Genomic DNA, 50,861 nt, shown 5'->3' with positions numbered 1-50,861 from the left:
TCGGGCGCAGCTTTGCTGCGCCCGACTCTTTATTTAAATGGATTTCGGCGATGCTTCGCATCGCCGAAATCTTATTTTTTTTAAATTTTATTGCTCATCAATTTCCTCGTCCTCATCTTCATATTGTTCAAGAAAATAAGTGAAAGTGAAATCTTCAACTTCATCTTCTGTATCTTCCAAAGTGATCAAAAGGTCTTCAAACAGTTCAAGTTGGTCAACGCTCAAATTAACAAATTCTAAGTGAAGCGGCATTTCCAATTCACCAGAAATTACATCTGAAAGCGCATCCAGATTATCTCCGAAATGTTCAGGAAGTTTTATCTTTTCTTTAAGCTGAGTATAAAAATCTTCGTAATCTCCGATTTCTGTAAAGTCGATGTATATTGTGCTCATAGTTTATTCAAATTTTACTTTGCAAAGGTATGGGTTTTCTGTGATTACAATGACGAATTATTTCTTCTCAAAACTTTTATAATGATCTTTAGTTAAATAAACTTCACCGTTTTCAGTAAAAATAATTCGCTGACTGTTTCTGTTTCCACAGATGTAATTTACATCGGCTTCAAAATATTTTTCACCTTTCGGAAGTTTACCTTCACGGTTTCCAAAGTAATCTCCGCCAATGGCTTTTCCTGATAAAACTTCACAAAGATTTGCGTGTGACGGATTCCAGCCCAGTTTTTTGGCTTCACTTTTTGTGATGTAATACTTGGGAAGTTTATGATTTCTTTTTACATAATCAATAATTGATTTTGATTCGGTAAGTAGGGTGATTTCACTTGCATTTTGTAAGTTTTCAAGATTTTCAGTACCACTGAATGTTTTTGAAATATTCTCAGGAGATTTTTTTTTCTCAGCAATAAAATTATTATAAACAAACATCACAGACATTCCAAAAAGAAGTCCGAGACAGGCAAAGAAAAGCGAACGGATTTTAGGATTCATATCATTCAATTTACCAGTTTATCAGTGTATCAATGTAACAATTAATTGGTAAACTGTTACATTGATAGATTGTTACATTAATTAGCTTCTCCATTCCTCATTAATATCACAAACAGGAATTGGGTTGATTTTATGTTGAGCAGCTTTATTCATTCTGCTGAAAATTTTAAAAACTTCTAAATCTCTTCCCCTGTAATCGGCTTCGGTTTTCGTTCCCCATTCTTTCTGAATTTTTTCAAGCTCAGGATAGGTTGCTCCAATTTGCATTTCGTCGGTTCTTTCCGCATCCCAAAGTCCGTCTGTAGGGATTGCTTCCTGAATATTTTTTACAAGATCTAAAGCTTTTGCCAATTCATAAACTTCGGTTTTATAAAGATCTGCAATAGGAGAGACATCAACGCCTCCGTCACCATACTTGGTGTAAAAACCAATTCCAAAATCTTCTACTTTATTTCCTGTTCCACAAACTAAAAGACCATTGATTTGTCCATAATAATAAAGAGTAAGCATTCTCAAACGTGATCTTGTGTTTGCAAAAGCCAGTTTTTCGTTCGGAAACTCATCATCATGTACATCAAAAGTTTTGTACAATTCCTCAAAAGCCGGAGTAAGATTCACTGACATTGCTTCAACATTCTGGAATTTAGATTTAAGATCATTCATGTGTTCCCAAGCGCGGTTTACCTGATCTTCTTTTTGACGGATCGGCATTTCTATCAACAAAGTTTTCAAACCTGTCATTGCTGCTAAAGTAGAAACAACTCCAGAATCTACGCCGCCCGAAACTCCGATTACATAACCTTTAACTCCTGATTTTTCGGCATAATCTTTCAGCCATTGTACGATATGATTGATTACTTTTTGTGTCTGCATTGTATATTTTTATTGTTTAAAATTTTCTTTTTTAAGTTCGTACCAAAAACAAATTCCGTCCGGTTCGGTAAATTCATCGGTTTTTTCAAACCCGAGTTTTGTTAAAATGTGATTGGAAGCCAGATTTTCACAATGAGCGTATGCATAAATGATTTCAGCTTTTAAATCATTAAAACCATACTCCAAAGATGCTTTTCCAGATTCTGTAGCATACCCTTTTCCCCATATTTCAGGTAAAAAACGGTAACCGAGCTCATAGAAATTTTTATGTCCGTTTACTTCGGAAGTGTTTAGTTTTAGTCCGCTCCAGCCGATAAGAAGTTCGCTTTCCTTTTCGATTACGGCAAGTCTTCCCACGCCATTATCTTCATATTGCTGCATGATCATTTTCACCACTTCTTTCGATTCTTCTACTTTAGAAAGAGTAGGCATTCCAATATATTTCATGACTTCCGCATTAGAATCGAGGAGAAACAGACGTTCATAATCTGCTTCTTCCAATTTTCTTAAAATCAGTCTTTTGGTTTCTAGTTGCATGTTTTAATTTTTTTCAAATCCGAAAATTGTTACATTTTTTGTGCTTTTTTTGATGTCTGTTTCTTTCAGAGGATTTCCTATAACATTCAAAGTTTGTAAGGTCAGATTTTTAGAGATATCAAGATGCTGAATTTGGTTATGTTCAATATTTAATTTCCTTAAATTTTTAAGACCACTTACATCAATAGCCTTTAATTTATTTAAAGATATAGTTAATTGGTCAATTCTTGATGTAGATTTCAGCGAAATATTGGTAATTTGATTATTGTCAAGATAAAGAGAGGTTAAAGCATCAAGATTTTCTGCTGTAAAGGTCGATATTTTACAGTGTGTACAAGAAAAAAGACCAAGCTGATTTAAGTTTTTAAGAGAAATATGTGAAATCAAATTATCATCAAGCACAATCATTTTTATATTTTTAAAATATGCCAAATCATCTGTCATTGTAACGCCTTTTCCCGCTACGAAAAGATTTTCTACTTTTTCTGCTTCCAATTTATTAATGAAACCATCTTTATTTAAATCAAAACTTTCTACAACTACTTTTTCTAAATTCTTATCCTTAAAAACAAGATTTTGAGAACTAAAAAAAGGAATTGCTGCAATCATAAAAAGGAAAGTAATTATTTTGCATTTCATCATTAAATTGTGTTTAATTCATTATTTTTGTAAACTTAAATTTCATGTAAAAATAATGAAGATTTTTAGAATTGCAGCACTTTCATGCCTTTTAGTTTTAAGTTTAAACTCTTGTAAAAAAGAGCAGGAAACTGATTGGAAAGTAGAAATAAAAAATCCTGCCGAAAAGGTAGAGGTTACTGATATTTCAAAAGAATTTTACGATGTAAACATTCCTTTGGATCAGTTTAAAGCTAAATTTCCTTGGTTTCAGGGAACGGTTTCTGATGCAGATTTTGCTAAAAACAGAGTGAATCCTGATGAAGTGAAAATTTATAAGGAAGCAATTTCAAAAATTGATCAGGCAAAGCTTCAGAAAGATCTTCAGGATTTGTTTTCACACATCAAATATTATTTTCCAGAGTTTAAAACACCGAAAGTTTATCTGTTTTCATCAACATTACAGATGATTCAGGATCCTATATTTTTTGATGATAAAACCAATTTTCTGTTTATTGATGTAAGCGGTTTTATGGGAAATAATAATCCTAACTATAAAGGATTGGAAGGTTATTTTCAAAAATCAATGAATCCGAATAACATTGTTCCTAAAGTTTCAAGAATATTTGCAGAACAGGTTGTTCCTTTTTCACCTGATCATCAAAAATTTATTGACCTTTTGGTCTATAACGGAAAAATAATGTTGCTTCAGGATGCTTTTTTACCCGAAACTCCGGATTATCTAAAAATGGATTACGATAAAAAACAATACGATTGGTCTGTAGCCAATGAAGCGAATATCTATAATTATTTTGTTGAAAATAATTTGATCTTTGGAGACGATCACCGTTTGGTAGACCGTTTTATCAATCCGGGACCGTTTTCAAAATTTTATACTGAAATTGACAATGAATCTTCGCCAATGGTTGGAGTCTACATCGGATGGCAGATTTGTAAAGAATATTTAAAGAAAAACCCTGAAACAAAACTGGTTGATTTCCTTAAAATGGATGCCACGGAAGTTTTTAATAAGGCAGGATATAAACCAAAATTAGAAGAGTAGATATAGTTATTGGTTATTAGTTGTTAGTTTTATTACAAAATTTCATTTTCATCAACTAACAACTAATTACCAATAACTAACAACTAATTAAAACATATTAGAAAAATAGAAAAAATGAGAAAGACCCAAATAACGATAGATGTAGAGTTGGATGAAAACCACATTCCGGAAAAAATGACTTGGAATGCTCAGGATGGAGGCGTAGAAAAAGAAGAAACAAAAGCCGTAATGATCTCCGTTTGGGACGAAAAAGCATCAGAAGCTTTAAGGATAGATCTTTGGACCAAAGAAATGCCGGTTGACCAAATGAAAATGTTTATGCACCAGATTTTTGTTTCTATGGGAAATACCTATCAGAGAGCAACTGGCGAAGATGATGTTGCAGAATGGATTGAGCAGATTGCAGAAGAATTTGCAATAAAATCGGCAATAAAAATGTAAATATTGACATTTAGTTCTAATAAGCCATAATTGCTAAAAAGGATAATTGTTTGGTTATCAATATTTTTTTATTAATTTTAAGTCTAACTTAAATTTTTAAAAAATGAAAAAACTTTACTTTTTAACAATTATGGCTTTTTTGTGCTCAGGATTCATGAAGGCTCAATTTGGAAGCTGTGCAAATGCTCGTCCTATCACAAATGGATTTACTGAAGCTAACATTACAACAGCCGGAACCGGTACAGCTCCGGAATCTTGGGTAACCAGCTTTAGCAGCCAATGTCTTACAACAAGTGGAGGACAATATTATGGAAGTGTATTTACTTCTACTGGCGGAGATTATCTCTTTTCTTACACATCGGGAAGTGTTGCTGGTGAATCAATTTCTATTACAATTCAAACTCATACTCCATATCAAGGAGTTGCAATGTTTACAAGTTGCAACGGAACTTCTATTGACGGTTGTGTCGCATGGAAATATAATGCACAAGCAGGTACAGCGACTTTAACGACAAGTAATTTAGGAGCCAATCAAACTGTCTATATTGCAGTAGGAATTTGGGCATCGCCTAATAATTTAAATTTTTCAGTAACCAATTTTACCGTAACACCTTCTTCTCTATCTGTAGATGAAAATGAGCTTAAAACCTCTTCGAATGTTTATCCGAACCCTGTTAAAGATGTTCTTAACATTTCTAATTTGAAAGAGAAAACAAATGTAGCCATAATTGATATGAATGGTAAAGTTGTAATAAGAGAAACCGTATCTGGAGAAGGAAAAATTAATGTTTCCCATTTAATTCCTGGTGTTTATATAGTGAATGTCGGAACAAAAGAAGAAGGGAATTCTTATAAGATTATTAAAAAATAACAATTTTTAGAATAATTTAAAGCGGAAAGGCAATTGCCTTTCCGCTTTATCTTTGCCTTGGTAAGGTATATTTACTAACTTTGAAGTTTCTTTCAAAAAATACTTAGAAATGAATTTCAATACAAAAGTTATACACGGCGGACAACACCACGAATCTGCAACTGGTTCTGTAAATGTTCCGGTTTTTTTAACATCTACTTTCGCACAAAAATCACCGGGAGTACATTCAGGATACGAATATTCAAGAGCAGCAAACCCTACAAGACAGGCTTTAGAAGACTCTTTGGCAAGCATAGAAAACGGAGCGAGAGGTTTGGCTTTCGGTTCTGGTTTGGCGGCAATCGACTGTGTCTTAAAATTATTAAATCCCGGTGATGAGGTTGTTGCTGTAGACGATTTATACGGTGGAACTTACAGAATGTTCACCAGACTTTTCGAAAAATATCAGTTGAAATTTACCTTCGTGAATTTTGATGATGCTTCAAAAATTGCTGATGTCATCACAGATAAAACTAAGTTGATTTGGGTGGAAACACCAACCAATCCATTGATGAAATTAGTGGATATCAAAGCGGTTGTAGAAATTGCAAAAGGAAAAGACATTTTGGTTGCAGTTGATAATACATTTGCAACACCATATTTACAAAGACCAATCGATTTGGGAGCTGATATTGTGATGCACTCTGCGACGAAATATTTAGGAGGTCACTCTGATGTTATTGCGGGAGCTTTAATTGCTAAAGATGCTGAATTAGGAGAGAAACTTCATTTCATCCAGTTTGCAAGTGGCGGAATTTTAGGGCCTCACGATTCTTATTTAGTGTTAAGAGGAATTAAAACCTTAGCTTTAAGAGTTCAAAGGCATTCTGAAAACGGAATGGCAATTGCAAAATATCTTGAATCTCATCCTGCTGTTGCCGAAGTAATTTATCCTGGATTAGAATCTCATCCACAATATGAATTGGCAAAAGCTCAGATGAAAGATTTCGGAGGAATGGTTTCTTTCACTTTCAAATCAGGGAAAAAAGAAGATGCGATTAAATTTTTAGAGAAAGTGAAAGTTTTCACTTTGGCAGAATCTTTGGGTGGAGTAGAGTCTTTGGCAAATCACCCTGCTTTGATGACTCACGCTTCCATTCCTGCAGAAAAGCGTGCTGAATTAGGAATTACTGATGATTTAGTTCGTTTAAGCGTTGGAATTGAAGATGAAGAAGATCTTATCGCAGATTTAGAAAAAGCGTTTTCTTAATCTAAAATAAATACGATTCACTTTGTCAAAGTTTAAAATCTTTGACAAAGTTTTTAATATCAAGAAGTATGACCAGAAAAGCTACCATTCAGGATTTAGAACAATTATCAAAACTATTCGATCAGTATAGAATTTTTTATCACAAAGATTCTGATATTCCTGCAGCAAAACAGTTTCTGAAAGAAAGAATAGAAAATAAAGATTCTGAAATATTTGTTGCTGAAAATGAAGGGAAATTGACAGGTTTCGTTCAGTTGTATCCACTATTTTCATCCACAAGAATGAGGCGTTATTGGTTGTTGAATGACCTTTTTGTGAATGAAAATTACAGAGGAAAAGGCTTTTCTAAAAAATTAATTGAAGACGCTAAACAATTAGCAATATCTACCGACGCTTCCGGAATTTTACTTGAAACCGGAAAATCAAACGACGTCGGAAATCAATTGTACCCAAGTTGCGGATTTGAAATTTACGATGAAGTAAATTTCTATGAATGGACAAATAAAGATTTATAAATGATTATTGATAAATCATAAATGATATTTGTAAAATCAAAATTATCATTAATCATTTAACATTTATCACTTATATTATTACTCATTACCAATTACTTATTACTCATATTAAAATGACTGATTTTCAAAAATATATTCAACGATATTTAGATTTAATTCCATCTGAAAACTGGTTGGAGGAACTGAAATCTGTGGGTGAGAAAACCGTTTCTTTGTTTTCGTATTTAACTGAAGAACAATCAAAGTTTGCTTATGCAGAAGGAAAATGGACACTGAAAGAAGTACTTCTTCATTTATCAGATACGGAAAGAGTTTTTCAATACAGAACTCTGGCTATTGCAAGAGGTGAAGAAAAGAATTTACCCGGATTCGATGAAGAATTATATGCCCAAAACTCTTTTGCGAATGAAAGAAGCTTAGATTCTTTGTTAGAGGAGTATCAGTTGGTGAGACAATCTTCTCAGATTTTATTGGAAACAATGAATTCTTTAGCCTTAAATAATATAGGAACTGCCAATGGTAATCAAATCTCTGCAGAAACTATTGGGAAATTGATTATCGGACATAATATTCATCATTTGAATGTAATCGAGGAAAGATATTTGCCGAAATTGTAAAAATTTTTAATTTTATTGTCATTGCGAGGCGCGAAGCGACAAAGCAATCTCATAATTTAAAAACTAAACAGATGAAAGCCGGATTTATTTACATTATGACCAATGAAAACAATACAGTTCTTTATATTGGTGTGACATCTAATCTTCCAAAAAGAATTCAGCAACATAAAGAAAAGTTGTTTGAATTAAGCTTTACATCAAAATATAATGTATGTAAACTTGTCTATTGGGAATCTTTTCAAGAAATCGGCGACGCGATTTTTAGAGAAAAACAAATTAAGGCAGGCTCAAGACAGAAAAAAATAGATTTAATAAACTCAATTAATCCCAAATGGAGAGATTTGACCGAAGACATTAAGGATATTATGAATCCTTTTTGAGATTGCTTCGTTGCTTCGCTCCTCGCAATGACAAATACAATGGAAAACATCATACAAATTTTAAAATCCGGCGGAACAATTTTATACCCAACAGACACCATCTGGGGAATTGGCTGTGACGCAACAAATATAGACGCCATCAACAAAATTTTCGATATTAAAAAGCGCGAAAAAAACAAATCCATGATTATTTTGGTGGAATCTGAAAAAAGATTGCAGGATTTGGTCGACGTACCAGAAATGGCGTGGGAAATTATCGATTTGAGTGAAAAACCTGTAACTATCGTTTACGAAAACCCAAGAGGCTTACCAAAAGAACTTCTTGCAGAAGACGGAAGCGTAGGAATTCGTCTGGTAAAAAATGATTTTTGTAAAAAACTCATTACGAAATTAAATAAACCATTAGTTTCAACTTCGGCTAACTTTAGTGGAGATAAAAGTCCGTTGAAATTCTCTGATATTTCTCCCGAAATTATCGATTTAGTAGATTTTGCAGTGGAAGAAAACAGAGACGTGGTTTCAAAATATTCAGGTTCTTCTGTGATAAAAATCTGGAGTGACAGCAGAATAAAAGTTCTTCGCGAATAAAAGAAAAGATTTTAATTATCTTTGCAAAATCATTTAACCATTAAGAAGTCGGGAAATTATTAGCTTAAAATCTGATCTCTTAGTGGTTTTACATTAGATAAAGATTAACAATTTTAAAATAATTGTAAGTCTAATATCTGACATCTAAAATCTAACATCTTAAAAAAAATGTTTATCAACCTCAATCAAAATCAAAATTTAAAACTTTTCAAAATTATTTCTGAAGTGGCAGCAGCAAACAATCAGTCGGTTTATATTGTTGGCGGTTATGTTCGGGATTTGCTGATGAAAAGAAAAGCATCAACGGATATTGATTTTGTGACCGAACAAAGCGGAATTGAGCTTGCCCAAAATGTAGGGAAAGAAATTGATCCTAAAATGAAGGTCTCTGTTTTTAAAACTTACGGAACAGCGATGATTAGATACAAAGATCTTGAATTGGAATTTGTAGGCGCAAGAAAAGAAAGCTACACCGAAAATAGCCGCAAACCTGAAGTAGAAGGTGGAACGATTGAAGATGACCAGAAAAGAAGAGATTTTACCATCAATGCAATGGCGATTTCTTTGAATAAAGATAATTTTGGAGAGTTAATCGATCCTTTTGATGGAATTGGTGATCTTGAAAAGGGAATTCTGAGAACTCCTTTAGAGCCTGCTCAAACGTATTCTGATGATCCTTTGCGAATGATGAGAGCAGTTCGATTTGCATCAACTTTAAGTTTTACGATTGAAGAAAATTCTTTAAACGCCATTAAGCAAGAAGCAGAAAGAATCAAGATTGTTTCTATGGAAAGAATCATGGTGGAGTTCAACAAAATCATGCTTTCACAGAAACCTTCTGTTGGTTTAAAATTAATGGAAGAAACAGGTTTAATGAAATTAATTATCCCTGAGTTGATTGATTTGAAAGGCGTAGAAGAAGTAGAAGGACAAACTCACAAAGATAATTTTTACCATACTTTGGAAGTGGTTGATAATATTTCTGAAAACACCGATAATCTGTGGCTTCGTTGGGCTGCTTTGCTTCATGACATTGGGAAAGCACCGACAAAAAAATTCGTTGAAGGAACAGGCTGGACTTTTCATGGGCATGAATTTTTAGGTTCAAAAATGGTGAAAACATTATTTCAAAAACTGAAATTACCGTTGAATGCTGATATGAAATACGTTCAGAAGATGGTAAAACTTTCATCAAGACCGATTGCATTAATTACCGATGATGCTTCAGATTCTGCATTGAGAAGACTTTTGTTTGATGCACGAGAAGATATGGAAGATTTATTCACGCTTTGTAAAGCAGATATCACGACCAAGAATTCTAAAAAACAGGAAAAGTTTAAAAAGAATTTTCAATATGTTGCTGTCAAAATAAAAGAAGTTGAGGAAAAAGATCAGGTGAGAAATTTTCAACCGCCTATTTCTGGGGAAGAAATTATGGAGATGTTTAATCTAAAGCCCGGCCGTGAAATAGGAATTTTAAAGGAAAAAGTAAAAGAAGCAATTTTGGAAGGTGAAATTGGAAACGATCATGAAGAAGCGAAAAGTTTTGTCATTGCTGAAGCTGAAAAACTGGGATTAACACTGGCTTAAATGTTTTTTGGAACATTTGATTACACCATTCTAGCAATTATTTTCATCTTCAATTTTGGAGTTTGGAAATATAATATAATTAAAAAGCGCAATAGAATTTTATTTCTGATGGCGCTTTTATTTTTTGGATTTATAATTCCGTTTTTTTCAATGGATTTTGAAATTCAAAATATGATTAAAGATCAGCCTTTTATCGATAATTTTACACTTCTTTATACTTATCTTAGGTTTCCTGTTTGGTGGTTTATTGGAGTTATCGAAATTTTAATTTTACGAAAAATCATCAAAAACTAAACTTTGTTTATTTGTTAATGAAATCTTAAAATTTGAACGATTTTTGTTATTACATTTGTGTAATGTTCCTACTTAAAACTGTTTAATATTTAAAATTTTATTGGTGAAAAAAATCTTCTTATTTCTGCCCCTTCTTTTTCTTATTTTTTCCTGCAATAATAAAAAAGTAGAAAAAGTAGAAAACGCTTTCTATTATTGGAAATCCAATGATTATGTTGCAAGTTCTAAAGAAAAAGATATGCTGGTGAATCAGGATATCAAGAAATTGTATGTGAAATTTTTCGAGGTCGATTACAGTGACGCAATGGGAAATTATCCGATTTCCAAAACGAGTTTTTCCTTATATTCTTATTGTGATGAGAAAAAAACACCTTCTTATGAGGTGATTCCTACGGTTTATATAAAAAATATAGTTTTTCAGAAAAGTAATGAGAAAGATTTAGATAAACTGGTAGATAATATTAATTTTTTAATTAATAAATATATAAACGAAAGATTAGACTCTTTGAAAACCTCTGAATTACAGATTGATTGTGATTGGACTGCTTCTACAAAGGATAAGTATTTTTATTTTCTAAAGAAATTAAAGCCGATTTCTCAAAAGGAAATTTCAGCTACTTTAAGATTATATCCTTATAAATATCCCGATAAAATGGGAGTTCCACCCGTTGATAAAGTGACTTTAATGTGTTATAATCTCATTAATCCGTTAGCGGATCAATCAAAAAACTCAATTCTTGATTTGAAAGAATTAGAAAGTTACCTCAATACAGAAAAAAAATATCCATTGCATCTGGATGTTGCGCTTCCGGTTTATTCATGGATGCAACTGTATCAAAATAATCAGTTTACCAATGTTTTGTATGATGTAAAAGATATTAAACCTCATCTAAAAGAGATAAAACCACTTTGGTATGAAGTACAGAAAGATACAGTGATTAATTACGAAACCTATCTGAGAGTGGGCGACAAGATAAAGTACGAGGAAATAACGGCAGATAAAATCAGTAAAGCCATTGCAATCATCAAGAAAAATATCAAGTTTGATAAAGAAATTACCGTAACGCTTTTTCACCTAGACGAAAATCAACTTAACAATTACACCGATGAAGAAATTAGTCATTTTTACAGCAATTTTACTAAGTAGTGCTTTTTCTGCGTGTGGTTTTTATCCTTACGGAGAAGATGTACGATTTTATTTTTTGAATCCTAATAACTTCTCTTATCAGTCTTATTCTCCGTTTTATTATTCGGTTTTAAGCTTTGAGCAAAATTCTGAAGCTGTAATTTCCAATCAGGATAACGAAAAATTGTGGAAAAAATATTGTGATAATAAAGTTCTTATTACAGATATTTCTTCCGTTTTAGAAAGCTATAGTTTTTCGGATATTCAGGAAAATTCTGCCAATCCTTTTCTTCGTTATTTGTATTCTAAAAAAGATGTTGAAACGATAAATTATTTGAAGTTTGCAAAAAACTGTGAGTATTTCAATACTTGGCAAGATGATCCTTGGGAAAGAAATGAAAATACTGCGACTGCAAAAAGAAATGATTTATTAAATAAGGCAACTGTTTTGGCTTCAAAAAGCAGAAAAGTAGAATTAAGAAAAAGATATGCTTTTTTGGCGCTTCGTCTGGCTTTTTATAATAAAGACATGAAAAGCATTGAGGAAATTTATAGTCAATATTTTTCTCTAAATAAGACTAATGATGTGATTGATGTTTGGGCATTGTATTTTAAAGCGATTTCCGAGAAAAACTCTGCTTTAAAAAATCTATATTTTGCGAAAGTTTTCGCAGCAAGTCCTGAAAAGCGATTTGTTTCATGGCAATATTTTTCATCAAAAGTTCCAGAAGCTGATGTTTTAAATTTGGCTAAAACCGGAAAAGAAAAAGCCGATGTTTTATTACTTTACGGACTTTATAATCCGGATAAAAATTTGGAAAATATTAAGCAGATGTATGCTGAAAATCCAAAGTTTGATGGATTGAGTTTTTTGCTTTATCGTGAATTAGGAAAGCTTGAAGATTGGGTTTTCACACCTTATTATTCTCTTTTTTCTACGAATGATGATTATTGGGGAACTAATTCTGAAAACGAAAATGCTCTTAAAATTTTAGAACGATCAGACATTGACAGACAATATGCAAAACAGGTTTTGAATTTTATAGATTCAGTTGATTTATCAAAAGTTGAAAACCCAAATTTCTGGAAATATGCAAGAGCCGAGCTTTTATTGATGACAAAAAACTATGCAGAAAGTTTAAAACAGATTGCAGAATTGGAAAAAGTTTTGTCTTCTGAAAATCCTTTGAGAAACAATGTAGAAATCATAAAAGCTTTGAATCTTTTCACTAATCAAACCTATGGGAATGCTAAAATTCCAGACACTGCAAAAGAAATTATCATTAAAAATAAACACAACAGACATTTTATTTTTGCTTTAGGCAGAGAGCTTGAATATTTAGGAAATAGTAACGATGCTGCACTTTTATATGCTTCTTTAAACAATCCTTCTACTGAAAATATTGATTATAATTTTGTTTATTATAAATCTTTAAAAAACTCTCATCAAACCTACGGTACCTATTATGATAATTATTTTGATTATTTAGATGCAGTTTATTCACCTGAACAATTGCAGAGCTTTATTAATCAAATTGAAAGTTTAAATAAAAATCCGGATTCATTTTACAGAAGTTTTCATTTGCTTAGTTCATCAGAAATTAAAGCTTTATACGATTTATTAGGAACGAAATACATCAGACAAAATAAATTGAGTTTTGCATTGAATACTTTTAATAAATTAGGTGAAAGTTATTTTGAAGCGAAATATTCACTTTGGGAAAGAGATGGCAAAGACAGCTATTATTCATCAGGTAAAATTTTTGATCAAAATCCTTTTTATCATTTAAAATATACTCCCGATTTTATTCCTGAAAAAGAGCATTTCAGAATCAATAAAATTTCGATTACCAAAAAGCTTATAGAATATCTTAATAAGGCTAATAATCCTAAAGAAAAAGACAGAGATTACTATTATTTCTTAGTAGCAAATTGTTATTATAATATGTCGCAATATGGCAATGCATGGATGATGAGGCGATATTCTGTTAGCTCGGCCGGAAATTATTCTATTCGCGAAGATAATCAGGAATTTAATACGGCAAGTCTTGCAAAGTTCTATTACGGAAAAGCTTTAGAAAACGCTCAAACCGATAAATTTAAAGCTTTGTGCTTAAGAATGCAGGGAAGGTGCGAAAATTATAATTATGATTTTATTGGAGAAAATACAACAAATTATTCTTCTCAAGCTGAATACTACGAAGACAGAAGATTTGAACAAAATAAATATTATCAGGATCTTAAAAATAACTACTCCGTTCAGTATGAAAATTTGACCAGTGGTTGTGAGTTTTTTAAAGCTTATTTTAAAGCAAGAAGATAAAATCAGGAAGCAAAAAAATGCGGTCTCAAAAGAAACCGCATTTTTTATTTAAAAAAACAGAGATTAGTAGTTTTTATAAACTGAAGTAGCACCTATTCCTGCTGTGAATTTAGTAATCGGTGTTCCTGCAGTGGTGTAAACTGTAATTTCGCTAGCTGCAGTGAATTTTTTTACATCAGAAACAAAGATTCTTCCGTCAATAACGCTAAATCCGTAAACCGCAAAGTTGGGATCAGTTTCAGAAGTAGTGAAAAGTGGACTAGGAACTGTAGTAGAGTTCATATCCATAGAATAAACTTTGTTTAAAGAGCTGAAATAATATCTTCCACCATCAACCTGTAAATTTCTACCGTTTCCAATACCGTTAAGGGTAGTCGTTTTTGTTATAGCTCCTGCAGATGAAATTTGGTAGATATAAGAATCTGTTGCTGTTGCTGCAATTACGTAAACATTTCCGTTTGACGAAATTGTTTTGGTAATATTTCCGTTTGGAACCGGGATAGCTGCTCCATCGATCGTGTTGGTTGATGGATTAATTTTTGTAATCGTAGTTCCGAATCCGTAAGAAGCGTTTTGTACGAAGATAGTTCCTCCTGCTTCCACAACGTTTTCAACAGTGCTTGTTGATGCAAAGTCAATTTTCTTTACAAAAGAGTTGTCAGATAATTTATAAACATTTACAAATTTTGCTCCTCCATATTGATCGTTTGAAACATAAAGATTTCCGTTTGCAATCGCCATGTAACGAGGGTTATTTAGCTGAGATGTAATTTCTCCTGCTTTTTTAAATGTATAACGATCTACAACTGTAATTTTATTAGAATTATTAAGCAAAAGATAAGCTTTATCTCCGTTGATAACCATTGTTTGAAGAACGTCTCCTAAATTTTCGTTATTATTTTTTGCTTTGTAGATGTCATTTTGCATTAAGCTTAAATCTTTTGTAATAAAAGTAACCTCTGCATTCGGAGTCTGGAATTTACCTTCATTGGTAATGAAGAGTCCGTTTTGATAAGTTATTTCCGGGATAACTTCTTCGTAATCCGATGTACACGAAATCGAAAATAAAAGGACGAATCCAAAAATAAACTGTAATAGTCTGTTTAATTTCATAATATTATTGATTTAAAAATTTATTGTTGCGTTAATATTGTAATTTCTTTTAGGTAAAGGATAGTATTCCACTGTTTCATAGACGGTATTTGTAATGTTGTTCACTTTTACTCCTAAAGTATATTTTTTTAAAATTGTGGCAGAAACTCCCGCATTCATTACAAAATATGGGTAGATCGCATATTTTTTGCTCTCATCAGAAGTAGTATAGGTTAATCCGTTAAACATTCCCTGTGCAAACAAATTCAAAAATTTATACTGATAATCTACATTTGAAGTAAACTTATGCAGCGGAACATACATCAGCTGTTTTTGGTTTTCCAAATCTACGGATTTTGTGTAAGCATATCCAGCAATTAGCTTTACAGAATGATTTTCATTGAAACTTTTTTGATAACTAAGCTGAGATTCCAGACCATAAGATTCTACTTTTTCGGTATTACAAGCTGCCCAATATCCAAAAGCTGTCGGAATCCAGCGAATCATATTGTCAATTTTAATATAATAAGGAGTAATGCTTAATTTAAATCCACTCAGGCTAAATTCCTGATTCAGATCTGCCTGAATTGAAGTTTCTGATTTTAAATTAATATTTCCTCCAGGTTCCCAATACAAGTCATTAAATGAAGGAAATCTGAAGTTTTTCGACAAATTTAAATTAATCTGATACCAATTATTAGCTTTCCATTTTCCAGAGAAAGAGTAGAGAAGAGGAGAACTGATGTCTTCTATAAAATTCTGCTTAATTCCACCTTCAAAACGAAGATTCGGTGTTGCAAAATATCTTAATAAACCTGCAACTGAACCCACATTTCTACTAACGTCTCTTAGCTCTGAAGTTCCTAAACCTTCTCCCTGATTTTGTTGAAACTCTCCGATGACATTAAAATTCAGTTTAGGAATAATGAAGTAATTGAAATCATTTTTAAAAATGTAGTTCTTACTAACTCCCCCACTTGTAAAAGGAGCATCATAAACTCCGAAATATTTGAAATTATCTTCTGTGTAGGCAACTTTTAAGCTGTTTGAAACTTTAGATTTGTCGATGTCCCAAGAAACCAAGCTTCTAAAAGTCTGTGCTTGATAGCTGGTTTTATTTCCGTTCTCTTCAAGGATTCTATAGTTCTGAGTCGCATCATAAAACTGACTTTGCCAAGAAATCGTCTGGTTTTTTGCAATTTTATATGCTGTGCCTATATTGAAAGTTGTATTGTAAAACTTTCCGTTTCTATTGATGTACTTTTTTTCAGGAACTTCATAATCATTTTGGCTGATTAGATAATTTCCTGAAGCTTTAAAGCTGAATTTATCGTTACTATACGCTGCTTTCAAAAAATTATTATAAGTTCCGAAAGAAGCAACTTCAGAATTGAATACTCCTTTAAAGCCTTGGTTAAAACTTAAATCATTATTTAAATGAATACTTCCTCCAATCGCACCGCTTCCATAGATGACACTTCCGCCGCCGGATTTTATTTCCATCTGGTCATATCCGAAAACTGCAATATTATTAATATCACCCTGTCCTAAAAACGGAGAATTAATATTGATTCCATTCCAGACAAAAGCAGTCTGTTGAGCCGTTGTTCCGCGAAATGATGGTGAAGAAACAGCTCCACGACCATTTTCTTTAATATAAACAGGTGACTGAAATCGTAAAACCTCAGAAAGATTCGAAGAATTTTTTTGAATATCTGCAGGAGATAATGTCGTTAAAGAATGAAAAAGTTTTACTTTTTTCATCTGATTATCGAATACAAATACGGTGTCAATATTTTTTTCCTGACTGTAATAAATTGTCAGACAAGAAGACACAGAAAGTAAGGTTAATGCTCTTTTTAAAATCATGTCATATCTGCCTTTCCTCCGAAAGCAATTCTATTATTAATATTAAAATTCCGGCAGGTCTCCTGACTTTCGCTTTGCTACACCTTCCCGTTTTGGCAGTGGTTTTTTTGTAGAAATTGATTGTGCGATTTACAGTTGCGGGGACAGCTTGGGAGTTTCACCCAATTCCCTCTTAGTTCCAATCTCTTGGAAACCAAAATTTTTTGCAAATATAGTTTTTTTGAAAAGAAGATTAAATTTTATTAAAGTTAAAGTAAAACCCTTATAATTGATTTAAATTAAAAGATTTTCACGGCAAAAGAGACAAAAAAATTATATTTTCAATCATCTGTGCTAATCTGTGTAATCCGTGGGAAGTTTCTACAAAAATGTTCCATCAAAATAAAACGGAAGCAAATCTTTTATAGAACTTACTTTTATAACCTCATCATTTAAGTTAGAAAAATAAAGTTCGATATTTTCGTTTTGCTTTGTTTCGTATTCTATAATACTTTGTCGGCAAGCTCCACATGGCGGAATCGGCGGGTTTTTCTCTGAAAATTCTTTTGGTCCGCCCACGATAAAGATCTTTTTAATTTTTTGATTTGGGAAATTAGCTCCAATCCAAAAAAGAGCAGTTCGTTCTGCACAAAGCCCAGAAGGAAAAGCTGCGTTTTCCTGATTGTTTCCTGAGAAAATTTCACCATTTTCCAACAAAACAGCACAACCTACAAAAAAGTTAGAGTAAGGTGCATAAGCGTTTTCCCTTGCCTGAATTGCTTTTTCAAAAAGGTCGTTTTCTACTTCTGAAAGTTCGTTCCTGCCTTTGAAATGTTCGTAATCTATTTTTATATCTTTTTTCATTTTTTGTCTTTGTAAAAAAGGGGCATAAAAGTAAACCTTTTTAGTGACGTGGGCAATACGTTATAATCATGATGAATTTTGTATTTTTAATTCTTTAAAAAAATAATTCAATGTTATATTCTCCAATAAAATTCAGAAATGTAGAGCTTAAAAACCGCTGGGTAATGTCGCCAATGTGTATGTATTCCTCAGAAAATGGGGTTGCCAATGATTTTCATTTTGTGCATTACGGAAGTCGTGCTCAAGGTGGAACCGGACTTCTCATCGTTGAAGCAAGCGGTGTAGAGCCAAAAGGCAGAATTACCAATCACTGCATGGGAATCTGGAATGACGAGCAAGCAAATGCACTTCAAAAAATTGTAGAATTCGTTCATAAAAATTCAGAAAGCAAAATAGGAATTCAGATTGCTCACGCCGGAAGAAAAGGTTCTACCTGGGAAAATAAACAAATTTCTTTGGAAGAAGGCTGGGAAACAATTGCACCGAGTGCGATTCCGTATCATCCGACAGAAAGAATTCCGCATGTTTTGAGTTTAGAAGAAATAAAAGAACAGGTTCAAAATTTTAAAAATGCAGCGAAAAGAGCGGTCAAAGCTGGTTTTGATGTTGTTGAAATTCACGGAGCGCATGGTTATCTTATTCATCAGTTTTTATCACCGCTTTCTAATGTGAGAACAGATGAGTATGGTGGAAGTTTTGAAAACAGAATCAGGTTTTTATTGGAAATTGTAGATGCTGTTAACGAAGAGCTCAACGAAAATGTAGCTCTTTTTGTAAGAATCTCGGGAACGGAATATGCTGAGAATGGTTGGGATATTGACGAAAGTGTAGAATTGGCAAAAATTTTAAAAGACCACAACGTAGATTTGGTAGATGTTTCGAGTGGCGGTAATATTCATGGCGCAAAAATTTCTGTTTTTGAAGGATATCAGGTTCCATTTTGTTCGGCTGTGAAAAATCAGGCAAATGTGAAAACCGGAGCAGTAGGTTTGATTACAAAACCTGAACAGGCAGAAGAGATTCTTCAAAATGGTGAAGCCGATTTGATATTTGTTGCAAGAGAGATTTTACGAAATCCTTATTTGGCGGTTCATGGGTCTTTTGAAATGAAAGAAGAAACTTTTTTTCCTCATCAGTACCTTAGAGCAAAAATTTCTTCTTAATTTTAAGAGCGAATTTAAAAGACTGCAATGCATATAGAAGATTTTATGCTTCCTTGCCCGAGCAAAAAGTTTTTGGGAATCGAATGTTTCGGATGCGGAACTCAGAGGGCAATTTTGATGGTTTTTGAAGGGAAGTTTTCTGAGGCTTTTCAAATGTTTCCGGCAGTATATACCTTATTGTTGTTTTTCTGCTTTGTGGGCATCAATTTTTTTGACAAAAAAAGAAATTATGGACAGATTTTGATTTTTTTAGCAATAATTAATTCACTAATCATGGTTTTTTCTTATTTTTATAAACATTTTATTATTCATTTAAACTAAATTAAAAAAACAAATTATGAATCAACAAAAATTACCTAACGCGACGGCGGTACTTGTTTTAGGAATTGTTTCTATCGTCGGATGCTGTTGTTACGGTGTTTTGGGACTAATTGCCGGAATTATCGGACTTGTACTTTACAAAAAAGATAATGCATTGTATCAAAGTAATCCTACATTGTACTCAGATTACAATAACCTTAATACAGGAAGAATTCTTTGTATTATTGGTTTGATACTTAGTGCACTTTATCTTGTTTTAAATATTGGGATGATTGCTGCTTTCGGATGGGACGCGCTTTCAGATCAGGAATTGATGCAAGAACGAATCAGAGAAATGATGGGACAATAATAAGTCTTCGTTAAGAATAGAAAAGGCTGCAAAAAAATTGCAGCCTTTTTTTTTGACTATTAAACCTTTGTATTTAATTAACGGAAAATTGGACAGAGAAAACCTTACGATTATATTTAAATTTATATAAGCTTAAGCCTCATTCAGTTTCTTTAAGTTTGATTTTTTCTTCAGAAAATAAGCCAGTCCTAATCCGATGAAAACCATTGCCGCACTGAACGGGAAAATAAACTGCATTCCAAAAAAATCGGCAACACTCCCGATAATTGGGCCTGCAACACCTAAAGAAATATCAATGAAAAGTCCGTAACCAGCCAAAGCAGAACCCTGACTTGATGGTGAAACACTTTTGATTGCCATCACGCCTAAAGCCGGAAATATTAAAGAAAATCCTAATCCTGTAACACCGGCTCCAACCAAAGCCATTTGAGCGTTGGTTGCAAAAGCAATAATTAAAAGCCCGATAGTTTCTACTAAAAGACAGGCAATAGCAACTTTTATTCCGCCATAATTATTGATGACGTTACTAAAAACCAATCTTCCGGCAACAAACAATCCCCCGAAAATACTTAAGCATAATGCCCCATTATTCCAGTGGAAATAATTGTAGTATAGCGTAATAAATGTAGAAATACTTGCGAAACCGATTCCACCTAAAGCCAGACAAACTCCAAAAGGAGCAACTTTCCCAAGAACTTTCCAGAAAGATTGGTTTTCTTGTGGGTTAAGGTTGGTTTTGTTTTCTTTAGTTTTTGCAAATAAAAATCCGATGATTCCTAAGATAATAGAAAGAATTCCAATACCATACAGACTAAATTTATGTTCGATTACAATCCCCAAAGAAGCTCCGATTGCCAAAGCTCCGTAACAGGCAACACCGTTGTAGGAAATTATTTTTGCAGTATGTTTTTCGCCTAAATCCATAATCGCCCAGTTGATAGGGCTTGCACCAACCATACCTTCGGCACAACCAGTTAAAAGTCGGGTAATAAGCAAAAATGAAAGGCTTAGTATCGGTGAAAATTTAAAATAATAAGCAAGAATAAGAAAAATTCCGGTTAATGAAAAACCAATCATGCTGAATAAAACGGCTGGTTTCGGACCTTTTCCATCAATGATTTTTCCGGAATATGCTCTCAGAAAAAAAGTGGAAATATATTGCAAACTGATTACCATTCCTGCAATTAAAAGGCTGTATCCTAAACTTTTGCTGATGAAAATAGGCAAAACCGAAAGTGATAAGCCGATAATAAAATATCCTACAAACGTAAAAGATACATAAGAAATAAGTTTAAGATTGATGTTTTTGGGTGGATTTATTGAACTGTCCATGTGACGAAAAAAATTAAGCTGCAAAGATACAGTGATATTATTTTTCATATTCAGTCTCAAAGGTTAAAAAAAAGATAAGATTTGTCATCCTTTATGAGTGTCGGAAGTTTTATAGCGGTTTTCATTTCATATAATTTCAATTATCTTTGTTTCTCTTAAAAAAATCATCAGTACATGGAAAACTCAAAATATCCGAAATATATTTTTGACTGGTTTGGAGGTCTCATCCTATTTGCAGGGTATATTTTTGGTAGTCTCTTGGTTGGTTTCGCAGGACTTGCAGGGAAATTTATTTTTAAATTAGATTTTATGCAAAAGCCCTGGTTTATGATGTTTGCCAATGCTGTTGTTTTTTGTCTGGTTATTTGGGCTTTCGATTTTTTGATAGTACGCCAAAAGACAGGAAAAAAATTAAATTTCAATTTTTCGCCTACTAATTTTTCTACCTATCTCCTGATCTTCCCGATGATGCTCGGAATGATGTTTGTCGGTGAATTTATCACTTCACAAATACCGACTACCGGACCTTTTTTCGGAGATTTTTATGAATTTTTTGAAAATCTGATGGCGGGTCTTACCGATGATCCTGTGGTGATGGTTATTACCGCTGTGATTATGGCGCCCATTTTTGAAGAAATTATTTTCCGCGGAATCATCCAGAAAGGAATGATTAATAATGGAGTGAAGCCCTGGAAAGCAATACTTTTAGCAAGTGTTCTTTTTGGTTTAATACACGGAAATCCGTGGCAGTTTGCTGGTGCAATTTTGTTGGGAACTGTTCTTGGATTGGTTTATTATAAAACAAAATCTTTGCTTTTGCCAATGCTTTTGCATGGTTTTAATAATCTTTGCTCTGCAATCTTAATATTTTATACCAAAAAAGAAAGCTTTGCAGAAGCTTTTGAAATGCAGGAATGGATGATTCTGGCAATCGGAATTGTATTGTTCTCTATGTTTTTCTATCTATTCACATTTAGAAATAAAGTGCGTTACTCTGAAATTTAAATTCAATTTAAAAATACAAATCATACGAATATTCTTTCAAGTTACACAACAATTATTTTGTGGATTTGCGAATAATATTTGTGAATTTTGTATTTAAATAAACATATAAAAAATTAAAAATGGAAATATTAGTTGCTACACACAACCTCCATAAAAAAGAAGAAATTCAACAGATTTTAGGAAACGGATTTGTTGTAAAAAGTCTTACTGATTATGATATTCACGACGAAATCATTGAAGACGGAGATTCTTTCAACGCCAATGCTTTAATTAAAGCGAAATATTGCTTCGAAAAAACAGGCATTCCAAGTTTGGGAGACGACAGCGGTTTGGTAGTAGAATCTTTAGACGGAAGACCCGGAATTTTTTCGGCAAGGTATGCAGGAGATCACGATTTTGCTAAAAACATAGAAAAAGTTTTAAGCGAAATGGAAAATGTTGAAAACAGAAAAGCTTATTTCATCACGGTATTATGTTATTATGATGCAAATGGCGCTCAATATTTTGACGGAAGAGTTCATGGAAATCTATTGACAGAAAATAAAGGGCATCAAGGTTTTGGCTACGATCCTATTTTTGTTCCTGAAGGTTACGAAATCACTTTTGCAGAAATGAATCCTGAAGATAAAAATAAAATAAGTCACAGAAAACAGGCATTAGATTTGTTTCTGGATTTTTTGAAAGATTAGGTTAAGGTTAAGGTTAAGGTTAAGGTTAAGGTTAAGGTGAAGGTTAAGGTTAAGGTTAAGGTTAAGGTGAAGGTTAAGGTTAAGGTTAAGGTTAAGGTTAAGGTTAAGGTTAAGGTTGCAAAAATTTTGCAGATTAAAACTTAACTTACTTCTTATTTTAAATTTAGTTTAAAGTTTAGCCTCAAACTCAGTCTTAACCTCAACCTCAACCTTTTGTTGTACATTTGCTTTAATAAACTATTGATTTGAGTACTTATTTAACGATATTAGGCTTTAACTCGGCAATACCTACGATTAATACTTCACCTACAGCACAGCTTCTGGAAATGGAAGAAAGATGTTTTTTGATCGATTGTGGAGAAGGAACACAGGTGCAGCTTAGAAAAGCAAAGGCAAGATTTTCAAAAATCAATCATATTTTTATATCTCACCTTCATGGTGATCACTGTTTTGGTCTGCCTGGTTTAATAGCTTCTTTCCGACTTTTGGGAAGAGAAACTCCGTTGCATGTTTACGGTCCGAAAGGAATCAAAAAAATGCTGGATACTATTTTTACCATTACTGAGACGCACCGAGGTTTTGAGGTTGTATATCATGAATTGGACAAAGATTATTCAGAAAAAATCTATGAAGATAATAGGGTAGAAGTGTTTACGATTCCTCTGGATCACAGGATATACTGTAACGGATATCTGTTTAAGGAAAAACCAAAAGACCGACATATCAATATGGAAGAGGTCTCAAAATATTCAGAAATAGAGACTTGTGATTATCATAATTTAAAAGCAGGAAAAGATTTTGTTTTGAGTGACGGATACGTTCTTAAAAATGAAATTCTTACAACAGATCCGGCTCCGTCGGTTTCTTATGCATTTTGTAGCGATACAAGATATTTGGAATCTGTGATTCCGATTATTAAAAATGTAACGGTTTTGTATCATGAGTCTACATTTTTGCACGATTTAAAAGAAATGGCTGATTACACAGGTCACACAACTGCTTTAGAAGCAGCAACGATTGCCAAAAAAGCTGAAGTTGAAAAACTGATTTTAGGACATTTTTCTAATCGTTACGGTGATTTGACGGTGTTTACAGATGAAGCGAGAGCTGTTTTTCCAAATTCTTATCTTCCAAAGGCTTTGGAATGCGTGAAAATTTAAAAGAGCGATGAATTTTTTAGAATTAAAAGATTTTCTTGATGAGAAAGCAGATATTTACAATAATCTTGAGTTTATTCAGGATGATCCGGTTCAGATTCCGCATCGCTTTTCGCTGAAACAGGATATTGAAATTGCTGGTTTTTTGGCGGCAACAATTTCCTGGGGAAACAGAAAATCGATTATTAAATCTGCCGAAAAGATTCTTGATATCATGGGAAATTCTCCTTATGATTTTGTGATGAATTATTCTGAAAAAGATTTAGATTATATTAAAGACAAAAGCATTCACCGAACTTTTAACGGAGAAGATTTTGCTTATTTTATTAAACAGTTTAATGAAATTTATAAAGAAAATGAAAGTCTTGAAAATCTGTTTTTAATTCATGAAAATGAAAACAATTTTTATCACTCGATAGAAAGATTCAGACAAAAATTTTTAGGGATTGAAAAGCACAGAACGCACAAGCATGTAAGTTCGCCGTATAAAAATTCATCTTCTAAAAGGATTATTATGTTTTTGCGATGGATGACCAGAAAAGACAATCGTGGCGTAGATTTTGGAATCTGGAAAAATATAGATCAGAAATTTTTATCAATTCCTTTGGATGTGCATACCGGAAATATATCCAGAAAATTAGGATTGATTTCAAGAACGCAGAATGATTGGAAAACTGTTGAAGAATTAGATTTAGTTATTAGAAAATTTGACGAAAAAGATCCTGCAAAATATGATTTTGCTTTATTTGGATTGGGCGTAACGAAAGAATTATTTTAAACATAAAAATGATGAAAACACCACACGAAAAAATAGAATTTCTTGAGAGAATGGCAGACGGAATTACTTCATGGATTGGTTCTATACCTTCTCTCATCATTCATACATTACTTTTTATTGTATCGTTTTTATTACCGGTTTTTGGTATTGTAGATGTAGATAAAATGTTGCTTGTTTTAACTACAGTATTATCTTTAGAAGCGATTTATCTTTCAATTTTGATTCAGATGTCTGTTAATAAAAGCCATGAAAAAATTGAAGACATTCAGGAAGATATCGAGGAAATTAGTGAAGATATAGAAGATATTCAGGAAGATATCGAGGAAATCAGCGAAGACCTTGAGGAAATTAGCGAAGATATCGAAGAAATCAGTGAAGATATTGAAGATATTCAGGAAGATATCGAAGAAATCAACGAAGATGAAGATGATGAAGATCATAACGAAAGAGCCAAAAAAGCAATTCTTAAAAGCAATGTAAGCTCTAATAAAAATGAAATACGATTTTTAAAAGATAAAATTGCCGAGCTTCAGCATAAAATTGATGAACTGAAAAAAGATTAATTATATCTGAGTTTAGTTTAAAAAATATAATGAAAAGACCGATCTGTGTGATTGGTCTTTTTTTGACATTAGAATTCAATTAAAATTTCATTAGAATTTAAGTGAATTAATATATTGTTGTTGATAATAAAGGGTATTGTTTGTTTTAAATAAATAAAATTTGGTATTTTTGGGCAAACAATTACAAAATGTTAAATTATAGACTAAAAAATTACCTTTTTCTTTTTGTAGGATTACTTATTTCGGCTACTATTTCAGCCCAAAAAAGGCTACCGCCAAAAAATAGAGTAGACGAAACCAATAAAAAAGCGGGAGTATTTATTGATGTAAATGCTGCAGGATATGCGCCATCTACTTACACAGTAGAGCAACTTGTTAAAAATGTTTTGATTAGTGGGGGTTCTACTTGTTCGATACCAAATGTATCTAATGTAACGATTACTCCCACCCAATCGGAGACTGATAATGATAGGTTTTGGGGGTACTTTCACAGAGGAACTACTAATTTTCCATTTAAAGATGGTATTGTTTTAACGACAGGTCGTGCAAGAGAAGCAGGGAATGTTGCCTCTAGTGCGAGCTATAGAATACCGGGAACAGGGATTAACGATGCAGATTTATTGACGGCAGTTCCGAATCCAGATCCTAGTAAGGATTATAATGATAATGTTATGTTAGAGTTTGATTTTGTACCCAACTCTAGCCAAATAAAATTTAATTATATTTTTGCTTCTGAAGAATATTCGGGAACTTATCCTTGTGATTATTCAGACGCATTTGCTTTATTAATTAAACCTGTTTCAGGAGGTCCTTATGTAAATTTGGCTGTTTTGCCGAATAATGCGGGACCAGTTGCTATGACAAATATTCACCCTCTTATTCCGGGTACTTTTGGATGTCCTGCAATCAATGAAATCTATTTTGGAGGGTATAATTCAAATACAAATATTGTAACCAATTATGATGGAAGAACGGTTCCTTTAACCGCAGTTGGTACTGTAACTCCAGGTGTTGCTTATCATTTTAAAATGGTTTTGTCTGATTATAATGACTGGAGTTTTGATTCTGCAGTATTTCTTGAAGGAGGATCTTTTGATATAGGAATTAAGCTTGTTGACGGAACAGGAGCTACATTGCCTGCAAGTTTGAATGTGTGCGATAATGCACCTCAGACTTTGGTTGCTCAGCTTTCCGGGATTACAGGAGCTACTTATCAATGGTATAAAGATGGTGTATTAATACCGGGAGCAACAAGTGCTACTTATGTTGCTACATCACCGGGAGTTTTTACGGTAGTTGTTACAATTCCTGGAAATACTTGCCCAGTAGAAGCAAAAATAACTATTGTAGGCGGTACAACTCCTACCGCTCAAAATGCAATTTTAAAACTTTGTACAACGCCTGCTGTAAGCAATTTTAATTTAAATGATGCTAAACCACAGATTAGTACAACAGCAGGAGCGGTATTTCGTTTTTATGTAAATCAGGCAGATGCTCAGGCTCAAAATGCTAATTTTATTCCTGAAGCCAATTTAGCTTCATATAATGGAACAGATGGTCAGGTTTTACACGTTGTAGTATCCAATGGAGGTTTCTGTAGTAAATTAGTTACTTTAACATTGCGTAAAGAAGCTACTCCGGTTGCACAGCTTGCTTCTACAAAATTGAAGATTTGTGTAGGAGAATCTATTACTTTAACAGCTTCGGGAGGGGTTACTTACCAATGGAGTAATTCTACAATAACTTCTGCTGTACAAACACTTTCGCCAACACAAACCACAACTTATACTGTGTACGCAATTGGTGCTCAAGGATGTAAATCATTACAACCAGCAACTGTTGTAGTGGAAGTTGTACCTGCAATTACTTCTAATCTTTCGGGTGGATTTATTTGCTCGGGAGATAGAATTACTTTAGATGCGGGTGCAGGACCCAATTATAACTATACTTGGAGTACAGGTGCAACTACACAAACTATTGTAGCAGAAACACCAGGAATTTACTTTGTAGATATCAGCAACGGAGTTTGCTCTAAAAGATATACAACAGAAGTGAAACAAGCACTTGTTCCGGAAATCATCAATGTAGATTACAGCCAAAGCGGTACATTAATCGTTACTGCATCTAATTTGAGTGGTGGTGTACTAGAATATTCAGCCGATAACGGGGTAACTTGGCAAGGTTCTAACGTATTTAATAATATTCCTAATAATAAAATAATCTCTATCAGAGTTAGAGTGAAAACTACAAGTTGTGTAGGAGTATTAGAATACTTTACTTTTATTATGCAGAATGTAATTACTCCAAACGGAGATAATGTAAATGATATGATCGACTTCAGAGGTGTAAGTGATTATAATAAATTCCAGGCATCCATTTCAGATCGATATGGTAAAGTAGTATTTAAAGCAGAAAAAACAAGACCTTTCTGGGATGGTTATTTCCAGGGTAAAAAATTGCCGACGGCTTCTTATTGGTATCAGGTAACTTTTGAAGATCCTGCAAGTAAGCAACTTACTGTAAAAACAGGATGGATTTTACTTAAGAATTTCGAATAATATTAATATCAAGATATTTTTAAAAGACCGATTTTGTCGGTCTTTTTTTTGTTTCATTTAGAAATATAACTGAAAATCTGAGTTTTATGAAATTGTGTTAAAACTAATGTAAATGATTTTTGATTAAATTTTAATCAAAAAAAATAGTATTTTTGTTAAAAATAGTTTAAAATGTTAAATGGTAGATTACAATATTTGCTTCTTGGTTTGATGCTTCTTGGTAATTTTACTTTTTCTCAGCAGAGAAAAATAAGCAAGAGTATCAGTAAGCCATCAAACCTTACGATGAAAGCAGGAGCATTTATTGATGTCAATACAGCAAATTACACAGAATCTTCTTACAGTATAACGCAATTGGTGAAAGATGTGCTTATCGCAGGAGGCTCTACGTGTTCTACGGCGAATGTTTCCAATGTAGTAGTTTCTCCAAATCTTGCAGTGGGTGATCAAACAAGAAGCTGGGGATTTTTTAATAAAGGAACTACCAATTTTCCTTTCGCAAAAGGTATTGTACTTACTACAGGACAAGCCAGAAAATCTGGAAATTCTTACATCGCACCCTTTCTTCAGGATGTGTTGCCAACACAAGGTGATGTAGATTTGGCGACTGCGCTATCAGTACCGAATAGTGTGCTAAAAGACGCTAGTTATATAGAATTCGACTTTATACCTACAGCAACAGAAGTCACCTTCAGATATCTATTTGCAACAGAAGAATATGATAGTGATTTTCCTTGTAATATCGGGGATGGATTTGCTTTGCTACTGAAAAAAAATGGTGACCCTACCTATACTAATTTGGCAGTTTTGCCCGGTGGAGCAGGTCCTGTAAGTGTTAGAAATATCAGACCAGCAACAGAATTTGATGGATCTAATTTAGTATGTGGAGCTTTAAATGCTTCTTATTTTGCAGGGTATAATTATTCTAATATAGAAACTAACTTTAATGGGCGTACAATTCCTTTAACCGCAAAAGCAACTGTAATTCCGGGGCAAACTTATCATTTTAAAATGGTTTTGGCTGATTATCAAGATTCTCTTTATGATTCTGGTGTGTTTTTAGAAGCGGGTTCTTTTGATATTGGGGTGCAGATTTTAGGTGCGGGTGGAGTACAGTTACCTGCATCAATTAATGTGTGCGATAATGCTCCGCAGACTTTTACAGCATCTACTCAGGTTCCGAATGCTACTTATGTTTGGTATTTAAATAATGTGGTGATTCCAGGGGCAACCAGTGCTTCTTACACCGCTACACAACCGGGAGTTTATAAAGTTGAGGTTATGTTTCCTGGTAGCTCATGTCCTGGTTCAGCTACCGTAACGATTGTTGGAGGAACTTCTCCAACGGTTCAGAACGCAACATTGACAAGCTGTTATGGACCGGGAAATGTTAATTTTAATTTGACATCAGCTCAAGCAGCGATTAGTACAACTCCGGGAGCTACTTTTTCATATTATGTAAATCAGGCTGATGCAAATGCCGGAAATACAAGTACGATTGCAACTCCTACTACATTTTCAAGTGCAGGAAACCAGACCATTTATGTTTTGGTGAAAAATGGTTTCTGCTCTAAAGTAGCAGAACTTCAATTAATAAAGGCTCCACAGATTACAGCTACTATTGCAACACCAGCAGCTTTAACATGCGCCAATACTCAGGTAACGCTTAATGCTTCTGCGTCAGTTTATCCGACAGGTTCTACCTTTGCATGGACAACTACAGGAGGTAATATAGTATCAGGTGCGAATACTTTAAATCCGGTAGTTAATACAGCAGGAACGTATACTTTAACGATTACAAATACTTATCAACCAGGAAGTGTTGTTTGTACAGGAACAGCTAATGTAACAGTTTTAGGAGATAGCAATCCACCAGTAACAACGCTTACTGCAAGTAAAATTTTGATTTGTGCAGGTGAAACAGTAACACTTACTGCAGGAGGTGGTACTACTTATACTTGGACAGGGCTTACCGGAACAGGAAATACACAAACTGTAACTCCTGCTACAACCACAACGTACACCGTTACCGCACAAGGAGCAAACGGATGTACTTCTACAACGCCTGCAACAATAACGATTGAGGTTTCACAACCAATAACTGTACAAAATGCGACCCTTTTGAAATGTTATCAGCAGGGGAATATTACTTACGATTTAACATCTGCACAACCACAGATGACCACTGTAGCAACTGCAACTTTTGCTTATTACTTGCTTCAAGCAGATGCTAATGCAGGAAATGGAAATACGATTGCTGCTCCTACAACATTCCAAAGTGCGGGTAACCAAACAATTTATGTTTTAGTTAAAAACGGAGGATGCAGCTATGTGGTAACTTTACAATTATTGACAACAGCCGTTACCAATCTTACAATAGCTGCTCCACAAACAATTACTTGTGCTGTTCCTCAGATTACGCTTAATGCTGTTGGATCTACAGTTCCGGCAGGTTCAACAATTTTATGGACAACTGCAGGTGGAAATATTGTTTCAGGAGCGAATACTTTAAATCCGGTAGTTAATGCAGGAGGAGCTTATACGTTAACGGTAACGAATGTTACTCAACCAGGAAATTTAACGTGTACTTTTACGGCAACAGTAAATGTCGTTGAAGATAAAGTTTTACCTGTAGTTACTTTAACATCTTCTGTAGCTCAGATTTGCCCAGGTGAATCTGTAACCCTTACTGCTGCAGGTGGAGTAACGTATACTTGGGCAAATTTAACAGGGAATGGAAATACACAAGTTGTTTCGCCAGCAACTACCACAACGTATTCTGTTACTGCTACAGGAGCAAATGGATGTGTTTCTGCAGCTCCGGCAATAATTACTATTATTGTAGGACCTCCAACAGCTTTTATAGCGGCTTCTAAAGGGAAAATTTGTGCAGGTGAGTCTGTAACATTAACTGCAAGTGGTGGATTTACTTATAACTGGACAGGTCTTCCCGGAAATGGAAATACGCAAGTTGTAACTCCTACAGTTACTACAACATACGAAGTTTTTGCACTGGGTGGAAATGGTTGTGTATCAACTATACCGGCTAAAATTACCATTGAAGTTGTTCCAGCAATAGTTTCTACGTTAGCAGATGTATATGTTTGCGCCGGAGATCCAGCAACATTAGATGCAGGTGCAGGTCCAAATTATACTTATCTTTGGAGTACAGGTGCTACTACACAAACAATCACAACGAATGTTCCGGGATCTTATTCTGTCGAAATAAGCAATGGTACTTGTTCTAGATTGTTTACTGCACAGATTATGAATCCTGATCTTCCGCAATTTACGAATGTAGTTTACGATAAAGAAATGCTTACCATTTCGGCTTCAAATCCTACTGGTGGAGTGTTGGAATATTCTATTGACGGTGGTGTAAATTGGCAGGCTTCAAACATATTTTATAATGTATTGAAAAACACAAGTTACAATTTAATGGTAAGAACAAAAGATGCAAAATGTGGTACTACATTAGAGTTCTTTACTTTTGTTTTAAATAATGCCATTACCCCAAATAATGATGGAGCCAATGATTATATTGATTTTAATGGAATTATAGGTTATAAAAACTTTGCCGCTTCAATATTTGATAGATATGGTGCCGAATTATTTAAGGCAGACAAGTCAAATACCAGATGGAACGGTTCTTTAAAAGGTATTAATTTACCAACAGGAACGTATTGGTACCGCGTACAATGGGAAAACCCGGCAAGTAAAAAATTAGAATTAAAATCTGGATGGATTCTTCTGAAAAATAGAGATTAATTTTTAAAAAAAATATAAACAAAGCCTTTCTTATCCGGAAAGGCTTTGTTGTTTATAAAGTGTTGTTGTTCTTAAAAACTGTTATAATTAATTCTAAATAAATTATGATGTGAAATGATGTAGTACAAAGGTGAATTAACGAGTCACTTGTATGAAATTATTTCCTCAAGCTTTGCGAAGCAAATTTATTTGCCTTTGCCTTCTAAAAATGTAAAGTTTAAATATAAACCTTTGCGTCAAAAAGTTTTTTATGTTTAATGATTTTAAAACTCTTTCAATCATTTTCCAATTTCCAAATTGAGATTAATCAATAAGTTAAATATTCTTTTCAAAATAAAAATAAATCCCTGCAATTGTAAATAAACATCATTTAATTTTAATGATTGACAAAAAAAACTTATTTTAGTTATACCAAAAAAGTGTCAAAAATATTAATATTAAAATATAAATGGGAGTACTTGTTACCAACGAGACAGTAAAGCAGCTGTTTCATATTGCACAGTCAATTGCCAGAGAAAATTACAACGCTACTTACAGCGGCCCGCATATTTTGCAGGCTTTAATGCATAAAGATATCGGCTTAAATGAGTTTCTGAAAACCATAGATAAAGATCCGGGATATTTTTATGAATGGGCAGATGTGCGTATTGAAGATTATCCGAAAACTACTCATCTTCCGGCTGAAGTTGGTGAAGGAGAGTTTGTAGATCAGATTTTGGAAGAAGCAGATGATATTCGTTTAAAGCTTGGTTTAGATGAGATTACCCCGATCTGTATTCTTACGGCAATCGTAAAACCGCAGGTTGCTTTTACATTACAACAGTTGAAGTCACTTCCTTTAAGAGAGCACGAAATTTTCAATTTATACCGAAAAGATACCCCTTTTGCAACTTCAGAAAACCGCGATATTTCTTCTTTGTTTGGAGGTTCTTCAGACTTTTCAGATCCTTCTTTTCCATCCATTAAAAGCTATTGCGTAGACCGAACTGCACAGGCGAGAAACGGCGAAATAGAAAATATCATAGGTAGGGATAAAGAGCTTAGAATGTTGGTGGAAATTCTTTGCCGAAGAAGTAAACCCAACGTAATTATCGTAGGTGAACCAGGAGTTGGAAAAACCGCTTTGGTAGAAGGTTTTGCAACAGAAATCATCAAAGGAAATGTTCCCGAAATGCTTAAAAATGCTACTTTATTAGAACTCGATACGGGAGCTTTATTGGCAGGAACTTCTTATAAAGGTGAAATTGAAGACCGTCTGAAAAAAGTAATCAACGAATGCAAAAAAATTGAAAAAGCGGTTTTATTTATTGATGAAATTCACACACTTTTAGATCCAAAAGGAAGCATCGGAAATATCGGAAATATTCTTAAACCAGAATTGGCTAGAGGTGAAATTACCGTAATCGGAGCGACTACTCAAGAAGAATACAGAAAAATTATTGAACCAGAACAGGCTTTTAATCGTCGTTTTGAAGTTTTAACTGTGCTTGAGCCGGACGAAAAAACCTGTGTGAAAATGATTGATGTTTTATTGGATAGTTATAAAAAACACCACGGAATTGAAGTCGAAAAAACAGCACTTCCTGAATGTGTACGTTTGGCAAAACGTTATGCAAAAGGTAAAAAACTTCCCGATGCAGCAATTGATCTTTTAGACCGAACAATGGCAGCAATAAAAATGCTTGACGAACTTTCTGAAAAAGAATTGGAAAGCTGGAAAGAAATCTATGAAAATATTTTAAAAGAAGAATATTTTGATGATAAAGATAAAGCCGATGAATTAATCTGGAATTACCATTTATTGCGAGATAAAATAAGTCCGATTTTATGGGGATCTTTAAGTGAACAACCGCAAATCGATAATTCGATGCCGGTAGAATCAATTCAAAAAATAATAGAAGAGATCTATGCTGAACTTTTACAGCATGCGGCAAAAAAAAGAGAAAAAGTAGACCGTCTGGAATTAGCTGCAGTAATGGCGGCAAAAACCAATATTCCGATAGGTAAAATTCAGGCTCAGGAAAAAGAAAAATTGCTGAATATGGAAGGTCTTCTGATGAATAGGGTGGTTGGCCAGGATCACGCTTTGAAAATACTTTCAGATGCTATTGTTGAAAACCGAAGCGGTTTAAATAAACCGGGACAACCCATAGGATCATTTTTTCTTTTGGGACCAACCGGAACCGGAAAAACAGAATTGGCAAAATCAATGGCAGAATTGCTTTTCAACGATGAAAAAGCGATGGTACGTTTCGATATGTCAGAATTTAAAGAAGAGCATTCTGCAGCACTTTTATACGGCGCGCCTCCGGGTTACGTTGGTTACGAAGAAGGCGGAATGTTGGTGAATAAAATCAGACAGCAACCTTATACGGTGGTTTTGTTTGATGAAATTGAAAAAGCGCATCACTCGGTTTTTGATGTGTTTCTGCAGATTATGGACGAAGGAAAAGTGCATGATAAGCTTGGAAAAGAAGGAGATTTCAGCAATGCTTTGATTTTGTTTACTTCAAATATCGGTAGCGAAGAAATTGTAAAACAGTTTGAAGAAGGAAAAGTTCCTGAATCAAATTCACTAATGCAGATTATGTCGAATTCCGGAAGATTCAGACTAGAATTTTTGGCGAGAATTACAGAAATTATTCCGTTTGCACCGATTACAGAATCGATTGCTGAAAGAATTTTTAATATTCAGTTAAAATCACTTCATAATTCATTAACGAGATTAGGAATGAGTTTAAAAATTAGTGATGAAGCTGTGAAAAATTTAGCATTAAACGGATTCAGCAGTAAATATGGAGCCAGACAAATTTCAGGAGTGATCAGATCGCAATTGGCAAGACCGATTTCGAAAATGATCGTACGAGAAGAAGTAAAAACCGGACAAAACCTTTCAGTAGACTGGAACGCTGAAGAAGAAAAAATCAGCTGGAAAGTAGATTGATTTCAGATTCTGTATCAATTTTAATTTAAAATAAATTCTCTCGCAGATTTAGCTAATCAAGCTGGTTTATTAGAATCTGCAAAATCTGTTTAATCTGCGAGAATATTAAAAAGTGTTGAGCTGTCGTCAAATATTTAACATTAAGAAATTAAGACTTCAGTTCATATACTTAATGAAATTTAATCAAAATCAATTTATTGATTTCTTAAATTTATTGATTATTAAAGAACTTCTTAATTACTTAATGTTTTAAAATAAGAATAAACAATGTTTATTTAAGTGAAGAAAATTAAGAATATGAATTTTAAACATGTTGTAGAAATAATAAAAAGATAATTATGATTTTCGGCTATATTAGAAACACATAAAAATGAAACCACATTTCAAAAATATCATTTTAAGCGCTGCATTCCTTAGTTGTTCACATTTTGTGAATGCGCAGTTTCTTGCAGCATCAGATACTTCTGAAAGTAGCGTGAGAAAATACAAGAATATCATAGAAGCCAATAAAGAAATTGTCACTTTTATTGAATTTTCTATGGTTGAAAAAGGCCTACCAAAGCATTTGAGGAATTTAGCTTTAATTGAATCTCATTTCAATAGAAATATTACTTCAAGCGCCGGAGCAGTGGGAGTTTGGCAGTTTATGACGGCTCATGCTAACCAATATGGTTTAACAGAAGACCGGAGAAATGATTTGTACAGAAGCACAAAAACAGCTGCCGTTTCGTTGAAAAATTTATATAAAAAATACAACAATTGGGTAACTGTAGTTGCTGCTTATAATTGTGGCGAAGGGAATATTGCCAAAGCAATGCAGGCTGCCAATTCTACGCAGTATCATGTTTTTTCCAAATATTTGCCTGCGGAAACTATTAATCATGTCAAGAAGTATCTCAATGCGTGTTACGCAACCGGTGAACTTCCTGCCGTTTTAGCCAATTATAACGATGCAAGAACGATATCTCTTCTGAATTCAAGAAAGACAGATTCTCAGGAAATAGCTTTGTCGGAAACCGAAATTAATGCGGGATTTAAGTTGGGAGTCATTGCAGAAGAATTAAAAATTGACATGAATGACCTCTTGAGTTGGAACCCCGAGATTGTAAGCACTTTAGAGAATGATGGAGAAAGTAAACTCTTTCTTCCTACCGATCTAATGCCCGATTTTTTAATGAAAAAAAATGCAATTCTTTCGAAATCGATACGTACAAAATGATTTTAAATAGAAATCTTTCACATTCTGTTAATGGAGAAAACGAAATTTCTCAATGATTCTATTTTCATTTAAATATAAAAAGACCGAAACTCATTAAGTTCCGGTCTTTTTAAAATATCAATATCTAAATTTATGAAAATTATTTTTTAAGGATTTGATATAATCAGTGTTGAAGGAATATCCGACAACCAAAGACTTTTGGAATCTATCAAACCTCTCCAACTTTTTTTGCTGATCAGCATTAGATTCTGAGATTGTAAAAACTCTTTCTCGATCTGTTTTTCGTTATATAAAGTGATGTGATTGGGTGCAACCTGTTCGATGCTTCTGATGAGCTCTTTTACTTCAATATTATTTCTGATCTGTCCTGCAACATCCAAAATAATGATTTGTGAATTGTTATTGTTAATCAGTCTTTTTGCATATTCAAGCAAATAAAAATCACTTAAATTAAAGATAGGAATGAATACTCTGTCCGCAGAATTAAAGTCTCTGTCTACCAAAACTCCCACGGGAATATTGGTGTTATCGAGGATCTGCAGTGTAGAATCATCAAATGGAGAATTGTTGAAAATATTGCCTTTCCCTTTTACGGTGTTCAATAATTTTTCAGGATTAATGATTTTCGTGGTGAAACCTAAAAGTCTTCCAAGCAAACTTCCTTCGTACATCGATTTTCCGAGCATGATCAAAAGAAGATCATAATTTCCTTTATTCGAAATATTAGTCAGATCGTTTTCAATATCTGTGGAAGCTTTGAAAAGGGTAGTGACCTCAAGCTGAAGTTCCTGCGAAGTCTCGATCACATTTTTAAACTGCTCTTTCTCAAAGTTATCGATATCAAAAGCATGTAATTCGTCTACAGGAGCGATATTCATTGCTGTCACGCTTTTGTTGCCATTCATTTTATGCGTAAGATTATCGGCAAGTTTTAGTAATGTACTTCCAGATTCCGGAGTTTCAAAAGATAGAAGAACTCTGTATTTTGCACCATTTTCATCATGTTCTTCTTCTTCCAGCGACGATTTTTTACCTTTAAAGAAATAATTAATAATATCAAGACAAGGTCCGGTCATAAAGGTGGTAAATAATGCCATGATCACCAACATTGCAAATAATTCAGGACCTAAAACTCCAAGATCGTAACCGATATTTAAAACAATAAGTTCGGTTAAACCTCTTGTATTCATTAATGCACCAATGGTGAGGCTGTCTTTCCAGCTTAGTTTTAAAAATTTTGCGGTCAATGCACTTCCTACAAATTTTCCGACAACGGCTGTAAGAATAATAAATCCGCCTATTTTCCAAAGGTGTGGATCATTTAATAATCCGATTTGTGTTCTTAAACCTGTAAATACGAAGAAAAGCGGAAGCAATAAAACCAAGGCAACATCTTCTATTTTTTCGATGAAAAGATTTCTGAATTTTACATTTTCAGGCATAATTGCACCTGCCATAAAAGCTCCGAATAATGCATGAATCCCGATAACTTCTGTTGCGTATGATGAAATAATAAGAATTAAGAAGAATACGGCAACCAAAGCTTTGCTGATAAAACCTTTCCCTTTCTGAGATTCTGCAATCCTGTGTAAGAATGGTCTTACTGCTTTAATCATGATGAAAACATAAACGATCGCCATGATAATCACGAAAATTGATCCCGAAAAAGATCCTGCTTTTACCACTGCAATTACGGCAGCCAATATACACCAGGCTGTAATATCATCGGCTGCAGCACAGGTAATAACTACGGTTCCTATTTTGGTTTTATGTAAATTCCTTTCCTGTACGATTCTTGCGAGAACCGGAAATGCGGTGATACTCATTGCAATTGCTATAAATAAAGCAAAGGAACTGAACTGAATTCCTTCAGGAGCAAATTCTTTATAAATGAAATAAGACAGCCCAACTCCCAAAGCAAAAGGAATAATGATGCTTGCGTGGCTGATGACGACTGCATCGTGCGCTTTTTTTCTTAAAACACTTAAATCAAGCTCCATTCCTACAATATACATGAAGAGAATTAAACCGATCTGACTTAAAAATTGTAAGTTTCCTAATGATTCTTTCGGAAAAATAAACGCAGAAAGTTCAGGAAAATATAATCCAAAAAGAGAAGGTCCTAAAACAATTCCTGCAATCATTTCTCCAATTACGGAAGGCTGTTTTAGCTTCACACAAATCCAGCCAAATAATTTTGCAACCAAAATAATGGTGACAATTTGTGCCAGTAAAAGTGCTAAAGGATGATGTAAGTTAGATAAAAAAGAATCGGTGAAGTTTTCCCACATTGTATTTCCGGTAACTTTGTTTGGCGGTATGTTTTCTCCTATTTCCAGAGTTTTTCCTTCCACAAAGAACCAATACATCAACCTAGAAAAAAAGATGATTGTTGCGACATAAAAAATAATATTTCTATATTTCCCCATAATCAATTGTCATTTATTTGAGTGTAAATTTCTAAAGAATAAACGGATGGAAAAACTTGTTTTTTTTGAAATGTAATGAATACACAGAATAATGTAATGAAAAGAACAGATCTGTAATTTAACTTTGGGGATGAAAAAATCCCTTTCAGAAACTAAAAGGGATTGGTAATGTTTTATAATTATATTTATCAAAATGATAAATGTAAATTTTAATCTGATTAAAATTAAGAAATCAGTTTCATAATTTCTAAAGCGACTTTCAATGCTTCGGTTCCATCTTCCAAAGAAACTTCTACATTTTTATCTTCTAAAATGGCATCAGCAAAAGAATTTAATTCATCTAAAATTGCATTATTAGCCTGAATATTTGGATATTCAAATAAAATCTGATTTTTTTCACCTTCTGCATTTTCAATGATCATATCAAATGGAGTAGGGTTTTCCGGAGCATCTTTCATTCTAATGACCTCAGCTTTTTTCTCTAAGAAATCAACAGAAATATAAGCGTCTTTCTGGAAAAAACGGCTTTTTCTCATCGCTTTCATAGAAATTCTTGATGTCGTTAAATTGGCAACACACCCATTTTCAAATTCAATTCTTGCATTGGTAATATCCGGAGTTTTGCTTACCACACAAACGCCGCTTGCATGAATGTTTTTTACTTTTGATTTTACCACGCTCAACAAAATATCAAGATCGTGAATCATTAAGTCTAAAACTACAGAAACATCCGTTCCGCGAGGATTAAATTCTGCCAAACGGTGAATCTCAATAAACATCGGATTCTGAATATAATCTTTTGCACCAATAAATGCAGGATTGTATCTTTCAACATGACCAACCTGTGCTTTGATGCCGTTTTCACGACATTTTGAAAGGATTTCTTCAGCCTGTTCGAGAGTTTGCGTTACTGGTTTTTCAATGAAAAAATGAAGACCTTTTTCGATAGCTTTCAGAGCATAATCATAATGATAAAGTGTTGGAGTAACAATATCCAACATTTCAATCTGATCTAATAATTCATCAAAATTTTCAAAATATTTATATCCGAATTCAGCTTCTAGCTTTCTTCCGTTTTCTACATCTTTATCGTGAAAACCTACGAAATCGTATTTATCAGACTGATTAAGAAGTCTTAAATGTATTTTTCCCAAATGTCCGGCGCCTACCAAACCTGCTTTTAACATAGCGTTGTAATTTTTGTAAAGATAATAATTTTAGGTATTAGGAAATAGATGATAGGTTTTAGGTTGATAAGTATTGATTGTTTTTTTACTTTTGTAGCTACACTATCTAATAACTGTTGATGATGCATGATTCGTTTGTACATAAAGGGAAAAGAAAAAATTTGGTTGAATATCTCAGACACAAGATTGGGATTTCGGATGAGAATGTACTTTCTGCAATAAATGAAGTACCAAGACATCTTTTTATTGAAAGTATTTTTGAAGATTTTGCATACGAAGACCGTGCTTTTCCGATATTGGCGCATCAGACGATTTCTCATCCTTCAACGGTGGCAGAACAATCAGAACTTTTGCAGGTGAAACCAGGAGAAAAAGTGCTTGAAATAGGAACAGGTTGTGGTTACCAAACTGCAGTTTTATTAGCTATGAAAGCTTTAGTTTATACAGTGGAAAGACAGAAAGATCTTTTCGATTTTTCTAAAAAGAAACTTCGTGAAATGCATTTGTACCCAAAATTTCAAAGTTTTGGTGATGGCTTTGCCGGACTTCCTACTTTTGCCCCTTTTGATAAAATTATCGTGACTTGCGGAGCTGCTGTTTTACCGACAGAATTATTGAAGCAATTAAAAGTAGGTGGAAAAATGGTCATTCCTTTGGGACCGACCGACCAACAGGTTTTATACCGATTTACAAAAATTTCTCCTACAGAAATTGAAAAAGAAGAGTTTGGAGCGTATAAATTTGTACCGATGTTGAATAATACGAATCAGTAAGCTGAAGATTAGTTCTCGTAGCCTGTAAATGTATTATGAATCAAGAAAAAAAGAATACACTAAAATCAATAGTATTTTATATAATAGCAATATTGGTGATAGTTGTAATAAATATTTCAGGGAAATTTAAATCCGGACCATGTACACCAAATTTAGATGTTTTATCTGTTTTTATTTTTATAATACTGAATGTCATTTTGTTGATTATTAATGGAGTAAAAGCATTTGTGATGAAGAAAGAAACAAAACTTTCAACTATTGTACACCTTGCTGTTCTAATTATTTGGATTATTTACATTAATTTTAAAGTAGTTTAAACGTAGCCAAATTTTCAACCAAAATGATATGATTAATCCAGATATTTTTGATTATAACGAAAGACAATCATATTCAGACAAAGAAATTTGCATGATACTTTCTCAATTGATTGATTCTGGACTGAATGATGCTGAAAATAAAATCTGGCACGCTCATCCGGTTTGGTTTTTAGAAGGAAATCCCATTGTGGGTTACAGCAAACAGAAAAAGGGAATTCGCCTGATGTTTTGGAGCGGAAAATCTTTTAATGAAGAACAGTTGAAAGTAGAAGGTGAAAAATTTCAGGATGCCTCTATATTTTATAATAATGTAAATGAAATTAATGAAACTGATATTCTGCGTTGGCTTAAAAAATCTATAGAAATACAATGGGATTATAAAAATATTGTAAAAAGAAAAGGAGAATTGATCAGATTAAAATAATTTGTTTAAAAGATTAATCTGAGATTTTTCGGAATGAAAATTGGACTTTAATTTGAATGACATCAAAAAAATAAGTCAATAATAATTAATGAGAACCTCACTTGTAAAAGTAGTGAGGTTTTTATTTGTCTAAAAAATAAATAATGAAAGTTTTTATAAACAAAAGAATTCCTGAAACAGGAATTACAATGCTACAGGAAGCAGGTTTGGAAATTACAATCCCGGAAAATGATGATTTGTCACGTGAAGAATGGCTACAATACTGCAAAAATACAGACGCCATTTTAAATGTTGGAGCCAATGCATTTGATCAGGAATTTTTTGAGGAATGTCCTAATGTAAAAGCCATTGCTTTGTTCAGTGTAGGTTTTGATCATGTTGATATTAAAGAAGCCAATAAAAGAAATATTCCGATAGGAAACACGCCGGATGTTTTGAGTCGGGCGACTTCAGATGTTGCATTTTTATTGATGCAATCGGTTGCTAGAAGAGCGAGTTTTTATTTTCAAAAAGTAAAAGATGGAAACTGGGGGAATTTTGACCCGCTTTATGAGCTTGGACAGGAATTGTACGGTAAAACTTTGGGTATTTTCGGTTTAGGAAGAATTGGTTTTGAAATGGCTGAAAAATGCAAAAAAGCTTTCGGTATGAATATTATTTATCACAACAGAAGCCATAATGAAGAAGCCGAAACAGAGCTTGATGCAAAATATGTTTCTTTCGATGAATTAATCGAACAATCGGATGTTTTGAGTATTCATGCCAATTTTAAACCAGAACAAAGCAATCTTTTCAACGCTTCAGTTTTTGGAAGGATGAAAAAGAATGCCATTTTTGTGAATACAGCAAGAGGAGGTTTTCATAATCAGAAAGATCTGTATCAGGCTTTGGCGTCTGGACAGATTTGGGGTGCTGGTTTAGATGTTACCAATCCGGAGCCTATTGAAGATAATGATCCGATTTTACAGTTGTCGAATGTGTGCGTTCTTCCACATATTGGTTCGGCAACGATCGAAGCCAGAAACGGAATGGCAAGATTAGCGGCAGAAAATATCATCGCTTTTTCTAAAGGTGAAAAAATGCCTCACATTGCAAATCCGGAAGTGTATTAGTTAGAGGTGCGACATTTGAGATTTGATTTCGATTTTGCAAATTTGAAAAAAGGTTACAATTTTCGATTTGATTCTTTCAAGTTTTTCCTTGTTTCTACTCCAATTGGACTAATATTTGTCTATTCTTTAGTAACACTAAAATAAAATTATTATGATAACCGAAGATAACAAAAACGAGCAAGACAGAAAACTGGAGGAAATGGATTACAAACCAAGTGAAGATATTTTCAATAAAGAAAAACATATTCCTTTGGATGGAGACGGAAATCCTATCATCAATCCCGGTCACGTTAACGACGAAATGCCTTATGGTTTAGATATTCCGGGGGCTGAAGATGATGATAATTTTGAACAAATCACCGATCAGCTTCCTGATGAAGAAAATAATCTTTACAGCAGAAGCGATAATGAAGATGATCATGAAGAAGAAAATGAAGATATCGTAAATTAAAATATAAATCCCAGCTAATATGTAGTTGGGATTTTTTGATATCGATATTATGATTTCAAATTAAAACTACTTCTTTATAAATTTAACAAGAACAAAATCATTTTTGTTATCAATTAATTTCACAAAATAATTTCCAGAAATTAAATGATGTACAGCTATTGACTTTAAAAATTTTTCTTTTGAAATTACTCTTCCGGTTCCATCTAAAATTTCATATTCCACGAAGTCTTTATCAGTATTGATTTGTAGAACCTCTGCAACGGGATTCGGATAAACTTTAACCAAATTAACATCTTTATGTTTAACATCTTTTGTGCCTAATAAACAAGACGGAGGATTGGTGATTATTCCGCTGCTGAAATCATAATAAATACTACTTCCCATAGGAACTGGTGGAGTGTCTATATTACCAGGGAAATTTTGATATAAATAGCAGTTAGTAAAACTTACATTAGCGGTTTCAAAACTTTTAGTGATTTTGTACCATCCATCACATCCGGTATTGTTCATAGAATATCCGGAACCTAAATTGTCTATGACAAAACCATCAATTGAATTCGGATTGATCATTTCAACTCTTACACAAGCTCCATTTGTCCATCCTGATGGAGGTTTAAAGAAAATATGTGCATCAGGAATTGCTCCTGTAAAATATTTTTTGGTGAAAACGGCAGATGTATTTCCTGTACTGCTTACCAAAAAAGCTTTAATTTCTTTATTTTGATCAATTAAAATATTGACGCTATTAACTGCTGAACTTGAGCTTAAAGTTGGTGTTGTTCCATCTGTTGTGTAATATATTGTTCCGTTCCCCTGAATGTTCATTTGGTAAGGATTATAAAAATGGGTAGCCACTGACATATTTATCTGCGAAAAAAAGAAAGCAGATGAAAATATAGAAATAAAAAATAGAAGTTTTTTCATGGTTGTGAGACTTTTTTTGTGATATAAAATTAAGCATTGTAATTTTAAACTCAACATTAAATTTGAAGTTTACTCACATTTACATAACTTTGGCAATCTTTGAATTAATAAAAGAGCTCACGATATTTTTAAATTTCAAAAGCTCATAAAAATAGTACAGAATATGAAACTTAAGTACAGTCTGCTCGCTTTGGCAGCGCCTTTCTTAATGAATGCACAACAACTCATGACACCTGAAATTCTTTGGACTTTGAAAAAAGTAGGAGTGCAGGCTGTTTCACCGGATCAATCATCGCTGATCTATAAAGTCGGACAGGTTGATTTGAAAACTGAAAAAACAAAAAACGAAAACTATTTTCTGAATGTTATCAATAATCAGTCTTCTAAAATTGATTTAGGTAAAAAAGCTTTAGTTCAGTGGGATAAAAACGGACTTTACGCTCAGGAAGGTGAGAAAATTTATCTTTCAAAAGACAGTGGAAAGACCTGGACAGAATTTTATACCATTGGTGAAGCTGATAACATCGTAATCTCTCCGGATGGAAAGAAAATTGCTTTCAGTAAGCAGGTTTTGGTAGAAAAACTGATGGGGAAAGATAAATATGCAGATACTTCAAAAACGACTGCACAAGTTTATACAGACCTGAATCACAGACATTGGGATTATTTTAATGAAGGAAAATACAATCACGTTTTTGTGGTTAATACTTCTTCAAGTGTAGATTCCGCTAAAGATTTATTGGAAGGAAAAACTTGGGATTCTCCACAAAGACCTTTCGGTGGAGCAGAAGATTTCGTTTTTAGCCCAGATTCTTCAAAGCTTTTATATGTTACCAAACCTAAAAGTGGTAAAGAATATTCTACAAGTACAAACACTGATATTTTCGCTTACGATTTAGCTTCAGCAACAACAAAAAATTTAACAGAAGGAATGATGGGTTATGATGTTAATCCAAAATTTTCGCCAGATGGAAAATGGTTGTTGTGGCAAAGTATGGAACGCGAAGGATACGAAGCCGATAAAAATGATATTGTGGTAATGGACTGGAAAACCGGTGCAAAAAGCAATATGACAGGAAACTGGGACGAAAGCGTAACCGGGACAACGTTCTGGAGCAGCGATTCTAAAAGTATCTATTTTAATGCAGCATTTCGCGGAACCGTTCAGTTATTTTCTGTAGATCTTAAAAATGCAAAAGTAAGTCAGATTACAAAAGGGAATTTTGATGTAAATGATATTTTTGCAGAAGGAAAGAAATCTCTTTTAATTTCAAAGACAGATATCAATCACGGTGCAGAATTGTTCTCGGTAAATCTTAAAAACGGAGAATTAAGTCAGGTTACGGACGTCAATAAAGATACTTACGCAAAATTGGCACAAGGGAAATCTGAATTGAAAATGGTAAAAACTTCAGATGGAAAAGAGATGGGAGTGTGGTTTCATTACCCGCCAAACTTCGATCCGAATAAAAAATATCCAACTTTATTGTATTGTCAGGGAGGTCCACAATCTGGATTAACTCAATTTTTCAGCACAAGATGGAATTTTGCATTAATGGCAGCAAACGGTTATATTGTTGTTGCACCAAACCGTCGCGGAATGCCGGGCTGGGGAACGAAATGGAACGAAGAGATCTCAAGAGATTGGGGAGGACAACCGATGAGAGATTATTTGGCAGCAACAGATTATGCTAAAACTTTACCTTATGTAGATAGTGAAAGAGTTGCAGCTGTTGGAGCTAGTTACGGTGGTTACAGTGTATTTATGTTAGCTGGAATTCATGAGAACAGATTCAAAACATTCATCGCTCACGACGGTTTATTTGATATGAAATCTTGGTATTTAACGACTGAAGAACTTTGGTTCGCGAACTGGGATCTTGGTTCGCCTTGGGAAAAACCTCTTCCAAAGGCATATACAGAATTTAATCCAAGCAATTTTGTGGAAAAATGGAATAAGCCAATTATGATTATTCAGGGCGGAATTGACTTTAGAGTTCCTTACGAACAAGGTCAGGAAGCGTTTCAATCTGCAAAACTGAGAGGTTTAAAATCTAAATTAGTGTATTTCCCGAACGAAAATCACTGGGTTCTTCATCCGCAAAACGGTTTAGTTTGGCAGAGAGAATTTTTTGATTGGCTGAAAGAAACTTTATAGAAAATATTTTCACTCTAATTCCCCTCCTTTGGAGGGGTGGCGAAAATTCAAAGAATTTTTGACGGGTTGGTTTTAATATTCTCAATATTTATAAAATACCAATAGAAGCGGGCTAAAGCCCGCTTTTTGTTTTCTAAGCAAAAGGCTTTAGCCAAAATTTATATATTTGAATCATGCAAAACCGAATCTCATCATTTCCACCATTTATCGATGAACAATCTAAAATTTTAATTTTAGGCTCAATTCCAGGTGTGAAATCTTTAGAAAAACAACAATACTACGCTCATCCCCAAAACAAGTTCTGGAAAATTATTTTTGAATTGTTTAATGAAGAATTTACAGAAGATTATTCAGAACGAATTAATATTTTAAAGAAAAATCACATTGCAATTTGGGATGTCATCGATTCTTGCGAGAGAAAAGGAAGCTTAGATTCAGAGATTAAAAATGAAGAAGCCAATCAGATTGAAGAACTGTTAGAAAGTTATCCAAATATAAAAGCTGTTTTCTGTAACGGTGGAAAATCATATAAAAATCTACAAAAGTTATTAGGCAAAAACTTTAGAATCCCAATACATTTATTGCCTTCTACAAGCCCGCTTCATACGATTTCTTTTGAAAGAAAATTTGAGGAGTGGAAAAAGGTATTAGATTATTTATAAACTTTAAACATTTCCAATTAAAAAGATATATTTGTGTTTCACAAATACTTTTATATGAAGAAAAATTTTTTGTTACTATTCTGTTTTATTTCAAGCCTTGTTTTTTCGCAGTATAGTTTTGATTATAAATTTTTAGTTAAAGATTCTAATAAAAAGAAAAACAATAAAGATTTTTTTGATACCGAAATTTTAATTAATACAAATGAACCTAATTACTTCCTTTATCATTACAAAGACGATGAAATTAGATTGTTTGACTATCGCAAAAATATGACTATTTATTTATCTGATAAGTCTAAAAATAACGAAGTTATTTACAAGTATTTGAGTCATGGAGGTTTTGTTGAGCGTGAAAGTAGAGAAACTGAATTTATAGAAATTAAGGAAATAGAAAAAGAGACATTTACGATAAAGACATTTAAATCTGAAAAAGATAAAGCTAATTTTGAGTTAAAAGTTATGTTACAAAAATCAGAAACTGATTTATTGTATTTCTATAAATTAGATTTAGGAAATATGACACCTAAAAAGATTTTAAAAGCTTTTAGAGAAAAATTAATTTCGTTATATGGTAATAGTAACTTTATTATTACAGAGATGAAAGCGGATTACAAGAATGGGTTTTTCCAAAATGTAAAACTTGTTAAATATGAAAATATTAATCGTGTTATTAGATAAAAAAGCGACTTATAAAAGCCGCTTTGTAAATGATGAAATTATTTTTCAACCCTATAAACCTCTTCATAAGGCTGTATCAAAACCCATCCATTACCAGAAAATTTCATCTGAAACTCTTCACCGCTTCCTCTTCCAATTAAACTTTTGAAAGAAACATTGGTTTTCAGTTCTGGGCTTAAATTTCCAGACCATGCTACAGTTGCATTTGGATCTGTGAAAACCGGTGCATCCGGAGTGACCAATAAAGTTAAAGGTTCACCGTGAGTAGTAATTGCGATATGTCCTGTTCCGGAAAGTTTTACCTGAAATAATCCGCCCGACATTACTCCGGCAATACTTTTCAGCATCGTGATGTCACTTTTTATGCTTTGTTCGTGTGCCAAAATATCATTTCCGTTCACACAAACTGTTTCATTATTTAGATATAAAATTCTTACTTTTTTTCCGTCATCTGCAACGTACAGTTTGCCGGTTCCTTCGGCTTTCATTAGTTTAGAACCTTCACCACTGATTGCTTTTTTCAATAAATTTCCAAGTCCGCCCGAAAGCATTCCTTGTCTTTCAAAATTGATATTGCCAACATAGCCAACCATGCTTCCTGCTTTTGTCCAAACTGCCTGATTGTTTAAGTTGATTTCTAAAAGTGCAGGTTTTTCAAGTTCGAAATAATCTCTTTCAAGAGGGTTTTCTTTTGTTTCATTGACAAAAGATTCAATAGAATATTTACTCATCGTTTAATATTTTGGTTAGCCAAATTAGTGAAATTTTTATTCAAAAAGGTTAAAAAAATAATAAATAATCGTCTGTATTAACCATGGATAAAGAGGAGCGAAATAAACACTTGACAAAGGGGTGTAGAATGTTGTATATTTGCACCTCGAAAATTACACCATGTAATTTCAAATAATTTTTAAACCGTAATTTAAAAAATGAAGACATCCGATTTTAATTTCGACCTTCCTGCAGAATTATTGGCAGAACACCCTTCAGAGCACAGAGATGAAGCAAGATTAATGGTTCTTAACAGAAAAACAGAAACCATTGAGCATAAATTATTCAAAGACGTAGTAGATTATTTCGACGAGAAAGATCTTTTTATCTTTAATAATACAAAAGTTTTCCCGGCTCGTCTTTACGGAAATAAAGAAAAAACAGGAGCTAAAATTGAAGTTTTCTTGTTGAGAGAGCTAGATAAAGAAACTCGTGTTTGGGATGTTTTGGTAGATCCTGCAAGAAAAATAAGAATTGGTAACAAATTATTCTTTACTGAAGATGAATCTTTGGTTGCTGAAGTGATCGACAACACGACTTCAAGAGGTAGAACTTTAAGATTCTTATTCGATGGTTCTTACGAAGAATTTAGAGCTAAATTAAAAGAATTAGGAGAAACTCCGCTTCCTAAATATATCAAAAGAGATGTAGAGCCGGAAGATGCAGAAAGATATCAGACAATTTATGCAAAAGTAGAAGGAGCTGTAGCAGCACCAACTGCAGGTTTGCACTTCTCTAAGCATTTGATGAAGAGATTAGAGATCAAAGGAATTGATTTTGCTGAGGTAACACTTCACGTTGGTTTAGGAACTTTCAATCCAATCGAAGTTGAAGATCTTTCAAAGCATAAAATGGAATCTGAAGAGATTATCATTGATGAGAAAAATGCTGAAATCATCAACAGAGCGGTTCAGGAAAACAGAAGAGTTTGTGCTGTAGGTACTACAACAATGAGAGCAATTGAAACCTCTGTTTCTTCAAACAGAAAAATCTCTGCATTCCAGGGTTGGACAAACAAATTCATTTATCCGCCACATGATTTCGGAATTGCTAATACAATGATTACTAATTTCCATACGCCAAAATCTACATTATTGATGATGATTGCAGCGTTTGCAGGAAAAGATTTTATCATGCATGCTTACGAAGAAGCTGTAAAAGAAAAGTATAAATTCTACTCTTACGGTGATGCCATGCTAATTATTTAATTAAGATATAAGGTAAAAGGTTGCAGGTATTAGTTATCTGCAACCTAAAACCTAAAATCTACAACCTTACAATGAAAGATATCCGTACATTATCCCTCGATCAACTTAAAGACTATTTCGGCACTATTGGCGAAAAGCCGTTTCGTGCCAAACAGGTCTATGACTGGATCTGGAGTAAAAATCTTCATTCTTTTGAAGAGATGACGAATCTTTCAAAAAACCTGAGAGAAAATCTTACCAAGGATTTTGTGATGAATCCGGCAGCAGTAGATCAGTTTCAGAAATCTACAGACGGAACCATTAAAAACGGAGTGAAACTACACGATGGATTAATGGTGGAATCTGTTTTAATTCCTACAGAAACCCGCACTACAGCCTGCGTTTCTTCACAAGTTGGATGTTCTTTAAATTGCGAATTCTGCGCAACAGCAAAGCTCAAACGAATGAGAAATCTGGAAGTTGCCGAAATTGTAGATCAGGTTGCCCTTATCGACAGACAAAGTAGAGAATATCATAACCGACCACTCACAAACATTGTTTTCATGGGAATGGGTGAGCCGATGATGAACTATAAAAATGTAGTTGAAGCCATCAGAAAAATCACTCAGCCTGAAGGTTTGGGGATGTCTCCGAGAAGAATTACCGTTTCTACATCCGGGATTCCGAAGATGATCAAAATGTTGGCCGATGACGAGCTTAAGGTAAAACTTGCACTTTCATTGCATTCTGCGGTAGAATCTACCCGGAACGAAATTATGCCGTTTTCAGACAAGTTTCCTTTAACGGATATAATGGAATCTCTTCAATATTGGTATAAAAAAACAGGCTCTGTCATCACTTTTGAATATTGTGTCTGGAAAGGCATTAACGATAAAGATGAAGATATTAAAGCTTTAATTAAATATTGCCGACAGGTTCCGTCTAAGGTAAATTTAATTCAATATAATCCTATTGGTGAAGGTAAATTCGATCACCGAAGCATTGCTGCAGAAGAAAAATATGTTCGCGAACTCGAAAAATCAGGCATCACCGTTATGGTGAGAAAGAGTAGAGGTGGCGATATTGATGCAGCTTGTGGGCAATTGGCAAACAAAACTGCAGAATAATTACAATTATTTTAGCATAGTTTCTGTTCAGAAATTTACTAGAACATTTTTCTGATTTATCAGCTAAACGAACCACGAAGTGGTTCAACATTTATTTTTCTTAGCAAAGTTTTCATACCAAAATTTGTAATTTTACCTAATGAAAAAGGCATTTCTAATCATTTTGATCAGTTTTTCGATTTTAAATTTTGCACAGCAATCCGAAATTTTTAAGCTTAAAAAATATAGAATTGCAGTTCTCAATGATTCGATTCAGGAAACCTCAGGATTAAATTTTTTTGATGGAAAATTATACACCTTCAACGATAGCGGAAATCCTGCAGAATTGTATGAAATAGATAAAAACTCAGGAAAAATTTTAAAAGTTTTAAAAACGAATACCGAAAATAAAGATTGGGAGGCATTAACCAACGATGGTAAAAACTTCTACATCGGAGATTTTGGAAACAATGCAGGAACGCGACAACATTTAAAAATTTATAAAATTCCTTTTCAAAAAAATCAGCTGCAAAATGATTCGATGAAAACAATTTCGTTTTATTATCCTGAGCAAAAAGATTTTACTCCAAGAAATATCAATACAGATTTCGACTTAGAATCGATGATTTATTTAAATGGAAAAATCCATATTTTCACAAAAGAGTGGGCTTCAAAATCGACTACGCATTACACGCTCGATCCAGAAAATTTTGAAAATCAAGCTGCCGAAAAAGTAGAATCTTACAAAACAAATTTTGTCGTTACAGACGCATCTTATTTTGATAAAAAGCTTTATGTAGTAGGATATACCAAGAGAACGGAAGTCTTTCTAAATATCTTTAATGAATCTGAACCCGGAATATTTTTCAAAGAAAAACCAAGACATCTTTATTTGGGAAGCGCTTTAACAATTGGTCAGATTGAAGGAATTGCTGTTGACGAAACCGGAGTTTATATTTCAGGTGAAAAATTTTATTCGCCCATCAAGAAAACCAAACCATT

The 50,861-nt window shown here is 33.5% G+C and carries 48 protein-coding genes and 1 riboswitch (1 of these 49 cut by a window edge); of the genes, 35 read left to right on the top strand and 13 right to left on the bottom strand.

Features of this window, described 5'->3' with window-relative positions; all coding sequences use genetic code 11:
• Window positions 1–87: 87 nt before the first annotated feature.
• From OEW74_RS02640 to OEW74_RS02620, 5 genes are all read right to left on the bottom strand, one after another.
• The gene (locus OEW74_RS02640; protein WP_265427016.1) at window positions 88–393 is read right to left on the bottom strand and encodes a barstar family protein; all 306 of its coding nucleotides are present in this window, start codon (window positions 391–393) and stop codon (window positions 88–90) included.
• Between the two features lie 57 nt (window positions 394–450).
• Window positions 451–945, bottom strand: a complete 495-nt coding sequence (locus tag OEW74_RS02635) for a ribonuclease domain-containing protein (RefSeq protein WP_265427015.1) — start codon at window positions 943–945, stop codon at window positions 451–453.
• Between the two features lie 81 nt (window positions 946–1,026).
• Window positions 1,027–1,818: an NAD(+) synthase gene (gene nadE / locus OEW74_RS02630; protein WP_265427014.1), complete on the bottom strand. Its 792-nt coding sequence runs from the start codon at window positions 1,816–1,818 to the stop codon at window positions 1,027–1,029.
• Window positions 1,819–1,827: 9 nt separating this feature from the next.
• On the bottom strand, window positions 1,828–2,355 hold the full coding sequence (locus tag OEW74_RS02625) for a GNAT family N-acetyltransferase (protein WP_265427013.1): 528 nt from the start codon (window positions 2,353–2,355) through the stop codon (window positions 1,828–1,830).
• A 3-nt stretch (window positions 2,356–2,358) separates the two neighbouring features.
• Window positions 2,359–2,994 carry a leucine-rich repeat domain-containing protein gene (locus OEW74_RS02620; RefSeq protein ID WP_265427012.1) on the bottom strand — a complete coding sequence of 212 codons (636 nt, stop codon included), beginning with the start codon at window positions 2,992–2,994 and terminating at the stop codon, window positions 2,359–2,361.
• Window positions 2,995–3,049: 55 nt separating this feature from the next.
• Between OEW74_RS02620 and OEW74_RS02615 the strand changes: the two genes are divergently transcribed.
• The 12 genes from OEW74_RS02615 to OEW74_RS02560 all read left to right on the top strand — a co-directional run bounded on the left by OEW74_RS02615 (window position 3,050) and on the right by OEW74_RS02560 (window position 14,030).
• Window positions 3,050–4,036 carry a gliding motility protein GldB gene (locus tag OEW74_RS02615; protein WP_265427011.1) on the top strand — a complete coding sequence of 329 codons (987 nt, stop codon included), beginning with the start codon at window positions 3,050–3,052 and terminating at the stop codon, window positions 4,034–4,036.
• 114 nt (window positions 4,037–4,150) lie between these two features.
• Window positions 4,151–4,477 carry a gliding motility protein GldC gene (gene gldC, locus OEW74_RS02610; RefSeq protein ID WP_265427010.1) on the top strand — a complete coding sequence of 109 codons (327 nt, stop codon included), beginning with the start codon at window positions 4,151–4,153 and terminating at the stop codon, window positions 4,475–4,477.
• Window positions 4,478–4,580: 103 nt separating this feature from the next.
• A complete protein-coding gene (locus OEW74_RS02605) occupies window positions 4,581–5,348 on the top strand; it encodes a T9SS type A sorting domain-containing protein (RefSeq protein WP_265427009.1) in 768 nt (255 codons plus the stop codon).
• A 109-nt stretch (window positions 5,349–5,457) separates the two neighbouring features.
• A complete protein-coding gene (locus OEW74_RS02600) occupies window positions 5,458–6,597 on the top strand; it encodes a cystathionine gamma-synthase (RefSeq protein WP_265427008.1) in 1,140 nt (379 codons plus the stop codon).
• A 68-nt stretch (window positions 6,598–6,665) separates the two neighbouring features.
• On the top strand, window positions 6,666–7,112 hold the full coding sequence (locus OEW74_RS02595; RefSeq protein ID WP_265427007.1) for a GNAT family N-acetyltransferase: 447 nt from the start codon (window positions 6,666–6,668) through the stop codon (window positions 7,110–7,112).
• A 113-nt stretch (window positions 7,113–7,225) separates the two neighbouring features.
• Window positions 7,226–7,729 (top strand): DinB family protein, encoded by a 504-nt coding sequence (locus tag OEW74_RS02590; protein ID WP_265427006.1) that lies wholly within the window; start codon window positions 7,226–7,228, stop codon window positions 7,727–7,729.
• Window positions 7,730–7,800: 71 nt separating this feature from the next.
• Window positions 7,801–8,109 carry a GIY-YIG nuclease family protein gene (locus OEW74_RS02585; protein WP_265427005.1) on the top strand — a complete coding sequence of 103 codons (309 nt, stop codon included), beginning with the start codon at window positions 7,801–7,803 and terminating at the stop codon, window positions 8,107–8,109.
• A gap of 39 nt (window positions 8,110–8,148) precedes the next feature.
• The gene (locus tag OEW74_RS02580) at window positions 8,149–8,697 is read left to right on the top strand and encodes an L-threonylcarbamoyladenylate synthase (RefSeq protein WP_265427004.1); all 549 of its coding nucleotides are present in this window, start codon (window positions 8,149–8,151) and stop codon (window positions 8,695–8,697) included.
• Window positions 8,698–8,865: 168 nt separating this feature from the next.
• On the top strand, window positions 8,866–10,287 hold the full coding sequence (locus tag OEW74_RS02575) for a CCA tRNA nucleotidyltransferase (protein ID WP_265427003.1): 1,422 nt from the start codon (window positions 8,866–8,868) through the stop codon (window positions 10,285–10,287).
• Window positions 10,288–10,581, top strand: a complete 294-nt coding sequence (locus OEW74_RS02570) for a hypothetical protein (protein ID WP_265427002.1) — start codon at window positions 10,288–10,290, stop codon at window positions 10,579–10,581.
• A gap of 103 nt (window positions 10,582–10,684) precedes the next feature.
• Window positions 10,685–11,728, top strand: coding sequence for a hypothetical protein (locus OEW74_RS02565; protein WP_265427001.1), 1,044 nt, complete (start codon window positions 10,685–10,687; stop codon window positions 11,726–11,728).
• A complete protein-coding gene (locus tag OEW74_RS02560) occupies window positions 11,688–14,030 on the top strand; it encodes a hypothetical protein (RefSeq protein ID WP_265427000.1) in 2,343 nt (780 codons plus the stop codon). The genes OEW74_RS02565 and OEW74_RS02560 overlap by 41 nt, the downstream gene beginning before the upstream one ends.
• A gap of 63 nt (window positions 14,031–14,093) precedes the next feature.
• Here OEW74_RS02560 and OEW74_RS02555 read toward each other — a convergent pair whose 3' ends face one another.
• The 3 genes from OEW74_RS02555 to cdd form a co-directional block, all read right to left on the bottom strand.
• Window positions 14,094–15,143, bottom strand: a complete 1,050-nt coding sequence (locus tag OEW74_RS02555) for a YncE family protein (protein WP_265426999.1) — start codon at window positions 15,141–15,143, stop codon at window positions 14,094–14,096.
• 12 nt (window positions 15,144–15,155) lie between these two features.
• Window positions 15,156–16,991: a TonB-dependent receptor plug domain-containing protein gene (locus OEW74_RS02550; protein WP_265426998.1), complete on the bottom strand. Its 1,836-nt coding sequence runs from the start codon at window positions 16,989–16,991 to the stop codon at window positions 15,156–15,158.
• 34 nt (window positions 16,992–17,025) lie between these two features.
• A riboswitch (cobalamin riboswitch) is annotated at window positions 17,026–17,204 on the bottom strand.
• Between the two features lie 147 nt (window positions 17,205–17,351).
• Window positions 17,352–17,834, bottom strand: coding sequence for a cytidine deaminase (gene cdd / locus OEW74_RS02545; RefSeq protein WP_265426997.1), 483 nt, complete (start codon window positions 17,832–17,834; stop codon window positions 17,352–17,354).
• Window positions 17,835–17,944: 110 nt separating this feature from the next.
• Between cdd and namA the strand changes: the two genes are divergently transcribed.
• The 3 genes from namA to OEW74_RS02530 are packed head-to-tail and all read left to right on the top strand — an operon-like array spanning window position 17,945 to window position 19,667.
• Window positions 17,945–18,997 (top strand): NADPH dehydrogenase NamA, encoded by a 1,053-nt coding sequence (gene namA / locus OEW74_RS02540; RefSeq protein ID WP_265426996.1) that lies wholly within the window; start codon window positions 17,945–17,947, stop codon window positions 18,995–18,997.
• 27 nt (window positions 18,998–19,024) lie between these two features.
• A complete protein-coding gene (locus OEW74_RS02535; RefSeq protein WP_265426995.1) occupies window positions 19,025–19,318 on the top strand; it encodes a DUF2752 domain-containing protein in 294 nt (97 codons plus the stop codon).
• A 16-nt stretch (window positions 19,319–19,334) separates the two neighbouring features.
• On the top strand, window positions 19,335–19,667 hold the full coding sequence (locus OEW74_RS02530) for a CCC motif membrane protein (protein WP_265426994.1): 333 nt from the start codon (window positions 19,335–19,337) through the stop codon (window positions 19,665–19,667).
• A 132-nt stretch (window positions 19,668–19,799) separates the two neighbouring features.
• Here OEW74_RS02530 and OEW74_RS02525 read toward each other — a convergent pair whose 3' ends face one another.
• Window positions 19,800–21,047 carry an MFS transporter gene (locus OEW74_RS02525; protein WP_265426993.1) on the bottom strand — a complete coding sequence of 416 codons (1,248 nt, stop codon included), beginning with the start codon at window positions 21,045–21,047 and terminating at the stop codon, window positions 19,800–19,802.
• Between the two features lie 126 nt (window positions 21,048–21,173).
• On the opposite strand from OEW74_RS02525, the gene OEW74_RS02520 reads away from it, so the two are divergent.
• The 9 genes from OEW74_RS02520 (at window position 21,174) to OEW74_RS02480 (ending at window position 35,680) form a co-directional block, all read left to right on the top strand.
• On the top strand, window positions 21,174–22,004 hold the full coding sequence (locus OEW74_RS02520; RefSeq protein WP_265426992.1) for a CPBP family intramembrane glutamic endopeptidase: 831 nt from the start codon (window positions 21,174–21,176) through the stop codon (window positions 22,002–22,004).
• A gap of 119 nt (window positions 22,005–22,123) precedes the next feature.
• Entirely contained in the window at window positions 22,124–22,693 is a 570-nt protein-coding gene (gene rdgB / locus OEW74_RS02515) for an RdgB/HAM1 family non-canonical purine NTP pyrophosphatase (RefSeq protein WP_265426991.1), read from the top strand.
• Window positions 22,694–22,938: 245 nt separating this feature from the next.
• Window positions 22,939–23,853 (top strand): ribonuclease Z, encoded by a 915-nt coding sequence (locus OEW74_RS02510; protein WP_265426990.1) that lies wholly within the window; start codon window positions 22,939–22,941, stop codon window positions 23,851–23,853.
• A 7-nt stretch (window positions 23,854–23,860) separates the two neighbouring features.
• On the top strand, window positions 23,861–24,628 hold the full coding sequence (locus OEW74_RS02505; protein ID WP_265426989.1) for a TIGR02757 family protein: 768 nt from the start codon (window positions 23,861–23,863) through the stop codon (window positions 24,626–24,628).
• 11 nt (window positions 24,629–24,639) lie between these two features.
• Window positions 24,640–25,191 (top strand): hypothetical protein, encoded by a 552-nt coding sequence (locus tag OEW74_RS02500; protein WP_265426988.1) that lies wholly within the window; start codon window positions 24,640–24,642, stop codon window positions 25,189–25,191.
• Between the two features lie 188 nt (window positions 25,192–25,379).
• Entirely contained in the window at window positions 25,380–27,749 is a 2,370-nt protein-coding gene (locus OEW74_RS02495) for a choice-of-anchor L domain-containing protein (RefSeq protein ID WP_265426987.1), read from the top strand.
• Between the two features lie 171 nt (window positions 27,750–27,920).
• The gene (locus tag OEW74_RS02490) at window positions 27,921–31,517 is read left to right on the top strand and encodes a choice-of-anchor L domain-containing protein (RefSeq protein WP_265426986.1); all 3,597 of its coding nucleotides are present in this window, start codon (window positions 27,921–27,923) and stop codon (window positions 31,515–31,517) included.
• A gap of 448 nt (window positions 31,518–31,965) precedes the next feature.
• Window positions 31,966–34,461 carry an ATP-dependent Clp protease ATP-binding subunit gene (locus OEW74_RS02485; protein ID WP_265426985.1) on the top strand — a complete coding sequence of 832 codons (2,496 nt, stop codon included), beginning with the start codon at window positions 31,966–31,968 and terminating at the stop codon, window positions 34,459–34,461.
• Window positions 34,462–34,831: 370 nt separating this feature from the next.
• On the top strand, window positions 34,832–35,680 hold the full coding sequence (locus OEW74_RS02480) for a lytic transglycosylase domain-containing protein (protein WP_265426984.1): 849 nt from the start codon (window positions 34,832–34,834) through the stop codon (window positions 35,678–35,680).
• A gap of 146 nt (window positions 35,681–35,826) precedes the next feature.
• Here the strand turns inward: OEW74_RS02480 and OEW74_RS02475 are convergent, their stop codons facing one another.
• On the bottom strand, window positions 35,827–38,109 hold the full coding sequence (locus OEW74_RS02475) for a cation:proton antiporter (RefSeq protein WP_265426983.1): 2,283 nt from the start codon (window positions 38,107–38,109) through the stop codon (window positions 35,827–35,829).
• 224 nt (window positions 38,110–38,333) lie between these two features.
• On the bottom strand, window positions 38,334–39,296 hold the full coding sequence (locus tag OEW74_RS02470; protein ID WP_066676301.1) for a Gfo/Idh/MocA family protein: 963 nt from the start codon (window positions 39,294–39,296) through the stop codon (window positions 38,334–38,336).
• A gap of 122 nt (window positions 39,297–39,418) precedes the next feature.
• Between OEW74_RS02470 and OEW74_RS02465 the strand changes: the two genes are divergently transcribed.
• The 5 genes from OEW74_RS02465 (at window position 39,419) to OEW74_RS02445 (ending at window position 42,373) form a co-directional block, all read left to right on the top strand.
• Complete coding sequence (locus OEW74_RS02465) at window positions 39,419–40,069, top strand: protein-L-isoaspartate(D-aspartate) O-methyltransferase (protein ID WP_139423848.1); 651 nt, start codon at window positions 39,419–39,421, stop codon at window positions 40,067–40,069.
• Between the two features lie 35 nt (window positions 40,070–40,104).
• Window positions 40,105–40,386: a hypothetical protein gene (locus OEW74_RS02460; RefSeq protein ID WP_265426982.1), complete on the top strand. Its 282-nt coding sequence runs from the start codon at window positions 40,105–40,107 to the stop codon at window positions 40,384–40,386.
• 28 nt (window positions 40,387–40,414) lie between these two features.
• Window positions 40,415–40,810: a DUF1801 domain-containing protein gene (locus tag OEW74_RS02455; RefSeq protein WP_265426981.1), complete on the top strand. Its 396-nt coding sequence runs from the start codon at window positions 40,415–40,417 to the stop codon at window positions 40,808–40,810.
• A 143-nt stretch (window positions 40,811–40,953) separates the two neighbouring features.
• On the top strand, window positions 40,954–41,922 hold the full coding sequence (locus OEW74_RS02450; protein WP_265426980.1) for a 2-hydroxyacid dehydrogenase: 969 nt from the start codon (window positions 40,954–40,956) through the stop codon (window positions 41,920–41,922).
• 151 nt (window positions 41,923–42,073) lie between these two features.
• Complete coding sequence (locus OEW74_RS02445; RefSeq protein WP_265426979.1) at window positions 42,074–42,373, top strand: hypothetical protein; 300 nt, start codon at window positions 42,074–42,076, stop codon at window positions 42,371–42,373.
• Between the two features lie 66 nt (window positions 42,374–42,439).
• Here the strand turns inward: OEW74_RS02445 and OEW74_RS02440 are convergent, their stop codons facing one another.
• A complete protein-coding gene (locus OEW74_RS02440) occupies window positions 42,440–43,234 on the bottom strand; it encodes an FN3 associated domain-containing protein (protein WP_265426978.1) in 795 nt (264 codons plus the stop codon).
• A 226-nt stretch (window positions 43,235–43,460) separates the two neighbouring features.
• Here OEW74_RS02440 and OEW74_RS02435 point away from each other — a divergent pair, with 226 nt between their 5' ends.
• The 3 genes from OEW74_RS02435 (at window position 43,461) to OEW74_RS02425 (ending at window position 46,795) form a co-directional block, all read left to right on the top strand.
• Window positions 43,461–45,455 (top strand): S9 family peptidase, encoded by a 1,995-nt coding sequence (locus tag OEW74_RS02435; protein WP_265426977.1) that lies wholly within the window; start codon window positions 43,461–43,463, stop codon window positions 45,453–45,455.
• A 173-nt stretch (window positions 45,456–45,628) separates the two neighbouring features.
• A complete protein-coding gene (locus OEW74_RS02430; RefSeq protein ID WP_265426976.1) occupies window positions 45,629–46,117 on the top strand; it encodes a DNA-deoxyinosine glycosylase in 489 nt (162 codons plus the stop codon).
• A gap of 54 nt (window positions 46,118–46,171) precedes the next feature.
• On the top strand, window positions 46,172–46,795 hold the full coding sequence (locus tag OEW74_RS02425; protein ID WP_265426975.1) for a hypothetical protein: 624 nt from the start codon (window positions 46,172–46,174) through the stop codon (window positions 46,793–46,795).
• 38 nt (window positions 46,796–46,833) lie between these two features.
• Here the strand turns inward: OEW74_RS02425 and OEW74_RS02420 are convergent, their stop codons facing one another.
• Window positions 46,834–47,526 carry an AIM24 family protein gene (locus OEW74_RS02420; RefSeq protein ID WP_265426974.1) on the bottom strand — a complete coding sequence of 231 codons (693 nt, stop codon included), beginning with the start codon at window positions 47,524–47,526 and terminating at the stop codon, window positions 46,834–46,836.
• 198 nt (window positions 47,527–47,724) lie between these two features.
• Between OEW74_RS02420 and queA the strand changes: the two genes are divergently transcribed.
• The 3 genes from queA to OEW74_RS02405 form a co-directional block, all read left to right on the top strand.
• Window positions 47,725–48,774, top strand: coding sequence for a tRNA preQ1(34) S-adenosylmethionine ribosyltransferase-isomerase QueA (gene queA / locus OEW74_RS02415; RefSeq protein ID WP_265426973.1), 1,050 nt, complete (start codon window positions 47,725–47,727; stop codon window positions 48,772–48,774).
• 71 nt (window positions 48,775–48,845) lie between these two features.
• Entirely contained in the window at window positions 48,846–49,880 is a 1,035-nt protein-coding gene (gene rlmN / locus OEW74_RS02410) for a 23S rRNA (adenine(2503)-C(2))-methyltransferase RlmN (RefSeq protein ID WP_265426972.1), read from the top strand.
• A gap of 139 nt (window positions 49,881–50,019) precedes the next feature.
• Window positions 50,020–50,861 carry the 5' portion of a hypothetical protein gene (locus OEW74_RS02405; RefSeq protein WP_265426971.1) on the top strand. 37 nt of this gene lie beyond the right edge of the window, so only the first 842 of its 879 coding nucleotides appear in the window; it begins with the start codon at window positions 50,020–50,022; its stop codon lies off the right edge, out of view.

Source organism: Chryseobacterium sp. YIM B08800, assembly GCF_026163565.1.
Taxonomy (GTDB): Bacteria; Bacteroidota; Bacteroidia; order Flavobacteriales; family Weeksellaceae; genus Chryseobacterium.
This window is presented reverse-complemented; position numbering and strand designations above follow the sequence as displayed.

Coding starts and splice junctions, on each gene's coding strand:
- OEW74_RS02640 (WP_265427016.1), bottom strand. CDS start 393: ATGAGCACAATATACATCGACTTTACAGAAATCGGAGATTACGAAGAT.
- OEW74_RS02635 (WP_265427015.1), bottom strand. CDS start 945: ATGAATCCTAAAATCCGTTCGCTTTTCTTTGCCTGTCTCGGACTTCTT.
- nadE (WP_265427014.1), bottom strand. CDS start 1,818: ATGCAGACACAAAAAGTAATCAATCATATCGTACAATGGCTGAAAGAT.
- OEW74_RS02625 (WP_265427013.1), bottom strand. CDS start 2,355: ATGCAACTAGAAACCAAAAGACTGATTTTAAGAAAATTGGAAGAAGCA.
- OEW74_RS02620 (WP_265427012.1), bottom strand. CDS start 2,994: ATGAAATGCAAAATAATTACTTTCCTTTTTATGATTGCAGCAATTCCT.
- OEW74_RS02615 (WP_265427011.1), top strand. CDS start 3,050: ATGAAGATTTTTAGAATTGCAGCACTTTCATGCCTTTTAGTTTTAAGT.
- gldC (WP_265427010.1), top strand. CDS start 4,151: ATGAGAAAGACCCAAATAACGATAGATGTAGAGTTGGATGAAAACCAC.
- OEW74_RS02605 (WP_265427009.1), top strand. CDS start 4,581: ATGAAAAAACTTTACTTTTTAACAATTATGGCTTTTTTGTGCTCAGGA.
- OEW74_RS02600 (WP_265427008.1), top strand. CDS start 5,458: ATGAATTTCAATACAAAAGTTATACACGGCGGACAACACCACGAATCT.
- OEW74_RS02595 (WP_265427007.1), top strand. CDS start 6,666: ATGACCAGAAAAGCTACCATTCAGGATTTAGAACAATTATCAAAACTA.
- OEW74_RS02590 (WP_265427006.1), top strand. CDS start 7,226: ATGACTGATTTTCAAAAATATATTCAACGATATTTAGATTTAATTCCA.
- OEW74_RS02585 (WP_265427005.1), top strand. CDS start 7,801: ATGAAAGCCGGATTTATTTACATTATGACCAATGAAAACAATACAGTT.
- OEW74_RS02580 (WP_265427004.1), top strand. CDS start 8,149: ATGGAAAACATCATACAAATTTTAAAATCCGGCGGAACAATTTTATAC.
- OEW74_RS02575 (WP_265427003.1), top strand. CDS start 8,866: ATGTTTATCAACCTCAATCAAAATCAAAATTTAAAACTTTTCAAAATT.
- OEW74_RS02570 (WP_265427002.1), top strand. CDS start 10,288: ATGTTTTTTGGAACATTTGATTACACCATTCTAGCAATTATTTTCATC.
- OEW74_RS02560 (WP_265427000.1), top strand. CDS start 11,688: ATGAAGAAATTAGTCATTTTTACAGCAATTTTACTAAGTAGTGCTTTT.
- OEW74_RS02555 (WP_265426999.1), bottom strand. CDS start 15,143: ATGAAATTAAACAGACTATTACAGTTTATTTTTGGATTCGTCCTTTTA.
- OEW74_RS02550 (WP_265426998.1), bottom strand. CDS start 16,991: ATGATTTTAAAAAGAGCATTAACCTTACTTTCTGTGTCTTCTTGTCTG.
- cdd (WP_265426997.1), bottom strand. CDS start 17,834: ATGAAAAAAGATATAAAAATAGATTACGAACATTTCAAAGGCAGGAAC.
- namA (WP_265426996.1), top strand. CDS start 17,945: ATGTTATATTCTCCAATAAAATTCAGAAATGTAGAGCTTAAAAACCGC.
- OEW74_RS02535 (WP_265426995.1), top strand. CDS start 19,025: ATGCATATAGAAGATTTTATGCTTCCTTGCCCGAGCAAAAAGTTTTTG.
- OEW74_RS02530 (WP_265426994.1), top strand. CDS start 19,335: ATGAATCAACAAAAATTACCTAACGCGACGGCGGTACTTGTTTTAGGA.
- OEW74_RS02525 (WP_265426993.1), bottom strand. CDS start 21,047: ATGAAAAATAATATCACTGTATCTTTGCAGCTTAATTTTTTTCGTCAC.
- OEW74_RS02520 (WP_265426992.1), top strand. CDS start 21,174: ATGGAAAACTCAAAATATCCGAAATATATTTTTGACTGGTTTGGAGGT.
- rdgB (WP_265426991.1), top strand. CDS start 22,124: ATGGAAATATTAGTTGCTACACACAACCTCCATAAAAAAGAAGAAATT.
- OEW74_RS02505 (WP_265426989.1), top strand. CDS start 23,861: ATGAATTTTTTAGAATTAAAAGATTTTCTTGATGAGAAAGCAGATATT.
- OEW74_RS02500 (WP_265426988.1), top strand. CDS start 24,640: ATGAAAACACCACACGAAAAAATAGAATTTCTTGAGAGAATGGCAGAC.
- OEW74_RS02495 (WP_265426987.1), top strand. CDS start 25,380: ATGTTAAATTATAGACTAAAAAATTACCTTTTTCTTTTTGTAGGATTA.
- OEW74_RS02490 (WP_265426986.1), top strand. CDS start 27,921: ATGTTAAATGGTAGATTACAATATTTGCTTCTTGGTTTGATGCTTCTT.
- OEW74_RS02485 (WP_265426985.1), top strand. CDS start 31,966: ATGGGAGTACTTGTTACCAACGAGACAGTAAAGCAGCTGTTTCATATT.
- OEW74_RS02480 (WP_265426984.1), top strand. CDS start 34,832: ATGAAACCACATTTCAAAAATATCATTTTAAGCGCTGCATTCCTTAGT.
- OEW74_RS02475 (WP_265426983.1), bottom strand. CDS start 38,109: ATGGGGAAATATAGAAATATTATTTTTTATGTCGCAACAATCATCTTT.
- OEW74_RS02470 (WP_066676301.1), bottom strand. CDS start 39,296: ATGTTAAAAGCAGGTTTGGTAGGCGCCGGACATTTGGGAAAAATACAT.
- OEW74_RS02465 (WP_139423848.1), top strand. CDS start 39,419: ATGCATGATTCGTTTGTACATAAAGGGAAAAGAAAAAATTTGGTTGAA.
- OEW74_RS02460 (WP_265426982.1), top strand. CDS start 40,105: ATGAATCAAGAAAAAAAGAATACACTAAAATCAATAGTATTTTATATA.
- OEW74_RS02455 (WP_265426981.1), top strand. CDS start 40,415: ATGATTAATCCAGATATTTTTGATTATAACGAAAGACAATCATATTCA.
- OEW74_RS02450 (WP_265426980.1), top strand. CDS start 40,954: ATGAAAGTTTTTATAAACAAAAGAATTCCTGAAACAGGAATTACAATG.
- OEW74_RS02445 (WP_265426979.1), top strand. CDS start 42,074: ATGATAACCGAAGATAACAAAAACGAGCAAGACAGAAAACTGGAGGAA.
- OEW74_RS02440 (WP_265426978.1), bottom strand. CDS start 43,234: ATGTCAGTGGCTACCCATTTTTATAATCCTTACCAAATGAACATTCAG.
- OEW74_RS02435 (WP_265426977.1), top strand. CDS start 43,461: ATGAAACTTAAGTACAGTCTGCTCGCTTTGGCAGCGCCTTTCTTAATG.
- OEW74_RS02430 (WP_265426976.1), top strand. CDS start 45,629: ATGCAAAACCGAATCTCATCATTTCCACCATTTATCGATGAACAATCT.
- OEW74_RS02425 (WP_265426975.1), top strand. CDS start 46,172: ATGAAGAAAAATTTTTTGTTACTATTCTGTTTTATTTCAAGCCTTGTT.
- OEW74_RS02420 (WP_265426974.1), bottom strand. CDS start 47,526: ATGAGTAAATATTCTATTGAATCTTTTGTCAATGAAACAAAAGAAAAC.
- queA (WP_265426973.1), top strand. CDS start 47,725: ATGAAGACATCCGATTTTAATTTCGACCTTCCTGCAGAATTATTGGCA.
- rlmN (WP_265426972.1), top strand. CDS start 48,846: ATGAAAGATATCCGTACATTATCCCTCGATCAACTTAAAGACTATTTC.